Annotated in this window: 27 protein-coding genes, 1 rRNA gene and 1 riboswitch; of the genes, 11 read left to right on the forward strand and 17 right to left on the reverse strand. The window is 68.0% G+C overall.

Annotated elements, in window-relative coordinates; translation table 11 throughout:
* Window positions 1-101: 101 nt before the first annotated feature.
* The 4 genes from xth to AC1VXD_RS14725 all read right to left on the reverse strand — a co-directional run bounded on the left by xth (window position 102) and on the right by AC1VXD_RS14725 (window position 5763).
* Window positions 102-869, reverse strand: a complete 768-nt coding sequence (xth, locus tag AC1VXD_RS14710) for an exodeoxyribonuclease III (protein ID WP_482992665.1) — start codon at window positions 867-869, stop codon at window positions 102-104.
* A gap of 96 nt (window positions 870-965) precedes the next feature.
* Complete coding sequence (locus AC1VXD_RS14715) at window positions 966-2375, reverse strand: coniferyl aldehyde dehydrogenase (protein ID WP_482992666.1); 1410 nt, start codon at window positions 2373-2375, stop codon at window positions 966-968.
* A 225-nt stretch (window positions 2376-2600) separates the two neighbouring features.
* Window positions 2601-4256, reverse strand: a complete 1656-nt coding sequence (locus tag AC1VXD_RS14720; RefSeq protein WP_482992667.1) for an MFS transporter — start codon at window positions 4254-4256, stop codon at window positions 2601-2603.
* A 79-nt stretch (window positions 4257-4335) separates the two neighbouring features.
* A complete protein-coding gene (locus tag AC1VXD_RS14725) occupies window positions 4336-5763 on the reverse strand; it encodes a DcaP family trimeric outer membrane transporter (RefSeq protein WP_482992668.1) in 1428 nt (475 codons plus the stop codon).
* Window positions 5764-6007: 244 nt separating this feature from the next.
* Between AC1VXD_RS14725 and acs the strand changes: the two genes are divergently transcribed.
* Window positions 6008-7951 carry an acetate--CoA ligase gene (acs, locus tag AC1VXD_RS14730; protein ID WP_482992669.1) on the forward strand — a complete coding sequence of 648 codons (1944 nt, stop codon included), beginning with the start codon at window positions 6008-6010 and terminating at the stop codon, window positions 7949-7951.
* Window positions 7952-8031: 80 nt separating this feature from the next.
* Window positions 8032-8697: a response regulator transcription factor gene (locus AC1VXD_RS14735; RefSeq protein WP_006477308.1), complete on the forward strand. Its 666-nt coding sequence runs from the start codon at window positions 8032-8034 to the stop codon at window positions 8695-8697.
* Between the two features lie 565 nt (window positions 8698-9262).
* Here AC1VXD_RS14735 and AC1VXD_RS14740 read toward each other — a convergent pair.
* The 4 genes from AC1VXD_RS14740 to AC1VXD_RS14755 form a co-directional block, all read right to left on the reverse strand.
* Window positions 9263-9718 (reverse strand): REP-associated tyrosine transposase, encoded by a 456-nt coding sequence (locus AC1VXD_RS14740; protein WP_482992670.1) that lies wholly within the window; start codon window positions 9716-9718, stop codon window positions 9263-9265.
* Window positions 9719-9832: 114 nt separating this feature from the next.
* Window positions 9833-10408, reverse strand: coding sequence for a manganese efflux pump MntP (locus AC1VXD_RS14745; protein ID WP_079224342.1), 576 nt, complete (start codon window positions 10406-10408; stop codon window positions 9833-9835).
* 89 nt (window positions 10409-10497) lie between these two features.
* A riboswitch (yybP-ykoY riboswitch) is annotated at window positions 10498-10587 on the reverse strand.
* A gap of 195 nt (window positions 10588-10782) precedes the next feature.
* Window positions 10783-14229 carry a hybrid sensor histidine kinase/response regulator gene (locus AC1VXD_RS14750; protein ID WP_482992671.1) on the reverse strand — a complete coding sequence of 1149 codons (3447 nt, stop codon included), beginning with the start codon at window positions 14227-14229 and terminating at the stop codon, window positions 10783-10785.
* Between the two features lie 172 nt (window positions 14230-14401).
* Window positions 14402-16549 (reverse strand): S46 family peptidase, encoded by a 2148-nt coding sequence (locus AC1VXD_RS14755; protein ID WP_482992672.1) that lies wholly within the window; start codon window positions 16547-16549, stop codon window positions 14402-14404.
* A gap of 145 nt (window positions 16550-16694) precedes the next feature.
* Here AC1VXD_RS14755 and AC1VXD_RS14760 point away from each other — a divergent pair, with 145 nt between their 5' ends.
* The 3 genes from AC1VXD_RS14760 to AC1VXD_RS14770 all read left to right on the forward strand — a co-directional run bounded on the left by AC1VXD_RS14760 (window position 16695) and on the right by AC1VXD_RS14770 (window position 21083).
* The gene (locus tag AC1VXD_RS14760; RefSeq protein ID WP_482992673.1) at window positions 16695-18383 is read left to right on the forward strand and encodes an Hsp70 family protein; all 1689 of its coding nucleotides are present in this window, start codon (window positions 16695-16697) and stop codon (window positions 18381-18383) included.
* Window positions 18380-19768: a hypothetical protein gene (locus AC1VXD_RS14765; protein ID WP_482992674.1), complete on the forward strand. Its 1389-nt coding sequence runs from the start codon at window positions 18380-18382 to the stop codon at window positions 19766-19768. The genes AC1VXD_RS14760 and AC1VXD_RS14765 overlap by 4 nt, the downstream gene beginning before the upstream one ends.
* A 208-nt stretch (window positions 19769-19976) precedes the next feature.
* Window positions 19977-21083 (forward strand): hypothetical protein, encoded by a 1107-nt coding sequence (locus AC1VXD_RS14770; RefSeq protein ID WP_482992675.1) that lies wholly within the window; start codon window positions 19977-19979, stop codon window positions 21081-21083.
* Window positions 21084-21106: 23 nt separating this feature from the next.
* Here the strand turns inward: AC1VXD_RS14770 and AC1VXD_RS14775 are convergent, their stop codons facing one another.
* The 4 genes from AC1VXD_RS14775 to glyQ all read right to left on the reverse strand — a co-directional run bounded on the left by AC1VXD_RS14775 (window position 21107) and on the right by glyQ (window position 30043).
* The gene (locus AC1VXD_RS14775; protein WP_482992676.1) at window positions 21107-24967 is read right to left on the reverse strand and encodes a translocation/assembly module TamB domain-containing protein; all 3861 of its coding nucleotides are present in this window, start codon (window positions 24965-24967) and stop codon (window positions 21107-21109) included.
* Window positions 24964-26760: an autotransporter assembly complex protein TamA gene (locus AC1VXD_RS14780; protein ID WP_482992677.1), complete on the reverse strand. Its 1797-nt coding sequence runs from the start codon at window positions 26758-26760 to the stop codon at window positions 24964-24966. Before AC1VXD_RS14780 ends, AC1VXD_RS14775 begins: the two co-directional genes overlap by 4 nt.
* A 213-nt stretch (window positions 26761-26973) precedes the next feature.
* The gene (gene glyS, locus AC1VXD_RS14785) at window positions 26974-29049 is read right to left on the reverse strand and encodes a glycine--tRNA ligase subunit beta (protein WP_482992678.1); all 2076 of its coding nucleotides are present in this window, start codon (window positions 29047-29049) and stop codon (window positions 26974-26976) included.
* 82 nt (window positions 29050-29131) lie between these two features.
* Complete coding sequence (gene glyQ / locus AC1VXD_RS14790; protein ID WP_482992679.1) at window positions 29132-30043, reverse strand: glycine--tRNA ligase subunit alpha; 912 nt, start codon at window positions 30041-30043, stop codon at window positions 29132-29134.
* Window positions 30044-30126: 83 nt separating this feature from the next.
* Here glyQ and AC1VXD_RS14795 point away from each other — a divergent pair, with 83 nt between their 5' ends.
* From AC1VXD_RS14795 to AC1VXD_RS14805, 3 genes are read left to right on the forward strand one after another with little or no spacing between them, the layout of a single operon-like run.
* Window positions 30127-31956, forward strand: coding sequence for a GspE/PulE family protein (locus AC1VXD_RS14795; protein WP_482992680.1), 1830 nt, complete (start codon window positions 30127-30129; stop codon window positions 31954-31956).
* Window positions 31928-32674 carry a glutamine amidotransferase gene (locus AC1VXD_RS14800; protein WP_482992681.1) on the forward strand — a complete coding sequence of 249 codons (747 nt, stop codon included), beginning with the start codon at window positions 31928-31930 and terminating at the stop codon, window positions 32672-32674. The genes AC1VXD_RS14795 and AC1VXD_RS14800 overlap by 29 nt, the downstream gene beginning before the upstream one ends.
* 51 nt (window positions 32675-32725) lie before the next feature.
* Window positions 32726-33637, forward strand: coding sequence for a BPSS1780 family membrane protein (locus AC1VXD_RS14805; protein WP_482992682.1), 912 nt, complete (start codon window positions 32726-32728; stop codon window positions 33635-33637).
* A 45-nt stretch (window positions 33638-33682) separates the two neighbouring features.
* Here AC1VXD_RS14805 and tatC read toward each other — a convergent pair whose 3' ends face one another.
* The 4 genes from tatC to AC1VXD_RS14825 all read right to left on the reverse strand — a co-directional run bounded on the left by tatC (window position 33683) and on the right by AC1VXD_RS14825 (window position 36107).
* Window positions 33683-34432 carry a twin-arginine translocase subunit TatC gene (gene tatC, locus AC1VXD_RS14810; protein WP_164075331.1) on the reverse strand — a complete coding sequence of 250 codons (750 nt, stop codon included), beginning with the start codon at window positions 34430-34432 and terminating at the stop codon, window positions 33683-33685.
* Window positions 34429-34905 (reverse strand): Sec-independent protein translocase protein TatB, encoded by a 477-nt coding sequence (gene tatB, locus AC1VXD_RS14815; protein WP_482992683.1) that lies wholly within the window; start codon window positions 34903-34905, stop codon window positions 34429-34431. Before tatB ends, tatC begins: the two co-directional genes overlap by 4 nt.
* Window positions 34906-34920: 15 nt before the next feature.
* Entirely contained in the window at window positions 34921-35148 is a 228-nt protein-coding gene (gene tatA, locus AC1VXD_RS14820; RefSeq protein ID WP_108770514.1) for a Sec-independent protein translocase subunit TatA, read from the reverse strand.
* A gap of 74 nt (window positions 35149-35222) precedes the next feature.
* Window positions 35223-36107, reverse strand: coding sequence for a lipid-binding SYLF domain-containing protein (locus AC1VXD_RS14825; RefSeq protein ID WP_482992684.1), 885 nt, complete (start codon window positions 36105-36107; stop codon window positions 35223-35225).
* Between the two features lie 165 nt (window positions 36108-36272).
* On the opposite strand from AC1VXD_RS14825, the gene hemH reads away from it, so the two are divergent.
* The 3 genes from hemH to AC1VXD_RS14840 all read left to right on the forward strand — a co-directional run bounded on the left by hemH (window position 36273) and on the right by AC1VXD_RS14840 (window position 40488).
* Entirely contained in the window at window positions 36273-37235 is a 963-nt protein-coding gene (gene hemH / locus AC1VXD_RS14830) for a ferrochelatase (protein WP_482992685.1), read from the forward strand.
* Entirely contained in the window at window positions 37232-38077 is an 846-nt protein-coding gene (locus tag AC1VXD_RS14835) for an alpha/beta fold hydrolase (protein WP_482992686.1), read from the forward strand. Before hemH ends, AC1VXD_RS14835 begins: the two co-directional genes overlap by 4 nt.
* Window positions 38078-38385: 308 nt before the next feature.
* Window positions 38386-40488 (forward strand): methyl-accepting chemotaxis protein, encoded by a 2103-nt coding sequence (locus tag AC1VXD_RS14840; protein WP_482992687.1) that lies wholly within the window; start codon window positions 38386-38388, stop codon window positions 40486-40488.
* A 328-nt stretch (window positions 40489-40816) separates the two neighbouring features.
* On the opposite strand, the gene rrf is transcribed toward AC1VXD_RS14840, so the two are convergent.
* Window positions 40817-40923: ribosomal RNA gene (rrf, locus tag AC1VXD_RS14845) — 5S ribosomal RNA — on the reverse strand; the annotation flags it as partial.

Consider the following 40923-nt stretch of genomic DNA (forward strand, 5'->3'; position numbering starts at 1 on the left):
CACCCGCAATAGCTTACGGTCAACTGCGGGGTAGCGCCGGGCCATGCCCGGCGTTTCGCTGCCGCCGCTGCGCGCGCCGGGATTGGCCCGACGCTACCGCTTCAACCGATCTCGACCCACGCCGGCGCATGGTCGCTGGGGCGCTCCCAGGTGCGCGGCTCGCGGTCGATGCCCGAGGCCGCCGCACTGGCCTTCAGCGCATCGGAGACCAGGGTCAGGTCGATGCGCAGGCCGAGGTTCCGGCGGAAGCCGGCGGCGCGGTAATCCCACCAGCTGAACACGCCGGCCTCGTCGTTGTGCAGGCGGAACGCATCATGCAGGCCGAGCTGCAGCAGCTTCTGCAGCGCACCGCGCTCGGCGGTGGAGGTCAGGATGTGGTTCTCGTTCCAGACCTCGGGGTCGTGCACGTCGCGCACGTCCGGGGCGATGTTGAAGTCGCCCATCACGATCAGCTTGGGATGGCGCTGCAGTTCCTGCGCGATCCAGGCATGCACCGCTTCCAGCCAGCGCAGCTTGTACTCGTACTTGTCGGTGCCGACGTCCTGGCCGTTCACCACGTACAGGTTGATCACACGCAGGTCGCCGAAGGTACCGGCGATGACGCGCTTCTGCTCGTCCTCGAAGCCGGGGATGCCGATCTGCACGTCCTGCGCCGGATCTCGCGACAGCAGCGCCACGCCGTTATAGGTTTTCTGGCCGGCGAACACGCTGCGGTAGCCCGCGGCGATCAGCGCCGAATCGGGGAACTTGTGGTCCTCCAGCTTGGTTTCCTGGATACCGACGATATCCGGGCCGAAATCCTTGAGCCACTGCTCCAGGTGCGGCAGGCGGACATTGAGCGAATTGACGTTCCACGAGGCGATTTTCATGGGGGTCATTCTACCCGGGTGGGATTTGGTAGGCGCCAAACTTGGTTGGCGCCCACCAGAGCAGATCCCGTCAGTAGAGCCACGCCATGCGTGGCTTCACCGGACCAGCAGCTTCAACAACCCCGCAATCTTCGAATACGGCGGCCGCAGCCGGTCACTGGCCGCCCAGCGCGACTGCCAGAGCACCGGCAGCCGCTTGCTCATGGCATCGAACCCGGCCCGGCCGTGGTACGCGCCCATGCCACTGGCCCCCACCCCGCCAAACGGCAGGCCGTCGGCGGCGAAGTGCAGCAGCGTGTCGTTGACCGTCACCCCGCCGGCCACCACCTGGCCAAGGATGCGCTCCACCGTGGCCGTGTCATGGCTGAAGGGATACAGCGCCAGCGGCCGGTCGCGCGACAGTACATCGGCCAGCGCGGCTTCCAGGTTGGGGTAGGCCCGCACCGGCAGGATCGGCCCGAAGATTTCCTCGCGCATCAGGTCCAGGTCATCCGGCGGGTCCAGCACCACGGTCGGCACCAGCAGGCGTTCACGATCGGCGCGCGCCGCGTCCACCTGCGCCAGCGGAATGACCGGCACGCCGCGCTCGCGTGCCTGCGCCAGATAACCTTGCAGGCGCTGGTACTGGCCCTCGTTGATGATGCGCGTGTAATCGCCGGCATCGCTGAAGTCGCCGTAGCGCTCGCGCACCTGCTGCTGCAGCGCCTGCACGAACTCACGCTGGCGCGCGGTGTCGATCAGCACGTAGTCCGGCGCGATGCAGGTCTGGCCAGCGTTGAACCACTTGCCGGTGGCCAGCCGCGCGGCGGCCTTTTCCAGCGGGAAATCGCGGCAGACAATCGCCGGCGACTTGCCGCCCAGCTCCAAGGTCAGCGGCACCAGATGCTCGGCTGCGGCGGCCATCACCTTGCGGCCGACGGCGGTCGAACCGGTAAACAACAGATGGTCCAGCGGCAGCGAGGACACCGCCGCGGCCACGTCCGCCCCGCCCTGGACCACTGCCACCCGATCAGGCGCGAACACATTGGCCAGCAGATCGGCCAGGAACGCGCTGGTGCGCGGGGTGTGTTCGGAGGGCTTCAGCAGCACGTGGTTGCCCGCGGCGATGGCCGTGACCAGCGGCACCAGCGCCAGCGTGACCGGGTAGTTCCAGGGCGAGATCACGCCGACCACGCCCAGCGGCGTCGGCCGCAGCTGCGCGCGCGCCGGCCACAGCTTCCAGCCGGCCGATGCCCGCTGCGGCTTCGACCAGCGCCGCAGGTGCCGGCGCAGGTGGTCGATGGCCGACAGCACGCTCATGCCATCGGCCAGCTTCGATTCGACGTGGGCGCGGTGACCGAAGTCCTCGGCGATGGCCTGGGCCATTTCATCCATGCGCGTCTGCAGCGCCTCGCGCAGGCGTCGCAGGTCCGCGTCGCGCTGGTCGAGCGAAGGGCGCTGGGCCTGCCAGGCGCTGCGCAGGGTCTGCAGGATGGCGGGGAGGTCGGCTGGGGCGGTGGTGGTCATGGGCCGACTATACGGCGTGCGGGATCGCGCAACCGTCGTCTCGATGGGGTGCTGTACCGCGCCGCGGTAGGGTCCACCGTTGGTCGACTGTCGCGCGGAGCGCGCGTTTTCAACAATCCCGCCAAGAGCAGTCGACCAACGGTCGACTCTACCCCGACGCATTCCCGCAAACAGAAAGGCCGTGGTCTTCACCACGGCCTTTCCTTCATCCGATGAACATCACGCTTACTTGGTGATGTCCACGTTCCTCGTTTCGCGCAGGAACAGGCCGCCGATCACCACCGACATCAGCGCGATGATGATGGGATACCACAGGCCGTAGTACAGGTTGCCGGTACCGGCCACCAGCGCGAAGGAGATCGCCGGCAGGAAGCCACCGAACCAGCCGTTGCCGATGTGGTACGGCAGCGACATCGAGGTGTAGCGGATGCGGGTCGGGAACAGTTCGACCAGGTAGGCGGCGATCGGGCCGTAGACCATGGTCACGTACAGCACCAGCAGCCACAGCATGAAGATCGTGCCGGCGATGTTGATGCGCGAGCCATCGGCCTTGGCCGGGTAGCCCGCCGTGGTCAGTGCACCCTTCAGTTCGGCACCGAAGGCATCGGCCTTGGTCTTGCCCTCTTCCTTGGTCAGGCCGGCGGCCTCGTACGAGGTGACGCTGGCGCTGCCCACGTTCACCACGGCCAGCGAACCGGCAGCTGCCGGCTGCACGTCATACGGCACACCGGCCTTGGTCAGCGCGGCGGTGGCAACGTCGCAGGAGCTGGTGAACTTGCGCAGGCCCACCGGATCGAACTGGAACGAGCAGGTGCTCGGATCAGCCACAACCAGTGCCGGCGAGTTGCTGCGGGCTTCTTCGATGGCCGGGTTGGCGAAGTGGGTCAGGCCCTTGAAGATCGGGATGTAGGTAACGGCGGCCAGCAGGCAGCCTGCCAGGATGATCTTCTTGCGGCCGATACGGTCGGACAGCCAGCCGAAGAAGATGAAGAACGGCACGCCCAGCGCCAGCGCGACAGCGATCAGCAGGTAGGAGGTGGTGGCGTCGACTTTCAGCATGCTGCTCAGGAAGAACAGCGCGTAGAACTGGCCGCCGTACCAGACCACGGCCTGGCCGGCCGCGGCACCCAGCAGGACCAGCAGCATCAGCTTCAGGTTGCCGCCCTTCAGGCTGTCACGGAACGGGGTCTTGGAGCCCTTGCCCTCGGACTTCATCTGCTGGAACAGCGGCGACTCGCTCAGCTGCAGGCGGATCCACACCGACACGCCCAGCAGCACGATCGAGACCAGGAACGGAATGCGCCAGCCCCAGGCTTCGAAGGCTTCATTGCCCAGGAAGTAGCGGCAGGCCAGGATGATCAGCAGCGACATGAACAGGCCAAGCGTGGCGGTGCACTGGATGAAGCTGGTGTACAGGCCACGCTTGTCCGGCGGTGCATGTTCGGCCACGTAGGTGGCCGCTCCACCGTACTCACCACCCATCGCCAGGCCCTGGGCCAGGCGCAGCACGATCAGGATCACCGGTGCGGCGAAGCCGATCGAGGCGTAGTTGGGCAGCACACCGACCAGGAAGGTCGAGATGCCCATGATGAGGATGGTGACCAGGAAGGTGTACTTGCGGCCGATGCGGTCGCCGAGGCTGCCGAAGAAGGCCGCGCCGAACGGACGCACGAAGAAGCCGGCGGCGAAGGCCAGCAGGGCGAAGATCATGCCCGTGGTTTCGTTGACGCCACTGAAGAACTGCTTGGCGATGATCGCGGCAAGCGAGCCATACAGGAAGAAGTCATACCACTCGAAAACAGTGCCCAGGCTGGACGCGAAGATGACCTTCTTGTGTCCCTGGGTAAGTTGGGCTTTCGCCGGTGCAGGTGTTGCTGACATGTGACGCTTCCCCTCTGTAGTGCCGACCGTTGGTCGGCAATCATGTTCTGGTAGGTGCCGACCGTTGGTCGGCACTCATTTAAAAACTGTACTTCGTGGTGAACTGCACGCGGTTGATATCGCCCTTGCGCCCATCCTCGATCTCACGCACGCCGTACATGTACTCGGCACCGACATCGACCTTGGGCATCGGCGTGTAGAAGATGTTGCCGCGGATGCTCTGCACGCTCTTGGTGACCAGCGGCCCCAGGCTGCCATCGTTGTCGTAGTCGCTGCGGGCGTAGATCAGGTTGGTGCGCAGCTTCGGCGAGAAGACATGGCGCCAGCCCACGTAGCCGGCCAGCACGCCGGTCGGGTTCAGTTCGTCGCGGGCGATGTCATAGGCGGTATCCGCAGTGACGCCGAGGCCGATGTAGCGGGCGATGCCCTCGCCACCGGTCAGCTGGTAGTGCAGCGAATCATTGCCGCCCATCACCCACTTGCCGCCCAGGGTCAGGCCGCCGGCCACCTTGTCGGCCTTGGCGCCGGTGGCCTGGTTGTCGACCTTCAGCTGGCGGACGATGCCGCCGACGCCGAAGGTGCCCCAGTCGCCCTTCCAGCCATAACGCATCGTCAGGTCGGGCAGGCTGCCACGGTCGGAGTTGGCGCTGGCGTTGGTCCACACGCCGGTGACCGGATTGCGGGTACCGGTGAGGGTGGTGGTTTCCGGGTTTTCCAGGGCGACGCTGAAGCCGCCCTGGGTGTAGCGCACCTGCGCCTGGCGCACGAACACCACGCCATCGGTCGGGCCGACGAAGTCGACCGCCTCCGGCAGCGCCGCCGCATCCATGAAGTTGGACCAGGTCTGGCCGGCCAGCCAGTTGTTCCAGTACATGTAGGCGTGGCGCAGGGTCACGCCATAGGTGTTGGTGGAGGTCTGGTTGCCCAGCGAGTTGCCGAAGAAGTCCATCTCGAACATCGCGCCGGACTTGTTGCCCGATTCGCTTACGTTGTCGATGCCGATGTTGAAGCGCGAGAACTTGGCGTGGGCGTTGTAGTCCACGTCCGAGCGCTTGCCCGAGCCGCCGGCACCGGCCACCGGGGTCTGGCCCGGCAGGTACAGCGCGCGGCCGGTGGCATCGTCGGCCAGCTGGCCATCGCTGGTCTGGGTGGCCAGGAAATCGGCCTTGATGAAGCCGCCGATCTTGACCGTGGTGCCCGGCGCGGCGCCCGGGGTGATGGTGGTGACCTGGATCGGCTGCTTGCCGGCCGGCACCTGTACGACCGGCTTCTGCTCGGCCTGCACGGCGCGGACATCGGTCACGGCCTGCTGGGTCTGCACGATCTGGGTCTGCTGTTGCTGCTGCGAAGACAGCAGCGCCTGGACCTGGCGCTCCAGCTCGGCAACGCGTGATTCAAGCGCTTTCTCTTTGGCGGTCTCTGCGAACGCCATGCCCGGTGCGACCAGAGCGACCAGCAGGCAGGCCGCCAAAGGTGTGCGCACGGCTTTCAACGTACGGTGGCTCATGTTGCCCTCTCTCCCAAGTGGCAAGGTGATGCCGCGCGTGGGGCACGGTCGAGCCGAGACTGCGGGGCGTTTATGTATAGCGGTATTCGCCATTGGTCGAACCCGGGCCCGCAGGGCGCCGACTTTCGACCATGGTCTAAGCGCCGTGGTGACGCGACCGGGGGTGGATGGGGCAAACTGGTGGCGGAGGGTCGTTGCGATGCTGCGACCGCACATACAAAGTCAACGTGCAAGTGAGGGTGCCATGGCTGATATCTACCCCGTCGATCCGCAGTTCGCCGCCAAGGCACGCATCGACAAGACGTCTTACGAGCAGCAGTACCAGGCGTCGGTGTCCGACCCGGATGCGTTCTGGGGCAAGGCCGCCGAACGGCTGGACTGGATGCGCAAGCCGGCGAAGATCAAGAACGTCAGCTACGACCTGGCCGATTTCCACATCAAGTGGTTCGAGGACGGCGAGCTCAACGCCAGCGTGAACTGCCTGGACCGCCAGCTCGAGAAGCGCGGCGACAAGACCGCCCTGCTGTTCGAACCGGACGGCCCGGACGCACCGGCACAGCACGTCACCTACCGCGAGCTGTACGAGCGCACCTGCCGCCTCGGCAACGCGCTGCGCAACCTGGGCGTCAAGAAGGGCGACCGGGTCACCATCTACCTGCCGATGATCGTCGATGCGGCCGTGGCCATGCTGGCCTGCGCGCGCATCGGTGCGATCCATTCGGTGGTGTTTGGCGGCTTCGCTCCGAACTCGATCGCCGACCGCGTCAGCGATTGCCAGAGCAAACTGATCATCACCGCCGACGAAGGCCTGCGCGGTGGTCGAAAGATTCCGCTGAAGGCCAACGTCGATGCCGCGCTGAAGCTGCCGGGCACGAACACGGTTGAAACCGTGCTGGTGGTGCGCCACACCGGCGGCGCGGTCGACATGCAGGCCCCGCGCGACCGCTGGTTCCACGATGTGGTGGACAGCCAGCCGTCGACCTGCGAACCCGAGCGCATGAACGCGGAAGACCCGCTGTTCATCCTCTACACCTCCGGTTCCACCGGCAAGCCGAAGGGCGTGCTGCACACCACCGGCGGCTACCTGCTGTACGCGGCCTACACCCATGAAGCGGTGTTCGACCTGCGCGAAGACGACATCTACTGGTGCACCGCCGACGTCGGCTGGGTCACCGGCCACAGCTACATCGTGTACGGTCCGCTGGCCAACGGCGCGACCTCGCTGATGTTCGAAGGCGTGCCGAACTACCCGGACACCTCGCGCTTCTGGAACGTGATCGACAAGCACAAGGTGACGATCTTCTACACCGCCCCGACCGCCATCCGCGCACTGATGCGCGAGGGCGAGGAGCCGGTGCAGAAGACCTCGCGCGCCTCGCTGCGCCTGCTCGGCAGCGTCGGCGAGCCGATCAATCCGGAAGCCTGGCGCTGGTACTACGAGGTGGTCGGCGACAGCCGCTGCCCGATCGTCGATACCTGGTGGCAGACCGAGACCGGCGGCATCCTGATCTCGCCGCTGGCCGGCGCGATGGATCTCAAGCCGGGTTCGGCGACCCTGCCCTTCTTCGGCGTGCAGCCGGCGCTGGTCAATGCCGATGGCGAAGTGCAGGACGGCCCGACCGAGGGCAACCTGATCATCCGTGATTCCTGGCCGGGCCAGATGCGCACGGTGTACGGCGACCACCAGCGCTTCATCGACACCTATTTCCGCACCTACCCGGGCAGCTACTTCACCGGCGACGGTTGCCGCCGCGATGAAGACGGCTACTACTGGATCACCGGCCGCGTGGACGATGTCATCAACGTGTCCGGCCACCGCATCGGCACCGCCGAAGTGGAAAGCGCGCTGGTGTCGCACCCGAAGGTGGCCGAGGCCGCTGTCGTCGGCTTCCCGCACGACGTCAAGGGCCAGGGCATCTACGCCTACGTGACCCTGGTGGCCGACGAAGCCCCCAGCGACGAGCTGCACAAGGAACTGGTCGCTTGGGTGCGCAAGGAAATCGGCCCCATCGCCACGCCGGACCACCTGCAGTGGGCACCGGGCCTTCCCAAGACCCGTTCGGGCAAGATCATGCGCCGCATCCTGCGCAAGATTGCCGAGAACGCGCCGGACCAGCTTGGCGACACCTCGACCCTGGCCGATCCGTCGGTGGTGGCGTCGCTGGTGGACGAGCGCAAGGTGCGCTGACGTACGACCCAGGGTCGGATCCCTTTCCGCAAGGAAAGGGCTCCGACCGCATCTGCTTTCCCCCACGGTTCCCCCCGACCATGACCACCCTCCTGATTGCCGATGACCACCCGTTGTTCCGCGAGGCCCTGCGTGGGGCCGTGCAGCGGGTCATCCCCGGCGTGCAGCTGTTCGAGGCCGACAGCGTGGAAGCGCTGTACGCGCTGGCCGACCAGCACAACGACGCCGACCTGGTCCTGATGGACCTCAACATGCCTGGCGCGCAGGGCTTCAACGCGCTGGTGCACATGCGCTCGCTGCACCCTCACCTGCCGGTGGTGGTGGTGTCCGCACGCGAAGAAGCGACGGTGATGCGCCGCGCGCTCGACCACGGCGCGCTGGGCTTCATTCCCAAATCGGCCGACTCGGACACGATCGGCCACGCGCTGGGCACCATCCTCGATGGCGAAACCTGGGCGCCGCCGGAAGCGCACAATGTGCCGCCCACCGGCAGCGAGGAACGCGAAGTCGGCCAGCGCCTGCGCGAACTGACCCCGCAGCAGTTCCGCGTGCTGCAGATGCTCGGCGCCGGCCGCTTGAACAAGCAGATCGCCTACGACCTCAACGTCTCCGAGGCCACGATCAAGGCCCACGTCACCGCCATCCTGCGCAAGCTGGGCGTGACAAACCGCACCCAGGCCGTGCTGATGGCCGGCAAGCTGGCGATCGACGACGACGCCATCGTGCTGCCGCCAGAAGAAGACTGAACTTCCGTTGTAGAGCCGAGCCCATGCTCGGCTGCTGTTGGCCGAAGATCGCGCTGCGCGCGTGAGCCGAGCGCAGGCTCGGCTCTACAGGACTTCGCGGCACCCGCCTTTTGTAGAGCCGAGCCCATGCTCGGCTGCTGTTGGCCGAAGATCGCGCTGCGCGCGTGAGCCGAGCGCAGGCTCGGCTCTACAGGACTTCGCGGCACCTGCCTTTGTAGAGCCGAGCCCATGCTCGGCTGCTGTTCGCCGAAGATCGCGCTGCGCGCGTGAGCCGAGCGCAGGCTCGGCTCTACAGGACTTCGCGGCAACTGCCTTTGTAGAGCCGAGCCCATGCTCGGCTGCTGTTCGCCGAAGATCGCGCTGCGCGCGTGAGCCGAGCGCAAGCTCGGCTCTACAGGACTTCGCGGCACCTGCCTTTGTAGAGCCGAGCCCATGCTCGGCTGCTGTTCGCCGAACACCGCGCTGCGCGCGTGAGCCGAGCGCAGGCTCGGCTCTACAGGACTTCGCGGCACCCGCCTTTTGTAGAGCCGAGCCCATGCTCGGCTGCTGTTCGCCGAATACCGCGCTACTCCTGCAGAGGCCATCTGCTCCAGGCGTGAGGGTACTCGCCAAGAAACGTCGCCAGCCCAGCACGAACCGGATTGGCCGCAATGTACATCGCCTGCGTGCGCAGGCATTCATCGCTGCGCAGCGCGTGGTCGTAGTAGCCCGGCTGCCAGATCGGCGCGTTGGCTTCCACTTGCCTGGCGATGGTCCGTCCGCTTCTGGACTTGAGGATCTGCATGCATCCGGCGAGCGTTCCGCATCGCAGTTCGATCAGCCAGTGCAGATGATCCGGCATGACCACCCACGCCAGGGAGCACGTCCGCCCCGTCCGCTCCACCGTACGGAGTGCCTCGATCAGAAGGTCGACGTTGGCTTCATCGTCGAACCAGCGTCGACGCGCGTATGTCACAGCGGTGATCGCATAGACATTGCCGGTCTGCGACCACCGGCCAGTACGGAGTGCGGGACTGGACATGCCCGAAGACTATGCTGCGCCCGACAGGCTCTCCATCGGGGCAACACCGCATCGCCTGTCGGCCGATGCCTCACCTTGGAGCCGAGCGCAGGCTCGGCTCTACAGCTCCGCGTGTTACGCCACGCCGTGCAGGTGTTCGTACAGGATCGTCGAACCGATGATGACCAGGATCACGCCACCGATGATCTCGGCGCGCTTGCCGACCATGCCACCGAGCACGCGGCCCAGCATGATGCCGGCGGTGACCATGGTCAGCGTGCACAGGCCGATGACCGCAGCCATCACACCGATATGCACGTCCATGAAGGCCAGGCCGATGCCCACGGCCATCGCGTCGATGCTGGTGGCGAAACCGGTCAGTGCCAGCTTCCAGAAACCGTGGTGCTGCGAGGGATCCTCATCCTCTTCGCCGCTGTCCGGGCGCACGCCGTTGATGATCATGTGCACGCCCAGCGCGACCAGCAGGCCGAACGCGATCCAGTGGTCGAAGGCTTCCACGTACTGCAGGGCGGCGCGACCAAGCAGCCAGCCGATGATGGGCGTGATCGCCTCGATGACGCCGAAGATGATGCCGGCGCGCAGTGCATCGCGGAACACCGGCTTGCGCATGGCCGCACCCTTGCCGATCGCCGCAGCGAAGGCATCGGTGGACATGGCGAAGCCGATCAGGAGGATCGAAACAGGAGACATTGGCGGCTGCTGAAGGTCGGGCAAGGACGGACGCACGGCTCGCGCTCGCGCCCAACCTGACGTTGCGCGCGCGGGCCGCTGGTCTCGCCAACCATCATGGTTGTCCACGCCACGGCGCACTGGCCGAGTATGTTGACGTGGACGATTCCTGCGTAGGAATCCGGCTACTCCCCAAGGGGACGCGAAGCTTAGCACCGCGATCCACGCGTGGCGCATTTCCGGGCAAACGCGCAGGCAGGGCTGGTTTGTATAGCGAAGGCTATATTGCCGGGGAAACTGTGGGTGCACGGCGCGATGCAGCCGAGCGTGGGCTCGGCTCTACAGCGCTCCAGCCGAGCATCGGCTCGGCTCTACAGAGGATTTCAGGCTCCGCGTTACCTTGCGTCGCGCAGCGCGCCGAGGAAGGCGCGCAGCGAGGCCGGCTTGATTGGCTTGGTCAGCACCCGGTAACCGCGCTCGCGGGCCATGCGCTTCAGCTCGTCGCGGCCGTCGGCGGTCAGCAGCGCGCCCGGCAACGGATAGCCGGCCGCTTCGCGCAGGGCCACCAGCGCGTCCAGGCCATCCATGCGGTCGTGCAGGTGGTAGTCCACCAGCATCACCTGTGGCTGCTCGGCCACCCTTTCCAGCGCCTGGTCCACCGTGGATGCGGTGATCACCTGCACCTGCCAGCGGCCCAGCAGCGCGCGCATGCCGTCGAGAATCTCCTCGTCGTTGTCCACGCACAGCACGCGCATGCCGGCCAGCGAATCGCTGCGCACCGGCGGTGCGGCGGCCTGGGCGGGCAGCAGCGGCTCGCTGTAGCCCGGCAGCGGCGCCACGCGCGGCAGAATGATCGAGAACATCGAACCGCTGCCGACCCGGCTGCGCGCATTGAGGCGGTGGTCCAGCAGGCGCGAAATGCGCTGGCAGATCGACAGGCCCAGGCCCAGCCCCTGCTCGCCCCAGTCGAAGGGCTGCTGGTAGCGATGGAACTCGTCGAAGATCTGCCGCATGTGGTGCTCGGGGATGCCCGGGCCGGTATCCCACACCTGCAGCTCCACTTCATCGCCACGCTGGCGCACGGCCAGCACGATGCGGCCCTGGCGGGTGTAGCGCAGCGCATTGGCGAGGAAGTTCTGCAGCACGCGGCGCAGCAGGCGGCGGTCGCTGCGTACCCAGGTGGTGCGCGCGAACAGGTCCAGGCGCAGGCCGCGCCCCGCCGCCACCGGGGTGTACTGTGCAGCCAGTTCGCGCATCAGCGCGCTCACGTCGAACTCACCGATTACCGGATGCAGGCCACCGGCATCCAGCCGCGAGACGTCCAGCAGGCCATCCAGCAGTTCTTCGGCCGCACGCAGCGAGGCATCCACGCGCTCGGCCAGGTGCTTCTGTTCGTCGCTCACATGGTCACTATCACGCAATGCCGAGGCGAACAGGCGCGCAGCGTTCAGCGGCTGCAGCACGTCATGGCTGATCGCCGCCAGGAAGCGGGTCTTCGACTGCTGCGCGACCTCGGCTTCGTGCGAGCGTTCGGCCACGCGCTGTTCCAGTGTTTCGTTGGCTTCCAGCAGCGCTTTTTCCACGTGCTTGTAGTCGGTGATGTCGTTGTAGCTGGTCACGTAACCGCCGCCAGGCAGGGCTTGGCCGCGCATCTCGATCACCTTGCCGTCGCTGCGCGTACGCTCGAACACGTGCGGTGAACCGGCGCGCATGTAGCCGATGCGACGGTTGATCTGCACTTCGATATCGCCTTCGCCAAGCTCACCGCGTTCGGCGTTGTAACGGATCAGGTCGGCCACGGGGCGGCCCACGTAGAGCATGCCGTCGGGGTAGCCGAACATGTCCTGGTAGCGGCGGTTCCAGGCGGTCAGGCGCATGTCCGGGTCGACCACGCTGACGCCCGCGCTGATGTTTTCGAGCGTGGTGGACAGGATCTCGCGGTTGAAGCGCAGCTCCTGCCCCGCTTCGTCCAGCACCGCCACCACTTCCCCGAGGTCCATGCCCGAGCCGCGCAGCAGGCTGGTCAGCAGCAGGCGCGCGGACGCGGCGCCGATGGACGCGGCCAGCAGGCGCTCGGTGAACTGCACCCAGGGCCGGTCCGCCGGCGCCGTCGACTGCAGCTCGCGCCCCAGCGACTGCGCCTGTTCATAGAACGAGCGCCGTGCGTGGCGCTCGCCGACCACACGCGAGGCCAGTGCCAGCAGGTCACCCACGTGCACATGACCGGGCCAGCCGCCGGCCACCGAGGGTCGCTCGGCATAGGGATCGAGGAAGGGCGCGGCGCGCAGGCGTTCGTCCACGCCCGGACGCCAGCGCGCGGACACCAGCATCATCGTGGCCACGTTGACCAGCAGCGACCAGAACGTGCCATGGGTCAGCGGGTCCCAGCCGGTCATGCCGAACAGCTGGTGCGGACGCAGCCACTCCACGCCGAACGGCCCGTGCCGCACCCAGGTCGCATCCACCCAGCCAGCCATGGTCATCGCCGGCAGCAGCAGCGTGTATATCCACGTGGCAAAGCCCAGCACCATGCCAGCCTCGACGCCGCGACGGCTGGCGCCGCGCCAGTACAGGCCACCGATCAGGCCCGGCGCGAACTGCGCCACCGCAGCGAAGGCCATCAGGCCGTACGAGGCCAGGCTGCTGTCGTTGCTGCTGCTGCGGTAGTAGCTGTAGGCCATCAGCGCCAGCAGCAGGATCGCCATGCGGCGGATCCACAGCACGCGCGAGGCCATGTCGGCTGCTTCCTGGTGGTCGCCACTGCGGCGCAGCAGCACCGGCATCACCAGGTCGTTGCTGACCATGGTGGCCAGCGCGATGGAGGCCACGATGACCATGCCGGTGGCGGCCGAGAAGCCGCCGACGTAGGCGATCAACGCCAGCGCGTTGCGCCCTTCGGCGAGCGGCAGGGCCAGCACCATCGCATCGTCGGCCACGGTCCCCCCGGTGCCGAACAGGGTGACGCCGGCCGTGGCGATCGGCAGCACCATCGCCGAGATCAGCACCAGGTAGCCGCCGAACATCCAGCGCGCGCGGCGCACGTCACGCACGTCGCCGCACTCGACCACGGCCACGTGGAACTGCCGCGGCAGGCAGATGATGGCGAGGAAACTGAGCAGCGTCTGCGAGATGAAGCCCACCGGCGGCAGGCCGGTGAACAGCGTATGCACCGACTGCACCACCGCATCGGTGCGGTTGCTCAGCCACAGGTAGGCGAACACGCCCACCGCCAGCATCGCCAGCAGCTTGATGACCGATTCGAAAGCGATGGCCAGCATCATGCCGTGGTGATGCTCGGTGGCATCGACCTGGCGAGTACCGAACAGGGTCGCGAACAGGGCCATCAGCAGCGCCACGTACAGGGCCGGGTCGGTGAAGAAGCCGGTGGGGCCGGTGTTGCCGGTCAGCACCTGCAGGCTCATCGCCACCGCTTTGTACTGCAGCGCCAGGTACGGAACGATGCCGATCAGGGCGATGATCGCCACCAGCGCGGCCAGCCGCCGCGAGCGGCCGAAGCGCGAGGAGATGAAATCGGCGATGGACACAACGTTCTGGCTGCGCGCCACCAACGCCAGGCGCTCGATGATGCGCCAGCCGAACAGCAGCATCAGCAGCGGGCCGATGTAGATCGGCAGGTAGCCCACGCCGTGGCGGACCGCGGTGCCTACCGCGCCGTAGAAGGTCCACGACGAGCAGTACACGGCCAGCGCCAGGCTGTAGACGACGGGCCGCAGCCACGGCCGGTCGGGGTACATCGGCCGACGGTCGCCCCACCACGCCACGCCGAACAGCAGCGCGGCATAGGCAACCGAGACCAGCAGCAGGATCCAGCTGGAGACCACGCGCGCGTTTCCGTCAGGACAGGGGCCAGTAGATCACGACCGTTGGGCGGGAGGGTAGGTCGCGACCGTTGGTCGTGACGGGGCATCCGTGCCCACTGACAGTGGGCACCCACCAGATGAGGTGGACGGTGGGCACCCACCAAAGGAGGTAGGCACCCACCCGCAACCGGCCTTATTCCGCCGGGACGCCCATTTCCTTCAGCAGTTCCGGCGCCGGGTAGACCTTGGCCAGCAGCCAGCGCAGGTAGCGCATGTCGACGTGCACGGCACGCTTGAAGCGCGGGTCGAACCACCAGCTGGCGCTGACCGATTCCCAGTTGCTGTCGAAGTTCAGGCCGATCAGTTCGCCTTTGGCGTTGAGCACCGGCGAGCCGGAGTTGCCGCCAGTGGTGTCCAGGTTGGTCAGGAAGTTGACCGTCTGGGTCTTCAGCGCCGGGTCGGCGGTGCTGCCGAAATCACCCTTGGCGATGGCCGCCAGCAGCGGCTTGGGCGCATCGAACGGGTAGGCGTTGGTGTTCTTCTCGACGATGCCGGCCACGGTGGTCACCGGCGAGTAGGTCACGCCGTCACGCGGGTGCAGCGCTTCCACCTTGCCGTAGCTGATGCGCAGGGTGCGGTTGGCATCCGGGTACACCGCGCGGCCCTGTTTGGCACGCCAGGCGAACAGCGCCTGCATGTAGGCCGGGCGCAGGCGCAACTGCTCGCCTTCGCGGGTCTTGCTCTCGTTCTCGATGCGCAGCTGCGCGGCCACCAGCGGGCCGGCCACGGCGATCAGCGGATCGGCGGCCAGGGCCCTGCCCTCGCGCGCGGCGGCGAAGCGGGACAGGCGCTGTGCCTCATCACCCAGCTGGGTGCCCGCGTACAGGCCGTCCAAGGCCTTGGCCAGCTGTTCCGGGGTACGGCCGAAGGCGGTGTCGAACTCGGCCACGCGCTGCGCGTCCGGCAGCTGCTGGTAGCGGGTCAGCAGGCGGGTCAGCAGGGCTTTCTCCACTTCCGGTGCGTAGCGGCGCTGCACCTGCTTGAGCACGCCCTCGATCATCGCCTGGTCGCGCTGCTGGTAGCCGGTCTCGCGCTGCGCGTCCGGCTTGGCCGATTCGATGCGCAGGCGTTCCAGCAGCAGCGCCGAGCGCAGCAGCTGGGTCTGCAGGGCCATCTGGTCCAGCAGCAGATCGCGCTCGCCCACCGCCGCGCCCTGCGACAGGTTGGCCAGCAGCGCCTTGATGTCGGCCTGGTACCTGCGGTCGGTAGCCGCCAGCATGACGGTTTCGTCGGCCGCACGCTGGGCCTTGGCATCGCTGCGCAGCAGGCCTTCCAGCTCACCGGCGGCGCGCTTGCGGTTGTTCTTCAGCGACTGCAGCTGCGAGGCGTAGCGGGTACGTGCCTGCGCATCGTTGGCGGTGGCCGCCTCGATGGTGTCGATCATCTGCTGGAACACCGAGACGCGGCGCGGCAGCACGGTGTCGATCTGGCCAGCGAATTCGGCCGCAGTGCGGTGGCGGTAGGTGATGCCCGGGTAACCGGCCAGCATCGCGTAATCGCCTTCCTTCGGGCCTTCCACCGACATCTGCAGGTGCGCCGGCGCCTGGTAGGGCACGTTGTCCTTGCTGTAGGCAGCCGGCTTGCCGTCCTTGCCGACGTAGGCACGCAGCAGGGTGAAATCGCCGGTGTGGCGCGGCCACATGAAGTTGTCGATCTCATCGCCGTAGTTGCCGATCGCGCGCGGCGGCGCGTAGACCAGGCGCACGTCGCTCAGTTCCAGCTGGGCAATGCGGTAGAAATCGGTGCCGTAGTACATGTTGGCCACCGAGCAGCGCACGCTGCCGTCCTTCTCGCAGTCGGCCACGATCTGCTTGCTGGCCGCATCGACGGCGTCGAAGTAGGCGCGGCCGGTCTTGCCCTTGGCCTGGGCCAGCACCTGGTCGGTCACCTTGTCGAAGCCGACGGTGACCAGCACGCGGAAGTCGGGATTGGCCGGGCGCTCGTCGGCGCGGCCCTGGGCGATGAAGCCGCCGTTGATGAGGTCGTGCTCGGGCGAGCTGTTGTACTGGATCACGCCCATCGCCACGTGGTGGTTGGTCAGCAGCAGGCCGTCGGCGGAAACGAACGAGGCGGTGCCACCGCCGGCACGCACCACGGCGCTCAGCGGCGGCGCGGTGACGTTGGCCAGCTCGGCCGGGTTGCCCTTGAAACCGGCCGCCTTCAGCGGCTTGGCCAGCTCCGGCAGCTGGGTCGGCATCCACATGCCTTCATCGGCATGGGCGCCTGCGGCGAGGGTCAGGCCCAGGGCCAGGGCGGCAGGAAGGGTTTTGCGGGCAGACATCGGCGTTTCCGGCAGTACAGAACAGCCCGGGACCATAGCCGCTGGGGACCGACGGGGCAACGGCCGATGGTTGGGGGTGGCGCGTTCATCGGCCACGTTGTCGGCCTACAATCGCCATTCCATCACATGCAGTCAGGGAAGCAGCATGATCGTCGGTATCGACCTGGGCACCACCCATTCGCTGGTGGGCATCTACGAGGCGGGCGGCGTTCGACTGTTCCCCAATGCGCACGGCGAGCTGCTGACGCCCTCGGTGGTCAGCCTGGCCGACGGCGCGGTGCTGGTCGGGCAACCGGCGCGCGACCGCCTGGTCAGCCATCCGGCGCACAGCGTGGCGAACTTCAAGCGCTGGATGGGCACCGACCGGCAGACCCGCCTGGGCGACCGCAGCTTCCGCCCCGAGGAGCTCTCGGCGCTGGTGCTGCGCTCGCTGCTGGCCGACGCCGAGGCCGCCCTGGGGCAGAAGGTGGAAGAGGCCGTGATCAGCGTGCCGGCGTACTTCTCCGATGCGCAGCGCAAGGCCACCCGCACCGCCGGCGAACTGGCCGGTATCCGCGTGGAGCGCCTGATCAACGAACCCACCGCCGCCGCTCTGGCCTATGGCCTGCAGCAGCGCGAGGGTGAAGGCCGGGTGCTGGTGCTGGACCTGGGCGGCGGCACCTTCGATGTGTCGATCCTGGAGCTGTTCGACGGCGTGATCGAAGTGCATGCCAGTGCCGGCGACAATTTCCTCGGCGGCGAGGATTTCTCGAGCGTGCTGCTGGAGGCCCTGCTGGCCGACCAGCGCCTGGACCTGGCTACCCTGGCCGACAGCGAGAGGGCGCAGCTGCTGCGCCACCTGGAAATGTTCAAGCGCGAGCTGAGCCACAGCGGCAGCAGCACGCTGGAGCTGACGCTGGGCGAACGCAGGCTGCGCTGGGAACTGGACGAGGCCGGATTCGCCCGGCTGTGCGATCCCCTGCTGCAGCGCATGCGCGGCCCGATCGAGCGGGCGATCCGCGATGCACGGCTGCAGCCGGACGCATTGGACGACATCGTGCTGGTGGGCGGTGCGGTGCGCATGCCGATGGTCAGCCGCCTGGTCACCCGCATGTTCGGCCGGCTGCCGCTGCGCCACGTCCACCCGGACCATGCCATCGCCCTGGGTGCCACCGTCGCCGCCGGCCTGAAGGGACGCAATGAGGCCCTGCGCGAAGTGGTGCTGACCGACGTCTGCCCCTACACGCTGGGGACCCAGGTGTCGCGCCGTATGCCGGATGGGCAATCGCGCGGCGGCTATTTCCATCCCATCATCCAGCGCAACAGCGTGGTGCCGGTCAGCCGCGAGGATCAGTTCTTCCCGATCCACGAGAGCCAGCGCGAAGTCGTGATCGACATCTACCAGGGCGAAAGCCCGACCGTGGACCGCAACATCAAGCTGGGCGAGCTGCGCGTGCCGCTGACCCATCGTGCGCCGATGGAAGAGCGCGGCATCACCACCCGCTTCACCTACGACATCAACGGCCTGCTGCAGGTGGAGGTCACCGAGGATGCCACGGGCCTGCGCCACGAGCTGATCCTGGAACAGAACCCGGGCCTGCTGTCGCCCGAGGAGATCCAGCAGCGCCTGCAGGCCCTGCAGGACCTGAAGATCCATCCGCGCGATGCCCAGCAGAACCTGGCCGTGGTGGCCCGCGCCGAACGCCTGTACGAGGAGTTCATCGATCAGCGCGACATGCTGCAGGGCTGGCTGCTGCAGTTCCGCCACGCGTTGGACGGCCAGGACCTGCACCACATCGAGCAGCAGCGCCGCGAGTTGTCGCAGGCGCTGGACATGCTGGAGCGCGATGCATGAGCTGGGGCCTGGACGTGCTGGAGCTGGACGAGCATGCCGACGAACGCGCGATCAAGCGGGCCTACGCGCAGCGCCTGCGGGTGACCCGCCCGGAGGACGATCCGGTCGCCTTCCAGCAGCTGCATGAGGCGTACCAGGCCGCACTGGCATGGGCGAAGGATCGCGCCGCAGAGGAGGCCCCGTGGCCCGGCAGCGGACCGGAAGCACCACTGCAATGGGCGGCGCCGAGCGTTGCGGACGCGGGTCCGCAGGCGGATGACCACGTGCGGGCCGGCCCGCGCATGGCCGTGGAGGCCATCGCCGGCCGCATCCTGGCCGAAGCCGTGCAGCAGGAGCCGGACGCGCTGCAGGAGTGGCTGGCGCAGCAGCCGGAACTGTGGTCGCTGCAGGGGAAAGCGCGGATCGGTGACGCCCTGCTGGATGCGCTGTTCTCCGCCACCGAGCCGGTGCAGGCCGACAACCTCGATGTGCTGGCCGAACTGTTCGGCTGGGACGAGATCGGCAGCAGCGTGGATCCCTATGCACTGGATGCACGGCGCATGGAGATGCACCGCCAGTGGGTGGTGCAGCCAGGTAACCACCATCGCCTGGCCGAGCTGCTGCATCGCTGCGGATTGCCGAACCCGCCCGCCGCGGCCCGCGAGCATATGGCCTGGCTTTCGCGTCCATGGAATCACTGGCAGGCGCTGCTCACTTCGTTGTCGCCCCAGCGCGGGCGCGACCTCAACCAGACCCTTGATGCCCTGGGCATCGATGACGACACGGCGGTGCCGGCACCGCTGCAGGCCCGCCAGATCGCGTTCTGGCGCGACATCGGCGCGATGCACCGGCTGAACCGCGAGCGCTGGCTGCAGGGACTGCTGCGCGGTGTCGCGTGTGCGGTGATCGCCGCGCTGCTGGTGCTGGCCGTGGGCATGCTTGGGCAGTTTGCCTCGGGTGACGGCGCTGCCGGCATCCATCCGCTGGCCACCTACGCACGGGTGGCACTGTACGCCGCGCTGGCGCTGGTGCTGCTGGGCGCGATTGCCCCCGCGATGCAGACCTTCCTGCACTGGCAGGTGCACGACGAGCAGCCACATCGATCCGCGATCGCGGCGCTGCTGCCGATTCCACTGCTGGCGATCGTGGCCATCGTGCTGATCCACGGGCTGGAGCTGCGCACTGCCGGCACCCTGCTCGCCTGGCCGGTCCTGGGCCTGTCCGTGTGGCGCTGGTGGCGGCGCAGCCACCTGCAGATCCAGTTCAACGGCTGGCTGCTGCTGTCGGTGGTGCCGTTCCTGAAGCTGCTGATCCTCGGCATGAGCTACGCCGAACTGCCGGTCGCACTCGCAATGGCATTGTGGGCGCGCGATGCCTGGACCCAGGTGTGGCGCCGCCAGCGATGAGCGACTGGGTGGCGCTGCTGGGGCTGGACGCCGACGCCGACGAACGCGCCATCAAGCGCGCCTATGCGCGGCAGCTGCGGGTCACCCGGCCCGAAGATGACCCGCTGGCGTTCCAGCGGCTGCACGAGGCCTGCCAGGCCGCGCTGGCGCAACTGGGCGGGCATGCAGCGCCGCCGAAGACCACCCGACGCAGGCACCGAACGATGCGGTGGACGCCGAGGGCGTCGCCGCGCAGCTGCTCGTGGTGGCCGGCCAAGGCGACACCGCCCTGCTCCAGCAGTCGCTGCAGCAGCAACCCGAGCTGTGGTCACTGCACGGCAAGCAGCGCATCGGCGACGCCGTGCTGCAGCGGCTGGTGACCGACGAACCGGCGCTGCCGCGCAGCACCTTCGACACGCTCAGCGAATGTTTCGGCTGGGATGACCCGGTGCGGGGCATGGACCTGCACTGGCTGGATGCCGTGGCGCGTCGCTGCGAGCAGCACTGGCTGCTGTCGCCCGCCGGTGCACAGGCGCTGGCGACCCGCTACCTCGGCATCAGCGAAACGCTGCTGGTGCCCGGCAGCGATGTGCTTCCCAGCCTGCGCGAACATCGCCCGGCCTGGCGCAACCTGCTCAGCACCCTGCAGCCATCGCGTGCGCGCCAGGCGATCAGCCTGCTGGCGGCGCTCGGCTACTGGCATGACTTGCGCGTGCCACGCGGCCTGGATGCCGGGCAGGTCGCGTTCTGGTCGCGCTTCGGGCGCGAGGGGGATGCCATCCATTGGCAGGCCGGTGGCCTGCGCGCCCTGCTGGTCGCGCTGGTCCTCGGGCTGATCTGCACCTGGGCCGTGGTCGCCAGCTGGCCACTGCCGGCCTCGGAGGATGGCGTGCTGGATGGCGGCCAGCGCGCGGCGCTGATCATCGCCGCTGCCGTGCTGCTGGTTCCCGGGCTGTGGTTCACGTCTTACGTCACGCGCGCGATCATCCGCTGGCAGTCGCTGCCGGAGCACGTCGCCACCGCCCTGCCGGGGGTGCGCATCCTGACCATTCCGTTGGCAGTCGCCGCGGTGATGGGGGCGTTCCACCTGGCGCTGCGTTTCACGACCGGGGTTCCGGTGGATTCGCTGGTCCTGCTGGTCTTCGCCAGCGGTGCGGTGCTGCGGATAGCCCGCCAGCGCTTCCTGCAGCGCTGCGGCTCAGCGGAGCAGGACGCGCCCTCCGGCAGCCTGGTGGTGGCGATCGTGCTGATCGTGCCCGCGCTGGTCATGGCCCTGGTCTACTGGGCGAAAGACCTGCACGTCCACCGCGACGCGCTGCGCTGGTTCAACCGCTAGCCGCAGCCACGCATGGCGTGGCTCTACTTCTCGCGACGCCAGTTCAGCGAGCCGCGGTTTTCCACTGTGCTCGACTCCACTTCCACGTCGAAGCCGCGGCGCAGCAGGTACTTCAGGGTCAGCACCGAACCGGCACCGACCATCGACACGCCGTAGCCGACGTACAGCTTGGGCGAGATGTACTTGCCGAAGCCAATCACCGAACCGCCCAGCGCGCGCGACTGGCTCACGCCGGCATCGTCCAGGCCCAGCTTGGCGCCCAGCTGCGAAGCCAGCAGGCCGCTGCCGGCCGACAACGCCGCCGAGGCCGCAGTGACCTGCTGGGTCTGGTCGGTGCTGGCATTGGTCAGGCTACGGCCCAGCACCAGGTAGGCCAGTGCCTCGGACTGCGACATCGCCGGGTCGGACCACACGTCGGCACGCGGCTGCTGCGCGCGACCGGTCACGTCGATGCCGGCGGTGACATCACCGATGCGGCGCTCGGCGCGGATGTTGATGCGCGGATCGGAGACGGCGTTGTAGTTCCAGTTGAGGTTGCCGCGGGTGATGGTCAGGTCCTGGCCATAGGCCTTGTAGCGGCCGCTCACCTCAAGCCCCCCGTTGGCGGTCATCTCGCGGCCGGGCTTGGCCCAGACCTGCATCTTGCCGGTCAGTCCGCCCTTCAGGCCGAAGCCGGTCATCTTCACCTTGTCGCCCAGGCTCACGGTCAGGTCCATGTCCAGCGGCGAGGTGCGTGATTCCTCCGGGTCGGCCGGATCCAGCACCACCACATCCTCGGACACCGAGGTGCCGCGGTCCAGCCGCTCCAGGTCGATGTCGGCCTCAGGCACGTTGACCGTACCGCGCAGCTCCATCGCCGCCTTGGCCAGGGTGAAGTCGAGATCGGGGTTGGCGACGATGCGCAGTTCGCTGGTGTTGGACACCAGCACGTTCTCACCGTGGATCTTCAGCTGCAGCGGCTGCGCATCGCCGAACCAGGACAGGCCGCCGTCGACATACAGCGTGCCCTTGCCCGAGTTGGCCTGCGCGGTGATCTTGGCCGAGCCATCGGGCTGGGCGACGAAGCTACCCTTGCCCTGGTCGAAGGTCAGCCCCAGCGCCGGGAATTCGCCCTTGAAGTTGGTCAACTGCGCGTCGCCGCCCAGCGAGGGCTGGCCACGCGTGCCACGCAGGCTCACGTGGCCTTCGATCAGGCCAGTGGGACGCACGATGTCCGGCGAGAACAGCTCCAGCCAGTACAGCCGCGACATGTTGAGATAGAGCTCGCCGTTCAACGGCGCGCTGGCTTCCCAGCCGGTCTGCATCTTCGCATCGACGAAGCCGTTGCCCTGGAAGCCCATGCCCAGGTAGCCCTTGATGCTGGCCGGGGTCATGTCCAGCTTCAGCGAGAACTGGTCGTAGCGCACCAGTTCGCCGCGGGTGTTGTCGGTGCCGATGCTGCGCAGCTCGCCCAGGCGCACGCCGCCTTCCTTCGAGCGCACTTCCACATGGCCTTCCCAGGCATTGGCGCGCGGACGGATCTGCGCGTCCAGGCTGACATCGCCGCGCAGGTAGATGCGGCGGCCGGACTGCGGCGGCAGCCACGGCTGCACCAGCGCCAGCGGCAGCGCATCACTGCGCACCACCACGCCCTCGCGCGGCCAGTTGGCCTGCGCGCACAGTGCGCCGCCGCCGGTGGTGGCCAGGCAGGCTTCGGACAGCGTGTAGGTGCCGCCGTTGATGGCGAAGGCCGCCGGTGCACGCAGCGACCACGGGTCGCCCTTCATCGGCGCGATGCGCAACGCGGACAGTTCACCGCGCCACTGCGTGCCCTGCTGGCGCACGCTGCCCTGCAGGTCGACCGCGCCCATCTCGTTGCGCGTCTGTGCGGCCAGGCGCAGGTTGGAAACGCTGCCCTGTGCATCCACATTCAAGCGCTCCAGCAGCATGCCGGCGTTGACCTGCTGGCCCTGCACCGCCAGCGTGCCGCTGTCGCCACGCCACGGCAGGTGGCCCTTGATGCTCAGGCTTTCGGCGCCATAGCCATCCCAGTTGAGGTTGTTGCCGACCAGGTCGGCGGTGATATCCGGCGCATCGCGGGGGCCCTTCACCTGCACCTGGCCGCGCAGGCCGCCATCGGCGCCGGGCAGCAGGTCGCTCAGCTGCAGCGGCTCGAAGCGTGCATCGATGTCCAGGCGATCACCGACCTTGCCCGACGCGGTCACCCGGCTGCTGCCCACGGCAAGCTTCAGCTCCCCCTCGCCCTGCTCGCCCTGCAGGGCGAACTTGCCTCGCGCATCGACATTGCGCTGGCGCAACGTGCCCTTCAGCGAGGGCAGGTCCACCGTCGCCTGCAGCGTACCGGCGGTGCCGGCCGGTGCATTGGCCGGCGGCGGCAGCTGCTGGCCCTTGGAGGCCAGATTGCCCGACAGGCGGCCATTCCAGCCCGGCACGAAATAGCCCGGATCGAAGTCCTTCAGCCTGGCCTTGGCATCCCAGTCCAGCTGTGGCGACCAGGCCACCTGGCCCTCCACCTGAAGCTGGCCGCCCGGGGTCTGCGCCTGCAGCTGGTGGATCTGCGCGGCCGTGTCGTTGCCACGCACATCGAAGCGCAGCTGCGCTTTCTGCTGCTCGCGCTGCACGTCGGCGCGGCCAATCGCGGCCCAGGCCTGCAGCGTACCGGCCAGGCCGAAGCGTGCTTCCTTCAGGGTCACCGGCACCGGTGCGCTGCCGGCAGTGTTCGGGTCCGGCGCCGGCACCCAGGTCAGGTTCTGCGCGATCACCGAGAAATCGAGCTTCTGCTGGTCTTCCTGGCTGAAATCGGCGATGCCTTCCAGGCGTGCTTCGCCGCCCAGACCCTTCACCACCAGCGGCGAGACCTTCAGCACCTGGTCCTGCAGCGAAACCACCGACGGTGCCAGTTCCAGTTCCTGCTTACCCTGCTTCACCCGCCCATGCAGGTTGGCGTTGCCGCCCTTGCCCGAGGCGGTGAAATCCAGCGCCAGCGGCGCGATGCCCGAGGTCGCCAGCGCCGGCGACAGCAGCGCCAGGTCCAGTTCGTCGCTGCGGACCGTGGCATTCCAGGTCGGGTCGGTGCGGCCGTCGAACACCAGCATCGCCTTCAGCGGCTGCGGTGCACGGCCGGCCACGGCCACTTCCATGTGCGCGAGGTCGCCGCGCGCGACCAGGCCCAGCGTGGCAGCGGTGCGCCCGCGCGGTGCCGGCAGCACGGCGGTCACGGTCACGTCGGTGTCGTAATCCTTGGCCGGGATGTAGCGGCCCTGGGCGGTGAAATCGCCCATGTCGCTGTCCACGACAAGCTTGTGCGCCTGGAACTCGCCGTTGGCGATCTCGATGCCGCCACGTACGCGGGCGATGTCGATCACCGGTTCGTTGCCCTGGCTGATGCGGAATCCGTCGATGGCGATGACATCGGCCTGGATCGCCAGCGGCATCTCGATCTGCGGTAGCGAATCGGGCCACGACGGCAGCTTGAACGGCTCATCGCTCTTGGCCAGGTTGAGCGTGGCGTTGGTCAGTTCCAGCTTGTCCAGCAGCAGCTTGCGGCCCAGCAGCGGGCGCAGGTCCGGCTCCAGGTGCGCGCGCTCGGCGTGGAAGTGGATGTCGTCGTAGCGGAAATCGACGTTGTACAGGGTCAGCGGGCCGGCCACCGGGCCGTCCGCCTTGTCCCAGGTGAAGCTGGCACCCACCGGCAGCCGCGCTACCACCTGCGCCAGCAGCACATCACGGCCGGCCACGGTCTGCAGCAGCCAGTACACGGCCAGCAACGCCAGCAGCACCAGGCCGATCACGCTTACGCCCGACCACGCCCAGAAACGGCGGCGGCGGTAGAAGCGCACGCGCGGCGGCGGCGGGGTGTGGGTATCCGGGGTTTGCGCGCTCACAGGTCCGCTCCGATGTTCAGGTACAGCTGGAACTGCGAATCCGGGTTGTTCAGGCCGTGCGCGATGTCCACGCGCACCGGGCCCACCGGCGATTTCCAGCGCACGCCGAAGCCCACGCCGGTGTGCAGGTCGATGGTGTTGTCGAACGCGCTGCCGGTGTCGACGAAGACCGCCGCACCCCACGGGCCGCCCTTGAAGTAATGCTCGTACTCCGCCGAACCGACCACCAGATTCTTCGCACCCAGCGCATACTTGTCCGGCGCCGGCGTACGCGGGCCCACCTCACGGAAGGCGTAGCCGCGGATGCTGCGGTCACCACCGGCGAAGTAGCGCAGACTCGGCGGCATCGCGACCAGGTCGCTGGTCCAGGTGGTGCCACCTTCGCCGCGCAGGATCAAGCGGTCGCTCTGCCCCACCGGGATGTACCAGCGCAGCACGGCGTTGGCCTGCACGAAGCTGGTATCCGAACCGGCGCCCTCGATGCCGCCGCGCAGGGTGGCGGTGCCGCTGACGCCGCTGCGCGGGAACAGCGGATCGTCGACGTTGACGTAGTCGGCCACCAGCTGCGGGTAGAGCAGGGTCGAGGTGTTGTAGACCGCGTTGGTGAATTCGGTGCCCGAGGCATAGCGCCAGCGCTCGCGCAGGGCGTTCATCGAGGCGATGGCGGTCCAGTGCTCGTTGATCTGCCCGCTGCGACTGGCGATCAGCTTGAAGTTGCGCAGGTCGATGTAATCGGTCTGCTCATCGTAGGCACTGGCGGTGAAGCCGTACCAGCCGTCGAGCCACTTGAACGCCGGCACGCGGTAGGTGCTGGTCAGGCTCTTGCGCTTCTGCGCATAGTCCAGCTGGGTGTTCATCTTGTGGCCGCGGCTGTTCACGTAGCGCCGCTCGACGCCACCGCGCACACCCGCGCCGCTCTCGCTGCCGTAGCTCAGGCCGGAGGTATAGATGGTGCGCTTGGCCCGGGTCAGCTTCACGTCCACCGGCACTTCGCCGTTCTCGTCGGCCTGGTCGGGCCGTGGCTGGATGTCGATCAGGCTGAAGTAGTCGAGCTTGGTCAGCGACTCGCGCAGGCGGTCCAGCTTGCCTTCGTGGAAGTAGCTGCCCTGCTCCCAGTACACCAGCGGGTCGAACAGCTTGTCGACGAAGTAATCCTGCTCGAAGGTCACCGGGCCCATGTTGTAGCGACGGCCGCTGTCCCAGGTCAGGTCGATGTCGGCAGCGTTCTCGGCGCGGGTCACCTGCACCTGGCGCTGCGTGTAATCAGCATCGAAGTAGCCGCGCTCGGCCAGGCGCCGGGTAATGGTGATCTTGCTGGCTTCGTACTGGGTGTGTTCGAAGCGCTGGCCCTTGCGCGGCTTGAACGCGGCCAGGTCATCCTGCAGGTACTGGTCGTACATGGCAGGGCCGGTGATGTCGATGTGCTCGCGGCGCACGCGCACCGGCTCGCCCTTCTCCACCCGGATATGCACCTGCACGCGCTCGTCCTGGCGGGGCGCTTCCACGGTGATCACAGGGTTGTAGTAACCGAACGGTTCGAGCGCCTCGCGGGTCTGCCGCTCGGCCTGCGACAGCAGGTATTCCAGCCGCGACTCGCCCTGTTCCTTGCCGATGGTGTCGTACAGCGTCAGCGATTCCTGGATGTTCTCGATGATCGCGGCGTCGTCGCCCTTGTCCAATCCCTTGATGTCCACCTTGTCGATGGTGCCGCGCGCATGGGCCACGGAAGTGGTGGCCAGGGTCAGGACCATCAGCGGGAGGGCGTATTTCTTTGGCTGCATGCGGCACAGCATACCGACCGCGCGTGACGATGCGAACTGCAGCGCGCGAATGGGGATCGGTTGTTAAGTGACAGTCAAAATACGCAGCTTTGTTCGCGTTATCCGCACGATATCGGTAGCGCCGGGCCACGCCCGGCGAGCGCGCAGCGCGGTCCCGCGGAACGCCGCCGGGCATGGCCCGGCGCTACAAACCCATCCACGCCTTGGGTGGATGGGTCATCCCCATCAACTCGACAGATGCTCGATCGCCGCGACCTTGCCCAGGCGCTCGCCCAGCATCGTCAGCAGGGCCAGGCGGTTGCCACGCAGCGCCGGGTCTTCGGCATTCACCATCACGCCATCGAAGAACGCATCGACCTGCGGACGCAGGCGGGCCAGGCGCGCCAGCACGGCCACATAGTCCTTCTGGTGCAGGCTGGCGCCGGTGTCGTCGATGGCCGCAGTGACCGCTTCGGCCAGCGCGCGTTCGGCATCTTCCTGCAGCAGCGATGCATCGATCTGGCCCGGAATCTCGCCCTCGGCCTTGCGCAGGATGTTGCGGATGCGCTTGTTGGCCGCGGCCAGCGCCTCGGCTTCCGGAAGCGCGGCAAAGGTGCCGATCGCGTCCAGGCGACGGTCGAAGTCATACAGCGAAGCCGGCTTCAGCTCGGCCACCGCGTTGAAGTGCGTGGCCGGCACGCCCTTGTCGCTGTAGTAGCCCTTCAGGCGGTCGAGGATGAAGTCGTACAGCTCGCCCACGTCGGCCTGCGCGTTGCGCGCGGCCAGGCCGGCGTTGGCGCTGGCCAGCAACGCGCGCAGGTCCAGCTCGAAGCCGCTCTCGATGATCGTGCGGGCCAGGCCCAGCGCGTTGCGGCGCAGGGCGAACGGGTCCTTGTTGCCGGTCGGCTTCAGGCCTGCGGCGAAACCGCCGGCCAGGGTGTCCACGCGCTCGGCGATCGCCAGCACCTTGCCCAGTGCCGACAGCGCGATGTCATCGCCCCCGAAGCGCGGCTGGTAGGCCTCGTCGATGGCCAGCGCCACCGCCGGCGATTGCCCACCGGCCACGGCGTAGTGGCGGCCGGCGATGCCCTGCAGCTCCGGGAACTCGTTGACCATGCGCGACTGCAGGTCGTTCTTGGCCAGCTGCGCGGCACGCTTGGCCAGCACCGGGTCGGCACCGACCTGCGGCGCGATCACTTCGGCCAGCGCCGACACGCGCGCCACCTTGTCGGCCACGCTGCCCAGCTTGGCCTGGTAGGTCACGGTCTTCAGGCCGTCGCCCATCGATTCAATGCCCTGCTTCAGGTCTTCATCGAAGAAGAACTTGGCATCGGCGAAGCGCGGACGGATCACGCGCTCGTAGCCCTTGGCCACTTCGGCCACGTCCTTCGATTCGATGTTGGCGATGCCGATGAACTTCTCGGTCAGCTTGCCGCTGTCATCCAGCACCGGGAAGAACTTCTGGTTGATCTCCATCGTCTCGATCAGCGCTTCCTGCGGCACGGCCAGGAACGCACGCTCGAAGCTGCACAGCACCGCCGCCGGCCACTCGACCAGGTTCACCACCTGCTCCAGGTTGTCCTCGGTGATGCGGGCGCTGCCACCGGCCTGGCCAGCAGCGGCCTCGACTTCGGCGACGATGCGCTCGCGGCGCTCGGCCGGATCGACCAGCACCTTGGCCGCACGCAGCGATTCGACGTAATCCTGCGGCTGGCTCAGCCACACGGTCTTGTCATGGTGGAAGCGGTGGCCACGGCTCATGCGGTCGGCCTTCAGGCCAAACAGCTCGGCCTCGACGATGTCGGCACCGTGCAGCAGCACCAGCCAGTGCGCCGGGCGGGCAAAGCCCCAGTCGTGGTTGCCCCAGCGCATCGGCTTGGGGATCGGCATCGCAGCGACGGCCTCGCGCAGGATCTCCGGCAGCAGCGCGGCGGTGCGCGCACCCGGGCTCACCGCACGGTGCACGAAGCGCTCACCCTTGTTGTCGCTGGTCTTCTCCAGCGCGGTCCAGTCGATCCCGGCCTTGGCGGCGAAGCCCCGCAGGGCCTTGGTCGGCTGGCCTTCGGCGTCCAGCGCGATGTTCAGGTACGGGCCCAGCACTTCGCTGCGCTGTTCCGGCTGTTCCAGGCCGACGCCGGGCAGCAGCACGGCCAGGCGGCGCGGAGTCGACAGCGGGCGTGCATCGCCCAGTTCCAGCTCGACGCCACGCTTGCGCAGGCCGTCGACAACGCCATCGAAGAAGGCCTGGGCCAGGCCCGGCAGCGCCTTGACCGGCAGCTCCTCGGTGCCCAGTTCGATCAGCAGGGGGGACAGTTGGCTCATCGTTTCAATCCTGTGGTGGGGGCGCAGCGCGCGACGCGGCCGGCGCCCCGGGGCAATGGGGTGATGAAAAACAGCGCGGCCGTCAGGCCTGCTTCGCGCCCGGGAAGCCCAGCTTCTCGCGCTGCTCGTAGTAGGCCTTGGCCACCGCCTGGGCCAGCGCGCGCACGCGCAGGATGTAGCGCTGGCGTTCGGTCACGCTGATCGCGCGGCGCGCATCGAGCAGGTTGAAGGTATGGCTGGCCTTCATCACCTGTTCGTAGGCCGGCAGCGGCAGGTTCACTTCCACCAGCTTCTGCGCCTCGCGCTCGCACGCGTCGAAGCGGTGGAACATTTCTTCCACGTCGGCGTGTTCGAAGTTGTAGGTGCTCTGCTCCACCTCGTTCTGGTGGTAGACGTCGCCGTAGGTCACCGGCTGGCCGTCCGGGCCGTAGGTCCAGACCAGGTCGTAGACGTTGTCGCAGTTCTGCAGGTACATGCACAGGCGCTCGAGACCGTAGGTGATCTCGCCCAGCACCGGGCGGCATTCCAAGCCACCGGCCTGCTGGAAGTAGGTGAACTGGGTCACCTCCATGCCGTTGAGCCAGACTTCCCAGCCCAGGCCCCAGGCGCCCAGGGTCGGCGATTCCCAGTTGTCCTCGACGAAGCGCAGGTCATGCACCAGCGGGTCGATGCCCAGCGCCTTCAGCGAATCCAGGTACAGCTGCTGGATGTTGTCCGGTGCCGGCTTCATCGCCACCTGGTACTGGTAATAGCGCTGCAGGCGGTTCGGGTTCTCGCCGTAGCGGCCGTCGGTCGGGCGGCGCGACGGCTGCACGTAGGCCGCGTTCCAGCCTTCCGGGCCGATCGCACGCAGGAAGGTGGCCGGGTGGAACGTACCGGCGCCCACCTCCAGGTCGAGCGGCTGGATGAGCACGCAGCCCTGCTGGGCCCAGAACTGGTTCAGGGTCTGGATCAGGCCCTGGAAGGTGATCGGAACGGTCGGGTTCGCGGACATGCGGACGATTCTTGGCCGGCAGAGGGGTGCGCTAGTATAACGGCCGACCTGCGGGGCATTCCGTACCCGGGAGGAGCAGGCAGATGGAACACCGGCTGCCGGCAGGCACGCCCGGGGCACCGGCCCCGTTGCCACCAGGGCGCCTGGAGTTCGAGCAGGTGGCCGCTGCCGCACTGGCCGATGGCCTGATCGCCGAACGTGACCGCGACCGCGTGCGCTTTTCCGCACAGGGCGCGCGCAACGCCAGCGAAGTGCACCCGCTGGTGCTGCTGTCCAACCTCAAGCTGGCCGCCAGCGAGGGCGGCGAGCTGAGCCTGGAACGGCTGACCGAATGGCTGGCCCGGCGCACCGGCTGCCGCTACCTGCGCATCGACCCGACCCGCGTCGACGTCGCCTCGGTCACCGCCGTGGCCTCGCACGCCTATGCACGCCGCCACCGTTTCCTGCCGCTGGCGGTCGACGCCGAACGCGTGCTGGTGGCCACCAGCGAACCGCTGGCGCAGGAATGGCGCCGCGACCTGCAGCACCTGACCCGGCGCCAGATCGAGCTGGCGATGGTCAACCCGCTGGACCTGCACCGCTACACCATGGAGTTCTTCGGGGTCACCCGCTCGGTGCGCGGGGCCCGCGGCGACGTGCGCGGCGAAGCCAACACGACTCTGCCCAGCTTCGAGCAGCTGGTCGAGCTAGGCCGGGCCGGTGACGTCAACGCCGACGACCAGCACATCGTCCACATCGTCGACTGGCTGCTGCAGTACGCCTATGAACAACGCGCCTCGGACATCCACCTGGAGCCGCGCCGCGAGATGGGGCGCATGCGCTTCCGCATCGATGGCGTGCTGCACAAGGTGTTCGAGGTGCCGCCGGCGGTGATGACCGCCGTGGTCAGCCGCATCAAGGTGCTCGGCCGCATGGACCTGGCCGAACGCCGGCGCCCGCAGGATGGCCGCATCAAGACCCGTTCGCCGGGCGGCCGCGAGGTCGAGATGCGCCTGTCGACCATGCCCACCGCCTTCGGCGAGAAGTGCGTGATGCGCATCTTCGACCCGGATGCCGCCTTCAAGAGCATCGACCAGCTCGGTTTCAGTCCGCAGGAGGCCGCCGGCTGGAATGCGCTCGTCGAGCGCCCGCACGGCATCGTGCTGGTCACCGGCCCGACCGGTTCGGGCAAGACCACCACCCTGTATTCCACCCTGAAGCGGCTGGCTACGCCGGACGTGAACGTATGCACGGTGGAGGACCCCATCGAGATGATCTCGCCGGAGTTCAACCAGATGCAGGTGCAGGTCAACATCGACCTGGACTTCGCCAGCGGCGTGCGCACCCTGCTGCGACAGGACCCGGACATCATCATGATCGGTGAGATCCGCGACCTGGAGACCGCACAGATGGCGGTGCAGGCCTCGCTGACCGGCCATCTGGTGCTGTCCACCCTGCACACCAACGATGCGGCCTCGGCCATCACCCGCCTGCTCGACATCGGCGTGCCGCACTACCTGCTGGCCAGCACCATCAACGGCATCCTCGCCCAGCGCCTGGTCCGCACCCTGTGCCCGCACTGCAAGCAGCCGCACACCCTCGGCGCGTCCGATTGGGCGGTGCTGGCTGATAGCCATGCTGCATATCCAGATGCCGCCACGCCCTGTCGGCCGGTCGGTTGCCTGGAGTGCCGGCGCACCGGTTTCCTCGGCCGCATCGGCCTGTATGAGTTGCTGCCATTGGGCTCGCGGCTGCGCAGGCTGATCCGCGCGGACATGGATCTGGCCGCTTTCGGCCGTGCCGCACAGGCTGAAGGACTGCGAAGCCTGCGCCAGGCGGGGCTTGAAAAGGTGGCGCAGGGGCTGACTACAATCGAGGAAGTCCTGTCAGTCCTGCCGCCCCCGGATGAATCCAGCACCGTTCCTGATCCTTGAAACCGGCCGCCCGGTGCCGTCGCTGCGGCGCTACGGCCGTTTTCCGCACTGGATCCGCGTCGCCGCCGGGCTGGAAGAACACGAGACCGTGGTGGTCGACGTCGAACACGGCGGCCACCTGCCCGACGCCTGCGGCTTCGCCGGCGTACTGGTGACCGGCTCGGCCGCCTACGTCACCGACCACGCCGAATGGAGCGAGCGCAGCGCGGCGTGGCTGCGCCAGGTCGCCTACGACGGCGTGCCGGTGTTCGGCATCTGCTACGGCCACCAGCTGCTGGCGCACGCGCTCGGCGGTGAGGTGGCCTACAACCCGGCCGGGCGCGAGTCGGGCACGATCGAACTGGCGCTGGACCCGGCCGCCGCCGAGGATCCGCTGTTCGGCGGCCTGCCCAGCCACTTCCCGGCCCACGCCACCCATATGCAGACCGTGCTGCGCGCGCCCGAGGGTGCCGCGGTGCTGGCGCGCTCGCCGCTGGATGGCTGCCACGCCTTCCGCTGGGGCCGCCAGGCCTGGGGCGTGCAGTTCCACCCTGAATTCGCCACCCACCACATGCGTGGTTACATCCGTGCGCGCGCCGACTGCATCGGCCGCCACGGCGGCTGCGCGCGCAGCATCGAGCGCGCGGTCAGCGCCGCGCCCCTGGCCCGCCAGCTGCTGCGGCGCTTCGTCCGCCAGGCCCGCCAGTCTTCAGCCCAGCCGGTCGCAAAACAGGGATAATCGGCGGCACGGGCACCCGCCCGGCCCCCTTCTGTCCCTTCCCGGATGTCCATGAAAGAGATTCGCAAGCTGCCGGCTTCGGCGGGCGCCCAGTGGTTGCTGGATACGTTCTCGCTGTACCGGCGTGCGCCGCTGCAGCTGGCCCGGATCGGCCTCACCTGGCTGGTGGTCAGCTGGGTGGTCACCCTGCTGTCGACCTTGATCCCGGGTGCCGCAGGCCTGGCCGTGCAGTTGATGACCCTGGCCATTTCGCCGGTGATGTTCGGCGGCATGCTGTACGCGATGGGCGAGATCGACGAGGGCCGTCCCGGCCTGGCCTCGCACCTGCTGCAGCCGATCCGCGACCACCGCGTCAGCCACCTGCTGGTGCCGCTGGCCATCCAGGTGCTGGCGGTGCTGCTGCTGGGCGTGCTGCTGTTCCTGATGATCGGCCGCGAAGGCTTTGCCGCCTTCAGCGAGGTCATGACCAGGATGGAGCAGATCAGCCGCAGCGGCCAGCAGATCAGTCCGGATGATGCGGCGAACCTGGTGGCCAACCTGCCGGCCAAGCGCATCGCGCTGTGGCTGTTCCTGGTGTTCGTTACCGCGGTGGGCCTGTCGCTGGCGATGTTCACCCAGCCGGCGCTGGTGGTGTTTGACAAGCAGAGCGGCATGCACGCGCTGCGCCTGAGCCTGCAGGGCTGCGTAGAGAACATCGTGGCGATGATCGTGTTCGCGGTGCTGGGCCTGATCGCCGCGTTCTGCGGTTACATCCTGTTCGTCATCGTCATCCAGATCGCGATGCTGATCGGCGGCCCGCTGGCGGCGGCCTTCATCGCCCAGCTGGTGCTGACCACGGTGGTGATGCCGCTGTATGTCGGCGCGGTCTATGCCGCCTGGAAGCAGATGTTCGTCCACCGCGGCAACCGCGCCGCACCGCCGGTGCCGGCCACCCCGCCGCAGAACGACGTCTTCCACGCCTGACCTGTCGCTCAACGGTAGCGCCGGGCCATGCCCGGCGTTCCCGTATCAGGCGGCGGGCTTCTTCACTGCGGAAGACGGCACCAGCCAGCGTGCGGCGTGGATGCCCAGCTCGTAAAGCAGGCACATCGGGATCGCCAGCATCAGCTGCGAGACCACGTCCGGCGGGGTCAGCACGGCAGCAAGAACGAAGATGCCGACCACCGCGTAGCCGCGGCCTTCCTTGAACTGCTGCGGCGTCACCCAGCCCAGCAGCACCAGGATCACCATCGCCACCGGCAGCTCGAAGCTGCCGCCGAAAGCGAAGAAGATCGCCAGCACGAAATCCAGGTAGGCGTTCGCATCCGGGGTGATCGCGATCACTTCCGGGCTGAAGGTGGTGAGGAAGTGGAACACCGCCGGCAGCACCAGGAAGTAGGCGAACGCGCAGCCGGTGTAGAACAGCAGCACCGACGACACCAGCAGCGGCACCGCCAGGCGCTTCTCGCGCGCATACAGGCCCGGGGCGACGAACGCCCACAGCTGGTACAGCAGCCACGGCACGGCCACGAAGAGGGCCACGAAGCAGGTCAGCTTCAGCGGCGCGAAGAACGCACCGGCCGGGTTGGTGGCGATCATCGTCTGCCCGTTCGGCAGCTGCGACACCAGCGGTTCGGCCAGCGCGTTGTACAGCTTCTGGGTGAACGGCAGCAGGCCCAGCAGCACCACGCCGAAACCGAGCAGCCCGCGGATCAGCCGCGCGCGCAGTTCGACCAGGTGCTCGACCAGCGAGCTTTCACCGAAATCATGGTCGCTCATGGCTGGCGCTCCGGCGGAACGGGTGCATCGGCCACGGGGGTGTCAGCAGGCGCGGTAGCGGCCGGCTGCACAGGGGCATCGGTTGCTGAAACGGCATCCTGCGCCGCCGCGGGGGCCGGGACATCATCGGCCAGGTGCGGCGGCGTCTGCGCCGGGGCAGGCGCGCGCACTTCCTGGGCCAGGTCATCGCCCTGCTGCTGCGCCTGCGCTGCCTCGCGCCGCATCGCTTCGCCGCTGGCGCGCAGCTGGCTCTCGGTGTCCTGCATGCTCTGCCGCACGTCCTGCATCTGCCGCTTGATCTCCTCGGCCTGCAGCTCGCGCTCCAGCTCCTGCTTCACCGAGTCCCACTGGTTGCGGGCGCGACGCACCCACAGGCCGGCGAAGCGGGCTGCCTTGGGCAGGCGCTCGGGACCGAGCACCACCAAAGCGACCACCGCGATCACAAGCAGTTCGCTGAAACCAATGTCAAACACCGCAACCGCTCCGGATCAACGCGCGTTGCGGTCGTGCTCGTCCTGCGCCGTGCGCGAGGCGTCCTGGCTGCGCGACTCGTCGCCCAGCTGCGCCGACGGCTTGTCGTCGTCGCGCATGCCCTTCTTGAATTCCTTCACCGCCGAGCCGAGGTCCTTGGCACCACTGGTCAGCCGCTTGGTGCCGAACACCAACAGAACTACGGCCAGGACAATCAACCAATGCCAGATGCTCAAACTGCCCATAAAGACACTCGTTACGTTGTGATCAGGCTGTCGAGCATAGCGCACCGGCTGTAAGCCGGCGCGCGTGACGAAAGTCAGTTGCCGCCCAGCGTCTCGGTACGGATCTCACCGTCGCCGACCGGCTGGAAACCCTGCTGTGCCGGTGGCGGGTTCTGCGGCATGTTCTGCAGCGGCGCGGTGGTCGCTTCGGCCGGGGCCGCGGCCGGTGCCTGAACAGGCGCCTGGGCCGGCGGCGGCGGTGCGCTGGCAGTGCCACCGTTGCCGGTGCGGTTGTTGCGCGCGGCGTAGGTGGCTTCTTCCAGGCGGTCACGGAAGGCGACGACGTCCATCGACGGCGAGCCGGCCGCTCGCCCCTCGAAGATCATCCGCGGCGTAGTGTTGCTGCCGTAGGCGTCGAGGTTGGCGGCATCGTCGATCTGCAGCACCGCGCCATCCAGGGCGACGCCGGCGAACAGGCCGCGGGCACGCGACCACGACCAGATCTCGGCCTTCAGCTGGCCATCGGTGGCGGCGGCGGCATTGCGGCCCACCGGACCGGCGGCCACGCCGGCATCGGCGCCCAAGGTGAACTTGCCGTTGACCAGATTGTCGAGGCTGCGGTCGTTACGGAACACCAGCACCACGTCGGAAGACTGCACGCCGGCCTGGAAGCCGATGCTGCCGCCGGTGAGCTTGATGAACACCGGGTTGGACCAGGCGCCATTGGGCATACGCACCGACATCAGACCATGGCCACGGCGACCGCCGATGACCAGACCGGCCTTGATCGTGTCGGGAATGACGATGACCGCGCGGCCTTCGTCGAGCAACTTGTCCGGAATGCCCTGTTCGGGAATTTCCTGGATTTCAGCCAGCACACGCACCGCGTTGCGGGCGCGCTGGTCTTCCTGCGGTCCGGCCATGGCCTGGCTGGACAGCAGGCTGGCGGCGATCAGCAGGGCTTGGATCGGGCGACGCATGGCGGGCTCCAGAAGTCAGTCCATAGGAAGATATAGCAAGTGACTGAAATTAGTGGCGTTGTGATGAATATCCAATGAGCGCGTCCGATCCGGATAGACGCCCTGCATCGATAGGATTCAAACCCTGCATCCCGGCGCGGCACCGGATCGGCGACAATAGCCCTCATGCTCGACGCACCCGATACCGCCGTGCTGGCGGTCAACCTAGGCACGCCCGAGACGCCGACGGCCCCCGCCGTCCGTCGTTACCTGGCTGAATTCCTCTCCGACCCGCGCGTGGTCTCGATTCCGGCGCTGCTCTGGCAGCCGTTGCTGCGCGGGCTCATCCTGCCGCTGCGCAGTGGCCGTTCAGCGGCGAAGTACGCCCAGGTGTGGCTGCCGGAAGGCTCGCCGCTGATGGTGCATACCCGCCGCCTGGCCGAGGCCATGCAGGCCCTGCTGCCCAGCCTGCGGGTGCGCCATGCCATGCGCTACGGCGCACCTGCGCTCACCGCCGAGCTCGACCGCCTGGCCGCCGAAGGCGTGCGCCGCATCGTCGTGCTGCCCCTGTACCCGCAGTATTCGACCACCACCACCGCCTCGATCGAGGACCGCGTGGATGACTGGCAGCGGCGCCATCCCGGCATCACCATCAGCCTGGTGCAGGATTACTCGGTCGACCCGGACTGGGTCGCTGCGGTTGCCGGCTCGATCCAGCGCTACTGGCAGCAGCACGGCCGCGGCCAGAAGCTGATGTTTTCCTTCCACGGCATTCCGCAGCGCCTGGCTGATGCCGGCGATCCGTACCCGCAGCGCTGCGAGGCCAGCGCGCAGGCCATCGCCAAGGCACTGGGTCTGGCTGCCGATGAGTGGCAGCTCGGCTACCAGTCGCGCTTCGGCCGCGAACGCTGGCTGCAGCCTTATGCCGAACCCAGCCTGTGGGCGCTGGCCGAATCGGGTGTGAAGCAGATCGACGTGGTCTGCCCGGGCTTTGCCACCGACTGCCTGGAGACGCTGGAAGAAGTGGCGATGGGCTTCACCGAAACGCTGGCCGAGCGTGGTGCGCAGATGCGCTACATCCCCTGCCTCAATGCCGAACCCGAGCATGCCCGTGCCCTGGCACGCCTCGCCGTGGCATCGCTGGCGTGAGCCTGCAACCGTTCGCGATGGACGTGGCCGGCGCGCGCGTGGCGGGCCTGCGCGGCGGCTCTGCCGATGGCACCCGCGTGCTGGCCCTGCATGGCTGGCTGGACAACGCCGCCAGCTTCGTACCGCTGGCGCCACACTTGGCCGAGGTGGCGCTGGTGGCCATCGACCTGCCCGGCCACGGCCACAGCGCCCACCTGCCGGCCGGCGCGGTCTACACCACACCGGCAGCGATTACCCACGTGCTTGATGTGGCTGACGCGCTGGGCTGGGACCGCTTCACCCTGATGGGCCATTCGATGGGCGCCGGCATCGCCAGCCTCACTGCCGCGGTCAGTGATCGCGTCGAGCGGTTGATCGCCATCGAGGCGCTGGGTGGCCTGCGTGGACCGGAAGAAGAAACCGCCGATCGCCTGCGCGAGCATGTGAACGCCACCCGCGCCCTGACCCGCAAGCAGCTGCGCGTGTTCCCCGAACTGGCCGCGCCCATCCGCGCGCGGATGATGACCAACCAGCTCAGCGAAGGCTGCGCCCGCCTGCTGGTCGAGCGCGGCGTCGAACCGGTGGAAGGCGGCTACCGCTGGTGCAGCGATCCGCGCCTGATGCTGCCCACCGCCATCCGCCTCAGCGAAGGGCAGATCGACAACGTGCTGCAGGCCATCGCCTGCCCCACCCAGGTGATCTACGCCACGCCGGCGCAGTCCTACTATCCCGAGCCGGGGCGCAGCCAGCGCCTGCAGCACCTGCGCGACGGCCGCCTGGCCGTGTTCCCGGGCAACCACCATCTGCACATGGAACAGCCAGCGCAGATCGCCGAGGTCATCAACGGCTTCCTTGCCGCTTGATCAGGCCGCTTCAACGCAACCGGAGCTGAGCGGCAACCTTCACGCGTGCTTCACTCCGCGCGCGCGCGGCCGATAGAACAGTTGCGGGCACCTGCGCCCGCCTCACGCGGGCCCGGTCGGGCCTGCGGCTGTTCGTGGTCCTGCAAGGAAGCCCGCATGCCTTTCTGTCCGCACCACCGCCCACAGGACGTGGCCCCGGTGCCTGCCCGCTCCACTTCCCCCTTTCGCAATCCTGGCCCTGCCACCGTCCCGCCGTCGCGCGTGCCGGTTTGCGGGGCCGTTGCCGTCCGTTGATCCAGGAGTCGCTGATGTCCATTGCATCCCCCCGTCCGCCCGACCAGGGCCGCCTTCCCTACCTGCAACAGCTTGCACGACGCGGTGACCGCCGCCTGCTGCTAGGCAGCGCAGTCATGGCCCTGCTGGGGCTTGGCCTTGCCGTCGGCGGCCAAGGCGGGTTGCTAGCCGCGCTGGCGGCATCCGCCGTGCTGCCTGCCGCGTGGCTGGGCGGCCCGCAGGCCGGCACGCCGCTGGCCCGCAATGGCCTGGCCGTGCTCGTCGGCATCCAGCTCTGCCTGCTCTGCCACCTGGGTGGCCTCGGCCCGGCATTGCCGATTGCCGTGCTGCTGGGGGTCCTGCTGGGTCATCGCCACCGCCTGCCACTGTGGCTGGCCGGCGCGGTCGGGGTGATCGCCCTGCTGCTGCCGCTGGTGCAGGGCGCCGCGGTACTGCCGGCCGTGCTGCACACGGCGGCGCTGGCCGCGCTTGCGGCCGTGCTCGGACAGACCGCCGCACGCCTGCGCCAGCAGAGTGAGGCGTTGGGCCACGGCCCGCAGCGGCTGGCCGCCCTCGCCCGCGATATCGCCACCGGCGCCGACCTGTCCGCACACGGCAACGTGCAGGATTACGCCGCAGGCTCCCTGGCCCACGCCCTGGCCGACACCGCCCGCCACGTGCAGGCGCAGCGCGAACGCCAGGCGCAGGGTCATGCCGACAACGCACAGGTCCGCCAGGCGCTGGATGTTTCGCGTACGGCAATGATGATCGCCGACAACGACCACGTGATCCGTTACGTAAACCGTTCGGTGGTGGCCCTGCTGCGCAACCAGCAGGCGAACCTGCGCCAGGCCTTCCCCGATTTCGATGCCGAAAAGCTGGTCGGCAGCAGCATCCATCGTTTCCACGCCAACCCCGACCGCATCCGCGGCATCCTCAACACGCTGCAGGTCGCCCATAACGGCAAGATCCAGATCGGCCCGGTACACTTCGCCCAGGTGGTCACCCCGGTGTTCGATGCGCAGGGCATGCGCCTGGGGTTTGCCGTGGAGTGGCATGACCGCACGCATGAGCTGGCGCTGGAGAATTCAGTGGCCGGCATCGTCGCAGCGGCGGCGGCCGGCGATCTGGACCAGCGGCTGCAGGCCAGTGAGGGCGCCAGCTTCCTGGACGGCCTGACCGGTGGCATCAACCAGTTGATGGCTACAGTCGGCGGCACGGTGGAAGAGGTTCGGCAGATGCTGGCCGCACTCGCCCGCGGTGAACTCGACCGGCGCATGGAAGGCGAGTACCACGGTGCGTTTGCCGCCATCCAGCGCGACGCCAATGCCACGGCGACCCAGCTGGCGCTTATGGTCGGCCGCATCCAGCGCAGTGCCGGCGCGATCCGCGGCGCTGCCAGCGAGATCACCGCCGGCAACGATGCATTGTCCGAGCGCAGTGAGCGCCAGGCCGCGCACCTGCAGGAGACTGCCGCGTCGATGGAGGAACTGACCGCCACCGTGCGGCAGAACGCCAGCCATGCCCGCCAGGCCAGTGACCTGGCCAGCACCACCCAGGGCGCGGCCAACGAAGGCAACCTGGCCATGCAGCGCGTGGTCACCACCATGCAGGCCATCGAAGCCGCCTCGCGTCGCATTGGTGACATCACCGGTGTCATCGACGGTATCGCGTTCCAGACCAACATCCTGGCCCTGAACGCCGCGGTGGAGGCCGCCCGCGCCGGTGAGCAGGGACGCGGCTTCGCCGTGGTTGCCAGCGAGGTCCGCGTGTTGGCCCAGCGTTCGGCGGCGGCCGCTCAGGAGATCAAGAAGCTCATCGACGAAGCCGGCCGCGAGGTGGGCGAAGGCGCGCAGCTGGTGGCCGATGCCGGCCAGCGCATGCAGGGCATTGTCGGCGGCGTGCAGAGCGTGAGCGCGCTGATGCAGGAGATCTCGGCGGCGTCGCAGGAGCAGTCCAGCGGCATCGAACAGATCAACCAGACGGTGGTGCAGATGGACCAGGCGACGCAGCAGAACGCGGCCCTGGTGGAGGAAGCCACTGCCGCCGCACGCGAACTGCAGGTGCAGGCGGGCACGCTGAGTGAAGCGGTGGCGGTGTTCCGGCAGCAGGAAACGCGGGAGATGGCGCTGGCCTGAGGCCACGCGCCCGGTTATTGCTTTGTGCTTTGGGTGGGTGCCAACCGCGGTTGGCACCTTGCCTGGCGCGGGCGCGGGTGCCGCGCCTGTGCCTGTGCCTGTGCCTGTGCCTGTGCCTGTGCCGGCCAGCTTCCGGCATTACTGTCCTCGCTGCATGCGTTGCGCGGATACGGTGCAGCCACGCATGGCGTGGCTCTACTGGTAGATGCCAACCTTGGTTGGCACCGCTGGCCGGCACCACCAAGCACGCGCAGAATCCCCCGAGGCGTGATTGTCCACGCGCAAAGAAAAACCCCGCTGCGTGAGCAGCGGGGTTTTTGGGTATAAACCCTGGCGATGACCTACTCTCGCATGGCTTGAGCCACACTACCATCGGCGCAGCTGCGTTTCACTTCCGAGTTCGGGATGGGATCGGGTGGTTCCACAGCGCTAATT

This window comes from Stenotrophomonas sp. STEN054 (assembly GCF_056854535.1).

What these genes read in the sequence shown, in the direction of transcription:
- xth (WP_482992665.1), bottom strand. Translation starts at nt 869, where the DNA reads ATGAAAATCGCCTCGTGGAACGTCAATTCGCTCAATGTCCGCCTGCCG.
- AC1VXD_RS14715 (WP_482992666.1), bottom strand. Translation starts at nt 2,375, where the DNA reads ATGACCACCACCGCCCCAGCCGACCTCCCCGCCATCCTGCAGACCCTG.
- AC1VXD_RS14720 (WP_482992667.1), bottom strand. Translation starts at nt 4,256, where the DNA reads ATGTCAGCAACACCTGCACCGGCGAAAGCCCAACTTACCCAGGGACAC.
- AC1VXD_RS14725 (WP_482992668.1), bottom strand. Translation starts at nt 5,763, where the DNA reads ATGAGCCACCGTACGTTGAAAGCCGTGCGCACACCTTTGGCGGCCTGC.
- acs (WP_482992669.1), top strand. Translation starts at nt 6,008, where the DNA reads ATGGCTGATATCTACCCCGTCGATCCGCAGTTCGCCGCCAAGGCACGC.
- AC1VXD_RS14735 (WP_006477308.1), top strand. Translation starts at nt 8,032, where the DNA reads ATGACCACCCTCCTGATTGCCGATGACCACCCGTTGTTCCGCGAGGCC.
- AC1VXD_RS14740 (WP_482992670.1), bottom strand. Translation starts at nt 9,718, where the DNA reads ATGTCCAGTCCCGCACTCCGTACTGGCCGGTGGTCGCAGACCGGCAAT.
- AC1VXD_RS14745 (WP_079224342.1), bottom strand. Translation starts at nt 10,408, where the DNA reads ATGTCTCCTGTTTCGATCCTCCTGATCGGCTTCGCCATGTCCACCGAT.
- AC1VXD_RS14755 (WP_482992672.1), bottom strand. Translation starts at nt 16,549, where the DNA reads ATGTCTGCCCGCAAAACCCTTCCTGCCGCCCTGGCCCTGGGCCTGACC.
- AC1VXD_RS14760 (WP_482992673.1), top strand. Translation starts at nt 16,695, where the DNA reads ATGATCGTCGGTATCGACCTGGGCACCACCCATTCGCTGGTGGGCATC.
- AC1VXD_RS14765 (WP_482992674.1), top strand. Translation starts at nt 18,380, where the DNA reads ATGAGCTGGGGCCTGGACGTGCTGGAGCTGGACGAGCATGCCGACGAA.
- AC1VXD_RS14780 (WP_482992677.1), bottom strand. Translation starts at nt 26,760, where the DNA reads ATGCTGTGCCGCATGCAGCCAAAGAAATACGCCCTCCCGCTGATGGTC.
- glyS (WP_482992678.1), bottom strand. Translation starts at nt 29,049, where the DNA reads ATGAGCCAACTGTCCCCCCTGCTGATCGAACTGGGCACCGAGGAGCTG.
- glyQ (WP_482992679.1), bottom strand. Translation starts at nt 30,043, where the DNA reads ATGTCCGCGAACCCGACCGTTCCGATCACCTTCCAGGGCCTGATCCAG.
- AC1VXD_RS14795 (WP_482992680.1), top strand. Translation starts at nt 30,127, where the DNA reads ATGGAACACCGGCTGCCGGCAGGCACGCCCGGGGCACCGGCCCCGTTG.
- AC1VXD_RS14800 (WP_482992681.1), top strand. Translation starts at nt 31,928, where the DNA reads ATGAATCCAGCACCGTTCCTGATCCTTGAAACCGGCCGCCCGGTGCCG.
- AC1VXD_RS14805 (WP_482992682.1), top strand. Translation starts at nt 32,726, where the DNA reads ATGAAAGAGATTCGCAAGCTGCCGGCTTCGGCGGGCGCCCAGTGGTTG.
- tatC (WP_164075331.1), bottom strand. Translation starts at nt 34,432, where the DNA reads ATGAGCGACCATGATTTCGGTGAAAGCTCGCTGGTCGAGCACCTGGTC.
- tatA (WP_108770514.1), bottom strand. Translation starts at nt 35,148, where the DNA reads ATGGGCAGTTTGAGCATCTGGCATTGGTTGATTGTCCTGGCCGTAGTT.
- AC1VXD_RS14825 (WP_482992684.1), bottom strand. Translation starts at nt 36,107, where the DNA reads ATGCGTCGCCCGATCCAAGCCCTGCTGATCGCCGCCAGCCTGCTGTCC.
- hemH (WP_482992685.1), top strand. Translation starts at nt 36,273, where the DNA reads ATGCTCGACGCACCCGATACCGCCGTGCTGGCGGTCAACCTAGGCACG.
- AC1VXD_RS14840 (WP_482992687.1), top strand. Translation starts at nt 38,386, where the DNA reads ATGTCCATTGCATCCCCCCGTCCGCCCGACCAGGGCCGCCTTCCCTAC.